The organism is Paenibacillus sp. IITD108 (assembly GCF_036541265.1).
Classification (GTDB): domain Bacteria; phylum Bacillota; class Bacilli; order Paenibacillales; family Paenibacillaceae; genus Pristimantibacillus.
The window spans coordinates 57,672-115,342 of record NZ_JAZHCT010000001.1; the positions used below are offsets into that span (position 1 = coordinate 57,672).

45 protein-coding genes, 1 tRNA gene, 1 pseudogene and 1 other annotated feature (2 of these 48 cut by a window edge) are annotated in these 57,671 nt (G+C 44.9%); of the genes and pseudogenes, 7 read left to right on the top strand and 40 right to left on the bottom strand.

Annotation, left to right across the window (positions count from 1 at the left end; all coding sequences use genetic code 11):
* A protein-coding gene (locus V1L65_RS00275) for a valine--tRNA ligase (protein WP_442955657.1) crosses the window boundary here: on the bottom strand, nt 1-15 show its start. Its footprint begins 2,637 nt before the window's first position; the window shows 15 of its 2,652 coding nt (coding positions 1-15); its start codon is at nt 13-15; its stop codon lies beyond the left edge, outside the window.
* 153 nt (nt 16-168) lie between these two features.
* Nucleotides 169-404 (bottom strand) — a binding site (T-box leader).
* A gap of 208 nt (nt 405-612) precedes the next feature.
* Between V1L65_RS00275 and V1L65_RS00280 the strand changes: the two genes are divergently transcribed.
* Entirely contained in the window at nt 613-2,544 is a 1,932-nt protein-coding gene (locus tag V1L65_RS00280) for a stalk domain-containing protein (RefSeq protein ID WP_331697040.1), read from the top strand.
* A gap of 47 nt (nt 2,545-2,591) precedes the next feature.
* Here the strand turns inward: V1L65_RS00280 and V1L65_RS00285 are convergent, their stop codons facing one another.
* From V1L65_RS00285 to V1L65_RS00395, 23 genes are all read right to left on the bottom strand, one after another.
* Nucleotides 2,592-3,764 (bottom strand): response regulator, encoded by a 1,173-nt coding sequence (locus V1L65_RS00285; RefSeq protein WP_331697041.1) that lies wholly within the window; start codon nt 3,762-3,764, stop codon nt 2,592-2,594.
* Complete coding sequence (locus tag V1L65_RS00290; protein WP_331697042.1) at nt 3,761-5,548, bottom strand: cache domain-containing sensor histidine kinase; 1,788 nt, start codon at nt 5,546-5,548, stop codon at nt 3,761-3,763. Before V1L65_RS00290 ends, V1L65_RS00285 begins: the two co-directional genes overlap by 4 nt.
* 9 nt (nt 5,549-5,557) lie before the next feature.
* On the bottom strand, nt 5,558-6,370 hold the full coding sequence (locus V1L65_RS00295; RefSeq protein ID WP_442955658.1) for a carbohydrate ABC transporter permease: 813 nt from the start codon (nt 6,368-6,370) through the stop codon (nt 5,558-5,560).
* Nucleotides 6,371-6,445: 75 nt separating this feature from the next.
* Nucleotides 6,446-7,339, bottom strand: coding sequence for a carbohydrate ABC transporter permease (locus V1L65_RS00300; protein ID WP_331697044.1), 894 nt, complete (start codon nt 7,337-7,339; stop codon nt 6,446-6,448).
* 83 nt (nt 7,340-7,422) lie between these two features.
* On the bottom strand, nt 7,423-8,793 hold the full coding sequence (locus V1L65_RS00305) for an extracellular solute-binding protein (RefSeq protein ID WP_331697045.1): 1,371 nt from the start codon (nt 8,791-8,793) through the stop codon (nt 7,423-7,425).
* Nucleotides 8,794-8,985: 192 nt separating this feature from the next.
* The gene (locus V1L65_RS00310; protein WP_331697046.1) at nt 8,986-10,416 is read right to left on the bottom strand and encodes a LysM peptidoglycan-binding domain-containing protein; all 1,431 of its coding nucleotides are present in this window, start codon (nt 10,414-10,416) and stop codon (nt 8,986-8,988) included.
* Nucleotides 10,417-10,516: 100 nt separating this feature from the next.
* Nucleotides 10,517-11,494, bottom strand: coding sequence for an RluA family pseudouridine synthase (locus tag V1L65_RS00315; RefSeq protein ID WP_331697047.1), 978 nt, complete (start codon nt 11,492-11,494; stop codon nt 10,517-10,519).
* 103 nt (nt 11,495-11,597) lie between these two features.
* The gene (gene hemL, locus V1L65_RS00320) at nt 11,598-12,902 is read right to left on the bottom strand and encodes a glutamate-1-semialdehyde 2,1-aminomutase (RefSeq protein WP_331697048.1); all 1,305 of its coding nucleotides are present in this window, start codon (nt 12,900-12,902) and stop codon (nt 11,598-11,600) included.
* 1 nt (nt 12,903) lies between these two features.
* Nucleotides 12,904-13,902, bottom strand: a complete 999-nt coding sequence (gene hemB, locus V1L65_RS00325) for a porphobilinogen synthase (protein WP_331697049.1) — start codon at nt 13,900-13,902, stop codon at nt 12,904-12,906.
* Between the two features lies 1 nt (nt 13,903).
* The gene (locus V1L65_RS00330) at nt 13,904-14,815 is read right to left on the bottom strand and encodes a uroporphyrinogen-III synthase (protein WP_331697050.1); all 912 of its coding nucleotides are present in this window, start codon (nt 14,813-14,815) and stop codon (nt 13,904-13,906) included.
* Nucleotides 14,793-15,767, bottom strand: a complete 975-nt coding sequence (gene hemC, locus V1L65_RS00335; RefSeq protein ID WP_331697051.1) for a hydroxymethylbilane synthase — start codon at nt 15,765-15,767, stop codon at nt 14,793-14,795. The genes V1L65_RS00330 and hemC overlap by 23 nt, the downstream gene beginning before the upstream one ends.
* A 22-nt stretch (nt 15,768-15,789) precedes the next feature.
* The gene (gene ccsA, locus V1L65_RS00340) at nt 15,790-16,602 is read right to left on the bottom strand and encodes a cytochrome c biogenesis protein CcsA (RefSeq protein WP_331697052.1); all 813 of its coding nucleotides are present in this window, start codon (nt 16,600-16,602) and stop codon (nt 15,790-15,792) included.
* Between the two features lie 141 nt (nt 16,603-16,743).
* Nucleotides 16,744-18,114, bottom strand: a complete 1,371-nt coding sequence (gene hemA, locus V1L65_RS00345) for a glutamyl-tRNA reductase (protein WP_331697053.1) — start codon at nt 18,112-18,114, stop codon at nt 16,744-16,746.
* A gap of 191 nt (nt 18,115-18,305) precedes the next feature.
* Nucleotides 18,306-18,704, bottom strand: coding sequence for an adenosylmethionine decarboxylase (speD, locus tag V1L65_RS00350; protein WP_331697054.1), 399 nt, complete (start codon nt 18,702-18,704; stop codon nt 18,306-18,308).
* 1,088 nt (nt 18,705-19,792) lie between these two features.
* A complete protein-coding gene (locus V1L65_RS00355) occupies nt 19,793-20,383 on the bottom strand; it encodes a non-ribosomal peptide synthetase module (RefSeq protein WP_331697055.1) in 591 nt (196 codons plus the stop codon).
* 257 nt (nt 20,384-20,640) lie between these two features.
* Nucleotides 20,641-21,228, bottom strand: a complete 588-nt coding sequence (yihA, locus tag V1L65_RS00360) for a ribosome biogenesis GTP-binding protein YihA/YsxC (RefSeq protein WP_331697056.1) — start codon at nt 21,226-21,228, stop codon at nt 20,641-20,643.
* 24 nt (nt 21,229-21,252) lie between these two features.
* A complete protein-coding gene (gene lon, locus V1L65_RS00365) occupies nt 21,253-23,586 on the bottom strand; it encodes an endopeptidase La (RefSeq protein WP_331697057.1) in 2,334 nt (777 codons plus the stop codon).
* A gap of 38 nt (nt 23,587-23,624) precedes the next feature.
* Nucleotides 23,625-25,331, bottom strand: a complete 1,707-nt coding sequence (gene lonB / locus V1L65_RS00370) for an ATP-dependent protease LonB (RefSeq protein ID WP_331697058.1) — start codon at nt 25,329-25,331, stop codon at nt 23,625-23,627.
* A gap of 165 nt (nt 25,332-25,496) precedes the next feature.
* A complete protein-coding gene (gene ispG, locus V1L65_RS00375; RefSeq protein ID WP_331697060.1) occupies nt 25,497-26,606 on the bottom strand; it encodes a flavodoxin-dependent (E)-4-hydroxy-3-methylbut-2-enyl-diphosphate synthase in 1,110 nt (369 codons plus the stop codon).
* 155 nt (nt 26,607-26,761) lie between these two features.
* A complete protein-coding gene (gene clpX, locus V1L65_RS00380) occupies nt 26,762-28,018 on the bottom strand; it encodes an ATP-dependent protease ATP-binding subunit ClpX (RefSeq protein WP_331697061.1) in 1,257 nt (418 codons plus the stop codon).
* Between the two features lie 21 nt (nt 28,019-28,039).
* Nucleotides 28,040-28,630: an ATP-dependent Clp endopeptidase proteolytic subunit ClpP gene (gene clpP / locus V1L65_RS00385; protein ID WP_331697062.1), complete on the bottom strand. Its 591-nt coding sequence runs from the start codon at nt 28,628-28,630 to the stop codon at nt 28,040-28,042.
* Nucleotides 28,631-28,854: 224 nt separating this feature from the next.
* On the bottom strand, nt 28,855-30,147 hold the full coding sequence (gene tig / locus V1L65_RS00390; RefSeq protein ID WP_331697063.1) for a trigger factor: 1,293 nt from the start codon (nt 30,145-30,147) through the stop codon (nt 28,855-28,857).
* Nucleotides 30,148-30,247: 100 nt separating this feature from the next.
* Nucleotides 30,248-31,141 (bottom strand): hypothetical protein, encoded by an 894-nt coding sequence (locus V1L65_RS00395; protein ID WP_331697064.1) that lies wholly within the window; start codon nt 31,139-31,141, stop codon nt 30,248-30,250.
* A gap of 243 nt (nt 31,142-31,384) precedes the next feature.
* Here V1L65_RS00395 and V1L65_RS00400 point away from each other — a divergent pair.
* Nucleotides 31,385-31,461: transfer RNA gene (locus V1L65_RS00400), tRNA-Arg, on the top strand.
* 247 nt (nt 31,462-31,708) lie between these two features.
* A complete protein-coding gene (locus V1L65_RS00405; protein ID WP_331697065.1) occupies nt 31,709-33,253 on the top strand; it encodes a glycine betaine uptake BCCT transporter in 1,545 nt (514 codons plus the stop codon).
* Nucleotides 33,254-33,592: 339 nt separating this feature from the next.
* Here the strand turns inward: V1L65_RS00405 and V1L65_RS00415 are convergent, their stop codons facing one another.
* Nucleotides 33,593-34,357 (bottom strand): polysaccharide deacetylase family protein, encoded by a 765-nt coding sequence (locus V1L65_RS00415; protein WP_331697067.1) that lies wholly within the window; start codon nt 34,355-34,357, stop codon nt 33,593-33,595.
* A 209-nt stretch (nt 34,358-34,566) separates the two neighbouring features.
* On the opposite strand from V1L65_RS00415, the gene V1L65_RS00420 reads away from it, so the two are divergent.
* A complete protein-coding gene (locus tag V1L65_RS00420; protein ID WP_331697068.1) occupies nt 34,567-35,364 on the top strand; it encodes a DUF2935 domain-containing protein in 798 nt (265 codons plus the stop codon).
* A gap of 124 nt (nt 35,365-35,488) precedes the next feature.
* Complete coding sequence (locus tag V1L65_RS00425; RefSeq protein ID WP_331697069.1) at nt 35,489-35,779, top strand: phosphatidylinositol kinase; 291 nt, start codon at nt 35,489-35,491, stop codon at nt 35,777-35,779.
* Here the strand turns inward: V1L65_RS00425 and V1L65_RS00430 are convergent.
* Nucleotides 35,715-36,350 (bottom strand): MFS transporter, encoded by a 636-nt coding sequence (locus V1L65_RS00430; protein ID WP_331697070.1) that lies wholly within the window; start codon nt 36,348-36,350, stop codon nt 35,715-35,717. The genes V1L65_RS00425 and V1L65_RS00430 overlap by 65 nt on opposite strands.
* A gap of 150 nt (nt 36,351-36,500) precedes the next feature.
* On the opposite strand from V1L65_RS00430, the gene V1L65_RS00435 reads away from it, so the two are divergent.
* Nucleotides 36,501-37,172 (top strand): helix-turn-helix transcriptional regulator, encoded by a 672-nt coding sequence (locus V1L65_RS00435; protein WP_331697071.1) that lies wholly within the window; start codon nt 36,501-36,503, stop codon nt 37,170-37,172.
* Between the two features lie 96 nt (nt 37,173-37,268).
* Here the strand turns inward: V1L65_RS00435 and V1L65_RS00440 are convergent, their stop codons facing one another.
* From V1L65_RS00440 to V1L65_RS00505, 14 genes and pseudogenes are all read right to left on the bottom strand, one after another.
* Nucleotides 37,269-38,573 carry a 6-phospho-beta-glucosidase gene (locus V1L65_RS00440; RefSeq protein WP_331697072.1) on the bottom strand — a complete coding sequence of 435 codons (1,305 nt, stop codon included), beginning with the start codon at nt 38,571-38,573 and terminating at the stop codon, nt 37,269-37,271.
* A 29-nt stretch (nt 38,574-38,602) separates the two neighbouring features.
* The gene (locus V1L65_RS00445; protein ID WP_331697324.1) at nt 38,603-39,568 is read right to left on the bottom strand and encodes an N-acetylglucosamine kinase; all 966 of its coding nucleotides are present in this window, start codon (nt 39,566-39,568) and stop codon (nt 38,603-38,605) included.
* A gap of 79 nt (nt 39,569-39,647) precedes the next feature.
* Complete coding sequence (locus V1L65_RS00450) at nt 39,648-44,759, bottom strand: glycosyl hydrolase family 8 (protein ID WP_331697073.1); 5,112 nt, start codon at nt 44,757-44,759, stop codon at nt 39,648-39,650.
* 20 nt (nt 44,760-44,779) lie between these two features.
* Nucleotides 44,780-45,271, bottom strand: a complete 492-nt coding sequence (locus V1L65_RS00455) for a CBM96 family carbohydrate-binding protein (RefSeq protein ID WP_331697325.1) — start codon at nt 45,269-45,271, stop codon at nt 44,780-44,782.
* 24 nt (nt 45,272-45,295) lie between these two features.
* Nucleotides 45,296-46,573, bottom strand: a pseudogene (locus V1L65_RS00460) (glycosyl hydrolase family 8); the annotation flags it as partial.
* A gap of 110 nt (nt 46,574-46,683) precedes the next feature.
* Complete coding sequence (locus tag V1L65_RS00465) at nt 46,684-48,447, bottom strand: sensor histidine kinase (protein WP_331697074.1); 1,764 nt, start codon at nt 48,445-48,447, stop codon at nt 46,684-46,686.
* A 31-nt stretch (nt 48,448-48,478) separates the two neighbouring features.
* A complete protein-coding gene (locus tag V1L65_RS00470) occupies nt 48,479-50,053 on the bottom strand; it encodes a response regulator transcription factor (RefSeq protein WP_331697075.1) in 1,575 nt (524 codons plus the stop codon).
* A gap of 81 nt (nt 50,054-50,134) precedes the next feature.
* Nucleotides 50,135-51,805, bottom strand: coding sequence for an extracellular solute-binding protein (locus V1L65_RS00475; protein ID WP_331697326.1), 1,671 nt, complete (start codon nt 51,803-51,805; stop codon nt 50,135-50,137).
* A 64-nt stretch (nt 51,806-51,869) separates the two neighbouring features.
* Nucleotides 51,870-52,769 carry a carbohydrate ABC transporter permease gene (locus V1L65_RS00480; protein WP_331697076.1) on the bottom strand — a complete coding sequence of 300 codons (900 nt, stop codon included), beginning with the start codon at nt 52,767-52,769 and terminating at the stop codon, nt 51,870-51,872.
* 31 nt (nt 52,770-52,800) lie between these two features.
* Entirely contained in the window at nt 52,801-53,754 is a 954-nt protein-coding gene (locus V1L65_RS00485; RefSeq protein ID WP_331697077.1) for an ABC transporter permease, read from the bottom strand.
* A 227-nt stretch (nt 53,755-53,981) separates the two neighbouring features.
* On the bottom strand, nt 53,982-54,314 hold the full coding sequence (locus V1L65_RS00490; protein WP_331697078.1) for a hypothetical protein: 333 nt from the start codon (nt 54,312-54,314) through the stop codon (nt 53,982-53,984).
* Between the two features lie 119 nt (nt 54,315-54,433).
* Nucleotides 54,434-55,102, bottom strand: coding sequence for an RdgB/HAM1 family non-canonical purine NTP pyrophosphatase (gene rdgB, locus V1L65_RS00495; RefSeq protein WP_331697079.1), 669 nt, complete (start codon nt 55,100-55,102; stop codon nt 54,434-54,436).
* Entirely contained in the window at nt 55,099-55,845 is a 747-nt protein-coding gene (gene rph, locus V1L65_RS00500) for a ribonuclease PH (RefSeq protein ID WP_331697080.1), read from the bottom strand. The genes rdgB and rph overlap by 4 nt, the downstream gene beginning before the upstream one ends.
* 131 nt (nt 55,846-55,976) lie before the next feature.
* A complete protein-coding gene (locus V1L65_RS00505; RefSeq protein WP_331697081.1) occupies nt 55,977-57,041 on the bottom strand; it encodes a GerMN domain-containing protein in 1,065 nt (354 codons plus the stop codon).
* A gap of 128 nt (nt 57,042-57,169) precedes the next feature.
* On the opposite strand from V1L65_RS00505, the gene V1L65_RS00510 reads away from it, so the two are divergent.
* A protein-coding gene (locus V1L65_RS00510; protein ID WP_331697082.1) for a phosphatidylglycerophosphatase A family protein crosses the window boundary here: on the top strand, nt 57,170-57,671 show its 5' portion. Its footprint extends 38 nt past the window's final position; the window shows 502 of its 540 coding nt (coding positions 1-502); its start codon is at nt 57,170-57,172; the stop codon falls past the right edge of the window.

Consider the following 57,671-nt stretch of genomic DNA (forward strand, 5'->3'; position numbering starts at 1 on the left):
TGACATAACTTCCATCCTCCACAAATCAACTTGGCTAAGGATAAACGGCTCCGCCGTCTTTCGCTTAAACGAACTAGGCGCGTTTACCGGTGAAATATAAGAACATCATAAGGGAACACAACTTATACATGTCTTATATTTAAAAATAAAAAACCTTCCATCCTCACAATAAAGGACGAAAGGTTCTGCTTCCGTGGTACCACCTTTGTTCCATGCGGCGATCGCAGCATGACACTCAAACACGATAACGGCTGTAACCGGCCTGACTTAGTCGACGATCAATATCGATTCAATCGGGCAACTCCAGGGCGACTCGTGTACAGCAATAACCTGCGGAACCTCACAGCGCAACGGCTCCGCTCTCTGAAGGCTGACTGTGCACTATTCCCCTTCAACGTCTTTCAAAACATATATAATTAATCATACATTTCTTGTTGACTATAGTCAACCTTTGTTTCATTTTTGCCTACATTGTCCAGACAGTTTTCACATTGAATTATTAGGTTTTAGCCTATAAATACATTTTTCCAGTATAAGAAGGATTTCCCATGTCTTTAGGCGTATATAAACAGTGTTCAAAATCAAACACATTTCGGAAGGTGGAGTATTAGTTTGCGGATAAAAATAAGTATTTTAACGCTTGCAGTTGCATGGATTGCGGGAATGCTTGCTTGGGCGCCATCAACTTCATTTGCAGCTAATTCAGCTGGGCTCGACAGCGGGCTCGAAGCTGCCATAAGAGAGCAGCTTGCACTAAATGAAAAAGTGCTTTTAACAACAGATGAAATAACCCTATTGACTTCATTAGTAATCGAATCGGAGCATAATGTAAAATCATTAAACGGATTAAAGGATGCTCTCTTTCTTGCGGTTTTGGATATAGAGGGAAATAAACCCATTGATATTTCGGTATTACGAGGTCTCCGCAGTCTTCAATTGCTTACTATTGACGAGGAGGTATTGGATTCAACTGCAATAGAAATAATTAAGTCGCTAGAAGGTGAAGGTGTTGACGTTACCATTACAAGTAAAGAGCCTGATGAGACGCAGCCAATTGAAGTATTTATTGATGGCGAGCTAGTCCATTTTACCAAAGACCCAGTTATTATCAATGGCACCACAATGGTTCAATTTCGCCCCATTTTTGAGAGCTTTGGACTAGAGGTTGGCTGGAATGCGGAGAGCCGCACTGTATCAGGTGCGCAAGACCGCCTATTGATTGAGCTCATTATAGGCAGTAAGCTTGCAAATGTGAGCGGCACTGAACTGAATCTGCCAGTCGCTCCCATGCTTAAAGATGGCAATACGATGATTCCACTGCGCTTTATTGGAGAAGCTACCGGCAGAAGAGTACTATGGGATGGCGAGAGCCGCACGATCGACATTGATTCTAGTATTACTTCCTACAATTTAGGCATTATTTACTCCAATAAAACAGCTTATGAAGGAGAAGTGGCAAATGGCATACCTAATGGCAAAGGTAAGCTTATTCACGATGGCGAGCTATTTTTTGAAGGACAATTCAAAAATGGAAAAATAGAAGGCATTGGAAAAATGTACGACATCGATAATCCGAAATCGTACTATGAAGGCAATTTCCAGAACAACCGTTTCCATGGCGATGGAAAACTGATTTATGATGATGGCGGTTATCATGTAGGCTCATACGACAACGGCATGCGAGAAGGCAACGGGAAGCTGTACTCTGGAGATGGCAAGCTATCCTACTCAGGCATGTTCAAGCTCGATGCCCTTCATGGGGCAGGTACTGGTTATTATAATAGTTACAAGTATGTTGGAGAGTATGCTTTCGGAAGCTTTAACGGCCAAGGAAAGCTTTCCTATCAAGACCAGCTTATTTACGATGGAACATGGGTTGATGGTTTAAGGGATCAAGGCAAAATCTTTTACGAAGGCAAGCTAAACTATGAAGGAACGTTCTGGAAAGACAGACCACATGGTTACGGGAATTTCTATGATGAACAAGGAAAGCTTACCTATAGGGGACAAATACACACTTATCAAAAAATGGGAGTAGGCATTATTTATTATGCAGATGGCAAGCGCTATATTGGCGAAGTATTTGACGGTTTGCCGGATGGTTTTGGCCTATTGAAAGATGCTAAAGGCTCAATTATATTTACCGGTTACTTTGTTGACGGTGAAATTGATGAGGATCCTTCTGCAACTGCTCAAAGTACAGATGCAGCGAAAAAGCTGCTGAGCAAGAAATCTCGCCATTACGTTATTGACGGATACTATTCGAATGATCTTGGACTGACTCCGAAGCAAGCGGCCATGTATATCTTCCTAAATTCAGAGGAAGACCTCAACATATATAATAACTTGCCAAAAGATGTACAAAAAGCTTTTATTAACGAATATGCGCAGCGGTATTGGGGTGATGTGATAGGCGTCGATGAATGCTTTACTTATATCGCGTACGGGAGTCTTGTTTATGCATCTGCTGTTCTAAGCTACGAAATGGAGAATGAACAAGTAGAGCTTTCGAGCTTCCCTAAAGGTAAAGAGGTAATTCTATAATAAAAATAGTCTTCCATGCACTTTCAACGGCATGGAAGACTATTTTTTCATAAAGAAGTTAAGCCGCCCAAACGGCACTCCGATGGTGTGAGACCTGTTTTTTTACGGAATATTTGCGAGAAATGCCGCACATCAGGATAACCGACTCGCTCTGCTATTTCACTTATTTTCAGCTCAGACTCCCGCAGCAGTGTCATCGCCCGGTCAAGCCTCTGTTGGGTTACATAATCCTTAAAGCCATGCCCCGTCTTCTGCTTAAACAGCTGACTGAAATATACGGGGTTTAAAAATACGAATGAAGCAACCTTCTCAAGCGTCAGCTCTGCTGCAAAATTAGTATGGATATACTGCAGTGCGACCTCAACCGCCTTTTCACCGCCGCTTGCATAATGATCATACACTTTTGATTCTGACATCTTGCGCATTAGTCTTATCTGCTCAGGAACGCACGATATATTATTAATATGGCCGGAATGCAGTACTTGAAATGGTATTTTCAAATAGCGTTTTAAATGGGTCCGCAGCTGTTCGATCAGCTTGCCAAGCTCTTCCCCTTCACGCAATGTGACGAGCCCGAGCAGATTTTTGCTGTCTATGCTTGCAACAAAGCCTTTTCCTGCACAATCCATCAGCTCAGATAACACATTATCGACAATGAAATGCTCCAATCTTAAATCAGCTTCTCCGTCCATCCTCAGCATAATGAGATGAAAATACGGATGATCTCCGATTATAGGTGATATATCGATACCTCCCAAATCGAGATTGGACGCCCAGCGAGCCGTAACAGCCTCGCGCAAAAATCTTAAATTTTGCGTGAGCAGCTTCACTTCTTTTAACCGTTTATTTTCTGCAGCGATTTCCTCATCCATTTCTTTTAATTTCTCGATGAGGCTATCTTTCCCGATCGGCTTCAGTAAATAATCCTTGGCGCCAAGCCGGACTGCTTCCTGAGCATACGCAAATTCTGAGTATGCCGAAATAACAATCCATTTGATATGGGCGAGGCGCCCCCGTGTCAGGCTGATCAGCTCCAGTCCCGTCATACCTGGCATTAATACATCCGTAAGGACAAGATCAATCGCCGCTTTTTGAAGCAGCTCAACCGCTTCAGCAGGGCCGGCAGCAATAAAAACCTGATGCTGTGGAAAATGATTGCGGATCGTTCTCTCGATTCCGTTGCGAATGACACTTTCATCGTCCACCACGAGAATATTCATCGCTTATCCTCCTCTCTGTCAAGCACCGGAAAGGATGCCGTAACAATCGTTCCCTTGTCAAGCGTGCTCTGTATTTGCAGCCCATAGCTTTCACCAAACATAAGGCTGATGCGCCGATGTACATTAAGCAGACCAATGCTTCGGCGTTCCTCCCGTTCATTGCCTGCTTTCTCGGCATTCTCTCTGCCTGCGAGCGAATGAACAACCCGTTCGAGCGTCTCTTGCTCCATGCCGACGCCGTCATCTTCTACAATAATTTCCAGCTTTCCTGCTGCATGCCTAGAGTATACCCTTAGCACACCTGACCGATTAAGCGGCTCCAGTCCATATTTGACCGCATTTTCAACGATTGGCTGCAAGATCATTTTGGGAACTAATGTTTTAAGCCAACGCTCCTCTACCTCAATATAAAGATTTGCCCGTCCGCCAAGCCGAGTTTCTATAATTGTAAAATAATGCTTGATTTGCTCCAGCTCCTGCTGCAGCGAAACGCGTGATGCTTCTTCCCAGTCGCTGCTGTAGCGAAAAATTTTCGACAGCGCCAAAATAACTCCGCCCAGCCGGTCATTCTCGCGCTCATCCAGCATCCAATAAATCATATCGAGCGTATTAAAAAGAAAATGAGGGTTTACCTGGGCCTGCAGCGCCTGCAGCTCTGCATGCTTCTCGCTGATCGAGGCCATCTTAATGCGCTCGATCAGTTCATCCATCTGCTCTACCATTCGATTAAATGAGCCTACTAGAACATTAAGCTCACCGTAAGATTCGACATGCACTCTTCCTTTAAAGTTGCCAAGCTCCACCTGTTTCATCTGCTGGATTAGCCTCTTGAAAGGCGAGGAGAAGGAACGGGACACAAGCGTTGCTAGAATAGTAGCTGCAGCTACCAGCACTAATATAACCGTAAGCAAAAATTGCTGCGTTTCCTTCAGCTCCAGCTGCAGCTCCCGGCTCGGCGTGACGCCGAGCATCGTCCACTCAGCCATCCCGATCTTGGCAGCAGTGACTAAAGCATGATCGGTCCCATGTACTATTATTTTTCCCTCGCGCAAGCTGTTGGAAAGGTTTGCAGGCAGCTCGGTATCATCCTCGCTAGTCCGAATAATATCCTGACCTGATGCGTCCTGTATGATGACATAACTGCCTGGACCTAGGCTCGCATTCGACAGCGCTGAGTATATCGCTCCTACATCTGTTTCGATCAGAACGACTCCGATAGATTTCAATGCGGTAAGCTCATATAATTGCCTGCCGAATGCAAAAACTGGCTGACGTATCCCCCCGCTCATTAACGATTCAGGGTATACACCGAGCCATCTCATTTCTCCGGTCGATTGCTGCAGCTCCGCAAACCAGGCCATCTCGGAATAGTCCCGGACTGAGGCTCCATTGGAACGGTCAAAGCTGAACACTTTATCTTCGTTAGTAACAATATGAATACCTAATATATCGCTGCGGGAATAAAAAATAGCACCTATGCTATCAGTAATTCGTCTCTCCAAATTAACGGCTTCGACCGTATCCGCAATAGTGTAATTCTGCAGGAGCCTCATTAAATCATAATTGCTGTTCAGAGATTTTGTAACGCTGTCATAGCCTTTCAGCAGCAGATCGAAAAGGCCGACCGTCTGCGATATATTTTTCTCGGCAATGGTGACGACCTTCTCTTTTATTTGATCGGTTGCGCGCTGGTAATAAGCAAAGCTGACGATAGCCAGCAGTCCTAGCGAGCTAAGCAGAAATATAAGAAACAAGCGATTATGAATCGATTGAAAATTTTTCATGCTTTCATATTACCCCTTAACGGCGCCTGCTACCATGCCTTTCGTAATTTTCTCTGACAGCAAGAAGTAAATAATAATTACCGGCAAAGCTCCAAGCACTAGAAAAGCGCCTATCGCTCCATAATTGACGGAGTATTGGCTGACAAAGCTGTATAACCCGAAAGGAAGTGTTTTAAGCCGCTCCGATGATATAAAAGTCGCAGCCAAAATATATTCATTCCAAATGTTAATAAAGGTTAAAATCAAAACCGTCATGATCGGCGGGATGGAAACAGGAAGTACGATGCTCCGAAAGATCCGGAATGCTCCTGCTCCGTCCATAATAGCGGATTCTTCTATCTCATGCGGAATCGTTCTCATAAAGCCGCTCAGAATAAATACGGCTAGCGGAATCTGGAATGCAACATACGGCAAAATAAGTGAAAGATGCGTGTTTAATATGCCTATATTGCTGAACATAATCATAAGCGGCAGCAGCGTGCTCTGCAGCGGAATCATCATCCCTAGCAAAAAGAGCAGCAGGACGAGCTGGCCATATTTCCATCTGAATCGGGTTATTGCGAAAGCGGTCAACGAAGCCAAAAGCAGCACGCCTGCCATAGTAATCGAAGTAACAAACAAGCTGTTGGACAAATACTTCCAGTAGCTGCCGCCCTCGATCGCGGCAGTGTAGTTCAGCCACTGCCACTTGGCCGGCAAAGCAAAGAAGCTGCCTGATAATATTTCTTCATTTGTCTTGAAGGAATAAAGAAAAAGCCATAGCAGCGGATACAGCTGCGTCACGAGCAATAATGACAAAAGGAAAAAAATAATTATTTTCATAACAGAAAAGCTGCGGCTGCGCTGATGGGTTGCAGGCGCTGTCTTTATATTTCGACTCATTTCAAGCGCCCCCTTCTAAACATAACGTTTTTCCAACCGTTTAAACAAATAATTGATCACGACTGTAGCGATTAAGCAGACCATGACTAAAAACGAAGCTACAGCGCTGCCATAACCGTATTTCTGCGAAAGAAAAGACATTTTATACATATGGCTTGCAATTACGTCGGTTGCATTCGCCGGTCCGCCGCCCGTCATAACCATGATTAAATCGAAGGATTGCAGCGAGCCGATAAAGGAAAGCACGACTGAAATTTTAAAAATAGGCACAATCATCGGCAGTGTAATATAACGGTCGGCCTTGAATCCTTCTGCGCCATCGATTTTAGCGGCTTCATACAATTCTGCCGGAATATTTTGTATGCCAGTAAACTGAATGAGTACGTGGTAGCCCAAATATTGCCACAAAGCAACGAGAATGATCGCGAATATAGCATATTTTGGCTCTGTAAGCCAGGCATGCGTCCAGTCATTCAGACCGAGTTTAATGAGTATTTGGTTAATCATGCCGCCCATAGAGGCAGGATCATATATCGTTTTCCATAGCTGGCCAATGACGACTACAGATAAAATAACAGGAAGAAAATAGCTCGATACAAAAAAATTTGGCTTGCGTACAAATCTGCTGATTAACATAGCGACAAAGAGCGCAATCGGAAGCTGAATAAGCATAGAAAATCCGGCAAGCATAAACGTCCGGCCGACAGAAGGCCAAAAAACTGGATCAGCTGTCAGCATTCTATTAAAATTTGCCAAACCTATAAATTTAGAAGCGCCAATGCCATTCCAATCCAGCATGCCGCTATAGATCGATATTAAGATCGGAACGAATACCAGGCAGTAGTATACAAACAAGCAGGGCAGCACAAATGCCACAATCGTCCAGCGGGACACTTTCAGCACATTCACGGCATCTCACCTCTTTCAAAGCTGCTTGCAATCTGGAAAGGAGGAGCGCCGGGCTTCCCCTTTCCAACTAGCTTTAGCCATGTTTAATTGTTTTCCTCATAGGCTGTCTGATGTTCCTTAGCGATAGCCGCTGCATCTTTTTTCGATACAAAAAGACTTTGAATGCTCGTTAGATGCACTTGAGCCGTACCCGGATTCATTGTATTGTCGAAGGCCAGATCGCCGCCCTTCACATCTTTGAACAAGCCCAGTACGTCCATTGCCATATTTGAGTAGCCTGCTGCTTTAAAATCTCCGTCAATATTTTGAGCAACACCGACGGCACCCTTCACGTCAAAAGCTTTTTTCGGATAGTTGGTCATAAAGAAGTTGAGGAAATCAAGCGTTTCAGCTAAATGCTTGCTGTTTTTCGATACAGCGAACGCACTGCCCGGGGCAAGCATGAACTCATTGACGTCCCCTTTTCCTCCTACCGTAGGGAACTTGAATACACCGACATTGTCATTCGCATTCACCTCGGAGGTTTCAATGCCGCCAGTCGCCCAGCTGCCCATAAAGTACATCGCCGACTTGCCTGTTTTAAACAAATTCTCGCCCGCATTATAATCGAATGAAGTCGCTCCTTCCTGGAAAGCACCTGCCTGCACTAGAGACTGGAAGGCATCAACGGCTTCCGTAAAGGCTGGATCCTCAAAAGTTTTGCTGCCATCCAGCACTGCATTCAGGAAGCCAGGTCCTTGATTCGTGCGCAGCAATATATTCATGAATAAAAATGATCCCGTCCAAGTATCCTTTTCACCGATCGCAATTGGCGTAATGCCTGCTGCCTTCAGCTTCTTTACTGCTTCCACCATTTCTTCAAAGGTTTGCGGCACCGTTACACCCGCTTGCTGGAACAGCTCTTTATTGTAATAGACGATCGCTATATTATTGCCGTCTGGCAAAGCATACAAATTGCCGTCGAAGGTATAGTAGTCAAGAATGCCTTCCTGGAAAGTTCCCTTAAGGCCGTTCTTTTCCACCATTTCATTAAGCGGTGCGAACAGGTCTGCATCTACGAACGGCTGCATTTGAGCTGCCGGGTTCACAATTGTAATATCAGGCACTTCCTTCGATGCGGCCTGTGTTTTCAGCTTGAGCTTCTGCTGGTCTGTATTTAAAGAATCCAGCTCGATTTTAATGTTTTGGTTCGCTGCTTCGTATTCGCTTACAATATCACGCAGCATTTGATACTTAGGGTCGGTCGGATCGGGATAAATGTTTTGGAACGTAATCGTTATTTTCTCGGTGTTACCTTTATTCCCTTGATTACTCGTGCCGCCTTGGTTACTTTGATTTCCCTGATTTCCTTTATTTCCTCCATCAGACGTACCGCCTCCGCATGCAGCAGTCAAGCTGAACGCCATAATAAGCGCAACCACTGCAGACAGCCATTTTATTTTTCCCTTTGCCATAACATCTTCCCCCTCGAATCATTATGAAGCTATTATGCTTTAGATTGGAGAGGCAAACAATAAAGTTAATTAAGAAGAGATGTTTGTTTTTTATAGATAGCCCGTTGTAAATTGGGTCTGATCTGCAAAAGACAAACAGGCTGCTGCCAAGATTCAATAACGATCTTGGCGGCAGCCTGTTTGCATTATGCCTTATGAAGGTATATATATAATTTGCCCTTCGGATACAGATGGCTCAGAAAGACGATTGTGCTGCAAAATCTCTCGCGGATTAAGACTGTAGCGCAGCGCAATTTGTTCCAGCGTCTCTTCACGCTGCACTATGCATAGCCTGATCTTTTTAAAGCTTTGATCAGAAGCGCTTTTATTTAAAAACATTTTTTTCCATTCCACTTCTTCCTGTTCTTCTGTACGCTCTTGTTCTTCAGCGACTGCTTCTATATCGCTCTGTACAGCCGCCTTGCGCGCAGCGCTTTCTCTCTTGCTCGATTGCAGCAGTGAGCTGATTCCTAAACCGCTTTGCTCCTCGCCTGACTCGCTCACAGGCTTCGCATTAAAGGCAATTTGCAAGCTCTGCTTCTCAGGCGCAGCTTCTTCGCGAGGGACAACAGCTTCATTATGCGCAAAAGAAAGCTCTGTTTCTTCCGCAGTATCCTCCAATTGCTCGAATGACGCCTCCTGCTCAACCGCTGTATACTGTGGACGTTCTTCTTCTTCCTCCTCAGCTAGATCGGAATCCTCATAAATCTCCTCATTTTGCTCTGCATTTTCCGGATCACGCAGTACAGCAGCAGAAGCTTGATAAGCAAGCTGTTCCGCTTGCCATTGCCCCTGCCACTTAGCCTGCTCCTCAGTTTGCCAATTCTCTGCTGCTTCCTCACGGTCATCTGCTGCGAGCTCTACCGTTTCCTGCTCCCACTCTTCCTCATCTGAATCAGAAGCGGCAATGTTATCCCATTGCTCATCAAGCTGCTCTTCCGGACGCTCCTCTTCTTCCTCTTCTTCCTGCTCTTGTTCAGCATCTTCCTCGCTATCATACGCGTGATCAGCGGCATACTCAGCCTCGGCCTCTTCATCCTCATCGCTTGACCGGTCGTATGATATTTCTTCTTCATCCTCCTGCACTATGTAGGAAGAAAAATGGGGTTGATATTGGGAAGATTCGAATTGCTGCGCATGAAGCTGTACTTCATCCGCCCGCTCATGTACAGCTGTGTACACCTCTTCGCTCCAGTTATTTTCTTCCTCATCCAATGATTCTACAAGCAAGCCCTTCAAAGAAAGCACGCCTGTAATATTCAAAGTACGCGCAGACAATATATCAACATCGAAATTGTCAATATCAATCGATATATCATCAAGACGAGAGACCCTGCTCATCGGCAGCGAAATTTCAACAGGAATGCGATGCTCCAGTACTAATAGGCCGTCTTGCTCCTCTTGGCCGCGATAAACGCCGTTCAGCAGCAATTGACCTCTTAATATGGCTTGTTCCCCTTCATCTATAACTGCAATACGGGGAATGAGCTCTATTTCCTCCAATTCATCTATCGCCGCTACATCTTCAGGCAAATGAACACGCTCATAAACATCAAATCGAAGACCATTTGTTTGATCTGACACGCTACAGTCCTCCCTCCATAGGTTGAATGCATTGTAATTAACGGATACATCCACTACTTATCTATATGGTAGAATAGTCATAAGCATGCCTATCAAATTGTTAGTCTTTCATTTGCTCTGCAAATTTTTTAAGCCAATCCGGCCAAGGAGCCTCTACATTTATACGCCGACCTGTAATCGGATGAGGAAAAATAAGCCTTTCCGCATGCAGCGCCTGATGTCCCAGATTTCCAACGCCCCCATATAAGGAATCCCCTATTAAAGGATGGCCCATATCACTCATATGAACTCTGATTTGATGTGTTCTGCCCGTTTCAAGCTGTAAGGCTGCAAGCGAGCAGTCGCTTCCTCTTGCCAGGCATTGATAATGCGTAACAGCCATCTCACCGCCCTGCGCAACCCTTCTCTTGCCGCTTATATGCCTGTCCTTGCCAATAGGCAGTTTGATGACGCCACTATTTTTTTTCAGCACGCCATGAACGGCAGCTATGTAATAACGTTCAACCTGATTGCTCCGCATCGCCTCATCCAGCCGATATTGCGCAAGGTCATTTTTAGAATAAAGCACAGCTCCGGACGTATCGGCGTCAAGCCGATGAATATGCCTTACAGGAAAAGGCTCCTCGCAGCCAGACATTGCATATTGCGCCGCTGCGATATCGAGCACGGCTGTTTGCCGCTCGTTGGCTTCATGAACCGGCATGCCAACCGGCTTGAGCAATACAAGGCAATAATCATCCTCATATAAAACTTCAATCTGCAGCTTTTCTTGCACGCGCATAGCCTTTACGAACAACGGCTCCTTCTTCAGATCAACCTTCGGAAAGGCATGCAATTGCAAAAAATGGCCGCGCCATTTCATTCCGCCTACAGAAAACAAACGATTTATCCACTTGGCAGGAAAAAATTCTGCTTCTATAAGCCACTGCTTAACGAGATGAACGTGACTTCCCGGTTCTGGCAGCTGCTTTGTTATGCGATCAGCATCAGAAGCTCTCCCGATTTCCCACCTTGCAATAAGCTCCCAATCCAGCTCCATCCATTCTCCCGATCGATTAATAGCAATATGCCAATCCATGTCTTACCCCCAACTGCATAACAAGCCTGCTCTACCGATCAGTAGCGCAGGCTTGCCAGTTATTATTGCTTACAATTTGTATATGCTTTATAAGCAGCACAGGCTACAGTCTGCTTAGCGCCTCGCTATGTGCAGCAATTGTAGCTTCTATATCTTCATCAGAGTGGACTGCTGACACAAACATGCCCTCAAATTGAGACGGCGCCACACTTACTCCCAAATCAAGCATGGAAGAGAAATATGCTTTGAACTGCTCCAGATTCGATGTTTTGGCAGTCTCATAATCAACGACCTTCTGATCGGTGAAAAACGGGCAAACCATTGAACCGACCCGATTGATTGTTGCGTCAATGCCATGCTTCGCTGCATTGCTTTTAAAGCCTTGCTCCAGTCTCATCGATTGCTGCTCCAGCTGTTCATAAACAGCAGGCGTTAACAGCTTCAAGGTTGTATAACCTGCAGCCATTGCAAGCGGATTTCCGGAAAGCGTGCCAGCCTGATAGATTGGTCCGCTAGGCGCAATCATCTCCATAATCTCGCGTTTTCCGCCGTATGCTCCAACCGGAAGCCCGCCGCCGATTACTTTGCCAAAGCAAGTAAGATCCGGTTTTATGTCAAATAAGCCCTGCGCACAGCTGTAGCCTACCCGGAACCCTGTCATAACCTCATCAAAAATTAACAGGCTGCCATATTGTACCGTAATGTCTCTAAGCCCCTGTAAAAAGCCAGGAAGCGGCGGAACGACACCCATATTGCCTGCTATCGGTTCAACTATAATACAAGCTATTTCCTCGCCGAATTTTTCAAAAGCAAGCTTGACCGATGCCAAATCATTGTAAGGTACAGTAATCGTATGGGCCGCAATTTGCTCCGGAACGCCCGGGCTGTCAGGCAGCCCCAATGTTGCGACGCCAGAGCCTGCTTTAATCAGCAAGCTGTCCGCATGCCCATGATAGGAGCCTTCAAATTTCATAATTTTCGATCGTTTTGTATAGCCGCGCGCCAATCTAAGCGCACTCATCGTAGCTTCCGTTCCTGAATTAACCATCCTAACGATATCAACTGAAGGCACGCGCTCGCACACAAGCTCAGCCATCAATGTTTCCAGCTCTGTAGGTGCGCCGAAGCTTGTTCCTTTTTCAGCTGTTTTCTTAATGGCCTCTACAACCTCTGGATGAGCGTGGCCCATAATAAGCGGTCCCCAGGAAGCAACATAATCAATATAGCTGTTGCCGTCTATATCAAAGACACGGCTGCCCTCGCCGCGCTCCATATAGACAGGAGTCAAGCCTACTGAACGGAAAGCGCGCACAGGGCTGTTGACTCCGCCCGGAATGACTTTTTTCGCTCTTGCAAATGCTTCAGCTGAACGCTGATCATTTCTTACCCGCGTTTGTTCATTGTTCATGTTAAGCTTCCCCTCTCAGCCAGCGAACCGCATCCTTCGCATGGTAAGTAATAATAATATCTGCTCCGGCGCGCTTCATGCTTAGCAGCGTTTCCAGAACAACCGCCTGCTCATTAATCCAGTCATTAGCAGCAGCAGCTTTCACCATCGAATACTCCGCACTCACATTATAGGCTACTACAGGCAAATCAAATTGCTCCTTCAGCAGCTTCAAAACGTCCATATAGGCTAAGGCCGGCTTAACCATAAGCATATCTGCTCCTTCAGCCGTGTCGGTCTCCGCCTCGCGAAGCGCTTCCCGTACATTGGCAGGATCCATTTGATACGTTTTGCGATCTCCAAATTGCGGTGCCGAATGCGCTGCCTCACGGAAAGGCCCGTAATAAGCGGAAGCATATTTCACAGAATAGGACATAATCGGAATATGCTCAAAGCCTGCTGCATCCAATCCTGCTCTTATCGCCTGCACGAAGCCATCCATCATATTCGATGGAGCGATAATATCAGCGCCTGCTTCCGCTTGGGAAACTGCGGTGCGAACAAGCAGCTCCAAGGATCGGTCATTATCTACCGTAGCCGTGCCAGTACCTTTATCCGCTATTATCACTCCACAGTGGCCATGATCTGTAAATTGGCACAAGCAAGTATCTGCAACAATCAGCAAGTCTGGCGCCCATTGTTTAATAGCTCTTGCTGCCTGCTGGACGATACCGTCCTGCGCAAATGCAGAGCTGCCCTCCGCATCTTTATAATCAGGCACCCCGAATAATAAAATCGCTTGAATGCCAAGCTCTGCAATTTCTTTAATTTCTGCTTCCAGCAGATCAAGCGAATAATGATATACGCCTGGCATCGAAGGAATTTCCTCTTTTACATTGCTGCCATGCGTCACAAACAGGGGATAAATAAAATCATTCGGCGTAAGCACTGTCTCCCTTACTAAATTGCGAAGTGCTGATGTTCCTCGTAAACGGCGGTTTCTTACTATCGGAAATGTCATTTTAACGATCCTCTCCTGCTTTATTCGTATAATTTACTATAGCCTCCAGCATATGCTGCATCGTAGAATGCTCCGCCTCTATGGCTGCTTCAAGACCTATCAATCGAATCGTCTGACTCGTCAGCGGCCCGATGCTTGCAAGGGGCACATGCTCCAGCAATTGCAACGGGTTGCCTATCCCGTTCTGCAGCAGCATTTCAACAAAATAGTTTACGGCAGAAGAGCTGGCAAACGTAATGATATCTACCTCCCGCCGCTTAAGCCACTCCAGCGCCTCAAGCTCATGAGCTTGAGCAGCAACTGTGTAATATACGGTAATTTCAACTGCATCTATACCAATGTTTCTTAACGTGTCTGGTAAAATTTTGCGTGCCAGATTGCCTCTAGGCAAAAGCACCTTTTGTCCAGTATGAACCAGGCCTTGCAGCAGCTCCAATAAGCCTTCCGCATGATAATGATCCGGCAGCTGCTCAACATGCAGGCCGTATTTTTTTAAAGCTTCAGCGGTTTTCGGCCCCACTGCCGCAATGCGGGCCTGAACGAATCGCTTCAGCTCCAGCTGCATCTCATCCAGCCAATACATAAAGTGTTCAACGCCGTTCACACTAGTAAAAACAATCCAATCGTAAGTTGGAGCTGCCAGCAAAGCCTGTTTAATCTGGGCGATTACATCCGCATCATCTGGTTTCTTTATATCAATCACTGGCAGCTCGCAAGGAATGCCGCCAAGCTGCGCAATGCTTTCCATAAACTGCTGCGACTGAGAGCGTGCTCGAGTAACGACAATCCGCATGTCTAACAGCGGTTTTTCTATGTTGCTATGCACCTTTTTCTCCGTTTCCACACTCTCACCGCCAAATCTGTCTGACTGTTGCCTAACGATAGCTGGGTTATTCGTGCTTAAGTTGCTCAAGAATGCGGTCGGCACCGTTAGCCAGCAACAATTTCGCGACCTCTTGGCCAAGTGCCTCCGGATCGTGCCCGCGACGAATTTCCTTTAACAAGACGGAGCCGTCAGCAGAACCCACTATACCTGTGAGCTCAATAATCGGTGCTGCATTTGCAGCGGAAGTGTCTGGGAATAAAACCGCATTAGCGCCGATTGGCACCTGGCAGCTGCCTTCCATCGTTCCCAGGAAGCTGCGCTCAGCTCTAACCGTTCTATCCGTGTCTGGATCATTGAGAAGCTGCAGAAGGTCCCTAATCGCACCGTCGGCTTCACGGCATTGAATGCCAAGCGCTCCTTGGCCTACAGCAGGCACACAAATATCCTCTGGAATTAAAGCGGAGATACGATCCTCCCAGCCCATGCGAGTCAGTCCTGCGGCTGCCAGCACGATTGCGTCCATGCCTTCCGTCTCAAGCTTGCGTATGCGGGAATCAATATTGCCTCTAATAAATTGGATCTGCAGATCAGGTCTTGCATGTTTAAGCTGACAGGAACGCCTCAAGCTGCTAGTTCCGACTTTTGCTCCTGGCGGCAGGTCCTCAAAGCTGCTTCCCTTGCGCATAATCAAGCAATCCTGTGCAGACAGCCGTTTGGGAGTAGCGCCGTTCATTAAGCCTGCAGGCTGCTCATAGGGCATATCCTTCATGCTGTGAACAGCCAAATCAATAACACCGTCCAGCAGCGCCTGTTCAATTTCCTTTACAAACAACCCTTTGCCACCTACCTTCGACAGCGTCACATCGAGGATGCGGTCTCCCTTGGTTACAATTTTATGAATTTCGAACGTATAGTTTAAGCCGTGTTGCTCGCAAATTTGCTGCAGCTGATCGATAACCTGGCCGGTTTGCGTCAAAGCTAATGAGCTTTGTCTAGTCCCAACTTTTATTACTCGCTGTACATGATCTACACTAGTCATCACAAACTGCCTCCTATTTAAATTAATGGAACGATGAAAAGGAATCTGTTACTACATTGACGATTAGCAAGCCGTATCCGACCAGAAAAAGCTTTGACAATTGCAGACCTGTCATCGCGTTTACAGCACGCAAATAAATGTAGCGCACATAAAGGATAAGCCCTGCGAAGGAAGCAAGTACCTTCCAATCAAGCAAATACATCGCCCGGCCTTCTACAAGCAGCGAGGTAACCGCAACGGCCAGCGACATTGTCAGGAGCGGCACCCCTATAATGACTGAGCGCTCCATATATCGGTCAATCGTATCCAGACTCGGAAAGCGGCGCATCATTTTGGACCACTTTTTATTTTTCAAGCGATTATGCAAAAACATATACATGCCCGCAAGCAAAGCTCCAATCGTCAGAGATGCATATGCGGCAAGCACTAAACTGATATGTACATACAGCATCTCTTTCGTTGTCTGCCACAGCTCGAACCGCTGGCTGCCTCTTGGATTGCTGTAAAAGTTCAACGCGAGCACAGCAAAGCCTACGGCGTTGACGAAAAAAACGATTAAATCTATATAAAAAAACCGATTAATAATTAATGACACCGTTACTAGAAACCATGAAAAAACTAATGAATACTCAAATGGATTGATTTGTAATGCTTCATCATGCCGCAGCAGCTGAATAAATAAATAGCCGGTTTGCAGCAGCCATACAAAAATAAGGAGCCCTGTACCTATCCGCTTAGCTTTCCGATTAGCATCAACAAAATCGGAAAAATAGAACAGAAGGCTCAGGGCATATACATAAAGCATTGCATCATACATCCAATTTGCAGATCCCATACTCCCTCCACCTTACAGCATGCTTATCCGTAGATGCCCCCAAGGATAAACGGCTACGCTGTCCTTCTCTTTAACAAAGGAGGCGCGTTTCCGTTAAACCTTCATTTCTTATAGTTTAAAGAATCTGGCTATGAGAGTTAATTAAGAACGTACTAGCGCCGCAACAGATTGAGTTGTATCGGATTTTGTTTTTGCACCAGCAGCCTGCTCGGCCGCTTGCAGCTCTGCCTCGCGCACCTTAGCCAAATAATCATCCAGAGCGAACAATTGCACAAATGTATTCATTGCCTCATCTGCCCGCTTCTCGGCTGCCATCTCTTTAATTCGCAATATCGGATCCTGCATCATTTGATTTAACATGCTTTTCGTTAATTTGCTAATTACTTTCCACTCATGCTCATCAAGGTCAGGCAATTTATTTCTAAGGCTGCCCATCGTTTCGGCATGAACATCAGTGGATTTCGTTTGAAGCGCACGGATAAGCGGAACAACGCCAAGCGTGCGATACCAATCATGGAATAATACAATTTCTTCTTCTATCATCGCTTCAATCTTGACCGCTTCCTGACGACGATGCTCAAGATTTGTTTCTACGATCCCTTCCAAATCATCTATATCATATAAAAATACATTATCAACAGCCGCTATTGCCGGATCCAAGTCTCTTGGAACAGCAATATCTATCATAAATAATGGCTTGGATTTGCGGCGCTTCATCGCAGCAGTTACCTGCTCGCGGTTAAGAACAAAACCTTCCGCTCCAGTAGAGCTGATAATAATATCTGCCTCATGAAGCCTGTCCAGCGCTTCACTCATAGAATAGGCAACTCCATTAAACTTGTCCGCCAGCAATATGGCTCTCTCGCGAGTACGATTTACGACAACAACCCGCTCAGCGCCATTGGCATATAGATGCTTTGCCGTCAGCTCGCCAGTCTCGCCAGCTCCAATAATCATAACGGACTTTTTCTGAAAAGTACCAAAAATCCGTTTGCCCAGCTCAACTGCGGCATAACTTACAGATACCGCCGTTTCTCCTATAGCTGTTTCAGAATGAGCACGTTTTGCCATTGTCACAGCTTGCTTAAACAGCATATTGAATATCGTTCCGGTAGTTTTCTGAGCTTGTGCAAGCAAAAACGCGTCCCTGACCTGGCCCAAAATCTGGGTTTCCCCGATAACCATAGAATCAAGACCGCTTGTCACCCGGAATAAATGCTCAATTGCTTTCTCATCCTCATACATATATAAATGGCTAGTAAAGTGCTCTCTAGGCAGTTTAAACCAGTTCTCCATAAAGCTGCGAATATAATGCCCGCATAGATGATGCCTGTCCACAACTGCGTATAATTCAGTGCGGTTACAGGTCGCCACAATGACACATTCCATGATGCTCTTTGTATCCATAAACTGCTTTAAAGCAGTTGGCAGCTCTTTTTCCATAAAAGCAAATTGCTCCCTGACTTCAACGGGTGCTGTGCGATAATTTAGTCCTACAGTAATAATGTGCATGAGCGAATGCCTGCCCCCTTCTGCCCTTATACAAACGGTTGTCAAGCTACGATAAGTATAGCATAGTTTAACTTTCTCATTTTATTCATTTATGAATAATGTTTGAAAATTCATTTTCATTATTCCCTATCAGAAAAGAAATAACCATGGATTGGACCCATGGTTACTTCAAGCAATTTTAATTTAAGAACTTATACAAGCTCGATTTGTTTCATTTTTGGTTCTTCTACTTGCAGCTCGCCCATGCCACGAACTAGCTTCTTCGCATGAGTCGTCTTCGGCTTCAATACGGATAGCATGTAGTCGATCGCAAGCTGAGGATCAACAGTTTCACCGCAGGTATAGCAGTCAAGTGCTGCAAAGCCTCTCTCTGGGTAAGTATGAATCGAGAGGTGACTTTCCGACAACAACACTAGCACTGTGGCGCCTTGTGGTTCAAATTGCTTGGACTGAACGGATAATACGGTTGCACCGCAAGCCTCCGCAGCTTCTACCATATGAGATTGCAAAAATTCTGCGCTGTTCAGCAAATCAAAATCCACACCCCAAGCGTCAACAGCAACGTGCCTTCCGAAAGTTGAGTATTCCATCTTCCGGTTCCCCCTTCCTAGGAATAAAATGTTTGAAAAATTTCATCCGCTAGGACCTACGTCATTCACTTCTCGAGGGATTAATCTCTCGCAACATTAACCATGTCCTGAGTGAATCCTGGTTCCTAATTATTGAAATACGTTTCACACAGTAAAGATTTCAACGACATTAAAAATAACATCTATCCGCAATAAAAGCAACTGTTTTTTAAAAAGAATTTTTATACTTGTCCAAAAACAGCATTTTATTATTTAAACTGACACCAGAAAAGCGTTCATTGCGTAAATTATTTACATAATTAGTATTCGGAACTTTAGTCGAATATAGTTGCCTATAATGAGGCGAGCGCCATTGTCACACATTCCGCTATTTGCCTTAAAACCGTCATATTTTCACTTTCGCGGACGCACATTCTGCTATTCAGCTCTATCAAGTCGTTTTCCTTCGCTTTTTTAATAAATAGCGGAACGTCTGTCACTTTGCTACCTTGAAACTGCCATTTTGGGCATAATAACGGAACGACTGACCAGCTAGGATTTGAACCTTTAACGAATCCACCCGCTTAGCCATATATGTGAACATACCGCTATTTAGAGCTCTAAGCAATAAGAACGGGGCACGGAAAGCAAGTTTGGAAATGAAAACGGCAGCGGCCGCCTTTGTAGACCAATTTTATACTTTACAGGAGTTATATATTCAAGAAAATTCGTTGTAGTAGTTAAATAACCGAGCAAAAGTCGTAATGCCATCTGTTTAGATTTGTAACGGAACTGAGAAACTCTATTTAGTAATAAAACGGTGTTTTAAAACTGTAACGGAACTGTGGAGCGCTATAGGTGATCTTTTCCCTGTCTAGGTAGTGACTTTGAGTAAATAAGGTTTCTCAGTTCCTTTAGATTTTTAGAATAAGCTGATTTCCGTACAATAGCGTGTCTAAGTTCCGTTAGCGTTTTTCAACGGCCTGACAAAATTCCACTTAAATGAACTACGACACCTGCTCGCACCTTACTCGGATGAACCTTGACTCCTACACGAACTGTACTCATTAGCCCAATTAAAAAAGACCGCAATATGCGGTCCTTTTCTGCTAGCCTTCCAAAACAAACAATTTTTTTGTAAGTTCTGCCAATCGATTATCGATTTCCACAATTTCAGTCTTTTGCTTCGTCTGATTACGAAGGTCAAGCAGCTCATTGATAGCTGCATGAACGAGCCTGATTTCACGCTCCACAAGCCTGCTCTGGAAAATACGCTCCAATTGAGCCGCCGTATCCTTATGTTCAAAAATAATACGTTCTCCAGTGCTGGAGCTTTCGATAATTTTGCGAACAGATCCGTTTATATAATGGTATATCATCGTATAATGACTGTAGATTCGATTTACTGTCGCATTGCCTTTGAATGTGGATACTGCTTTGCGCATCACATTCGTCAGCTTTGGCTTAACAAGACGGCATGAAAGCTCGCATACATACGCATGCTTCATTCTTTCGAATGAAAGGCGAACTTCCTCCCTCCCTGCCGTATCGTGAAGAACAAGCTCTTGATTCCCGTTATCAAGCACCATCACTTGCAGTTGAAGCTGCTGCTCCTCCATAAACAGGATAAACTTGGACATTTCATCATGACTTAGTTGCAGTTTGGCGTTTACATACTCAGTGGCTAGCCGTTTAGCCATAAAAATCTCCTCAATTCTTGGAACCTGTATCAGGTCCAGTATCAGCCATTCCAGAAGAACTTGGTTACCCTTTACAGCAAACATACCGTTTTCTAAAAATAGCCTCACTAATATTATACGTGATTAGTACGATGATTTCCTGCGAACCGCTCTCGATATTCAGTCAAATTTCACAAAAAAACGGAAAAATCTTTAACGAAGCCGCTAAATTACGCTGAATCCTCGTCTTTTAAGATGTATATGATGCGATTACGACCCTATGTTGCGATAATTTCGTTAATGATATCCCAAAGCTCATCGCGTCCATGGCCAGTTTCTGATGAAAAGAGGACGACCTTATCCTCCGCATTCATTTGCAGCGTCGTTCTAATTGCCTTCATATGCTTATCCCAGCGCGAGCGCGGCACTTTGTCTGCTTTTGTGGCAATTACAACTGTTGGCACCTCGTAATACTTCAGCCATTCGTACATCAGCTGGTCATCCTTGGTCGGCTCATGGCGGACATCAACGACAAGCAGCTGCAGTTTCAGCTCCTTGCGCTCACGAATATACGTTTCAACCATCTGCCCAAACTTCTCACGCTGCGTCTTGGACACTTTAGCGTAGCCGTAGCCCGGAAAGTCAACCAAATAGACGATATTATTAATGCGGTAATAGTTGAGCTGCTGCGTTTTGCCCGGCTGCGAGCTTGCGCGAGCCAAATTTTTGCGAAGCATCATTTTGTTAATTAAAGAGGACTTGCCGACATTAGAGCGCCCAGCCAGGGCAATCTCCGGCAGATCATCTGCCGGGTATTGCTCTGGCTTTACAGCGCTTATTACAAATTGCGCGTCTAAAATTTTCATTTTTTTACCTGCTTTCTGACGAAACTACTCGGCTGCAATCATAGCATGCTGCAGCACTTCATCCATATGGCTGACCGGCACAAATTCCATCTCGGCACGAATGCTTTCTGGGATTTCCAACAAATCCCGTTCATTTTCTTTTGGCAGAAGCACCTTTTTAATGCCCGCACGGTGTGCGGCCAGCGATTTTTCCTTAAGTCCGCCAATCGGCAGCACGCGGCCTCGCAACGTAATTTCTCCGGTCATCGCTACTTCCTTATTGACATAACGATTAGTAAGCGCGGAAATGAGCGCAGTTGCCATCGTGATGCCTGCTGAAGGGCCATCCTTCGGAATAGCTCCTTCAGGGATATGAATATGAATATCGTTCTTCTCATGAAAATCTGGAGCAATTTGCAGCTCAGCGGATTTGGAGCGGATATAGCTGAAGGCTGCCTGCGCAGATTCCTTCATCACGTCGCCCAGCTTGCCGGTAAGTGTCAGCTTGCCGCTGCCCGGCATAACCGTTACTTCAATGACTAGCGTATCGCCGCCTACCTCCGTCCATGCCAAACCAGTAACGGCTCCGATTTGATGCTCGCTTTCCGCAAGCCCGAATCGGAATTTAGCTGGACCAAGCCATTCCTTCAGAAGCACTTCAGTGACCTCAACCTTCTGCTCGCCATTTTTGGACGATACAAGCAGCTTGGCTGCCTTGCGGCATACGGCAGCAATTTGCTGCTCCAGATTTCGAACGCCTGATTCACGCGTATAATTACGAATAATTTGCAACAGTACTTCCTGTGATACAGTAAGCTGCTCCTCTGTCAGGCCATGCTCCTTTATTTGCTTCGGAAGCAAGTATTTCCGGCCAATCTCCAGCTTTTCCAGCTCTGTATAGCCAGGAATATACAAAACCTCTAGACGGTCAAGCAGAGGTCTAGGAATTTGATGCAGCGCATTAGCTGTAGTAACGAACATCACATGCGACAAATCATAGGGAACCTCAATATAATGATCGCTGAACGTATGATTTTGTTCTGGGTCGAGCACCTCAAGCAGGGCGGAAGCAGGGTCGCCGCGAAAATCCATTGCCATTTTATCAATTTCATCCAGCAAAAATACCGGATTCAAGCTGCCTGCCGTTTTCATACCTTGCATAATCCGTCCTGGCATTGCACCTACATAGGTCCGGCGATGTCCGCGGATTTCCGCTTCATCGCGCACGCCGCCAAGCGAAATTCGAACAAATTTGCGGCCCAGCGACTTAGCAATGGAACGAGCCAGCGAGGTTTTTCCGACACCGGGAGGTCCTACAAGACACAGAATAGGCCCCTTAAGCTTTTGGACAAGCTTCTGAACGGCCAAATACTCCAGCACACGCTCTTTCGGCTTATCCAGCCCGAAATGATCATCATTCAATATTTGCTCCGCTCTGTCCAGGTCCAAATCATCCTCGGTCGTCTCTTTCCAAGGAATCGCTAAAAGCCAGTCAATATAGTTGCGGATAATTCCACCCTCTGCGGATGCCGAAGGCATTTTTTCTAGCCTGTCGATTTCTTTTTTTACTTTCTCCTCAATAGCTTCCGGCATGCCTGCTTCAGCAAGCTGCGCTCTAAGCTCATCCACTTCCCCTGCTCGGCCTTCCTTTTCGCCCAGTTCCTTCTGAATCGCCTTCATCTGCTCGCGCAAATAATATTCCTTCTGCGTCTTTTCCATCTGCTTCTTCACGCGCTGGCTAATCTGCCTCTCCAGTTCAAGCACCTCGCGCTCATTATGCAACAAATCGAGCAGCCGCTCCAAGCGCCTGCCTACATCAACAAGCTCCAAAATATCCTGCTTATCTCTAATCTTAAGCGACAGATGGCTCGTTACTACATCCGCTAGACGTCCTGGGTCATCAATATCCGCTACCGCCGCATAGGTTTCAGGGGTAACCTTCTTGGACAAGGTAATATAATGCTCAAATTGGCTAAGCACCGAGCGCATTAAGGCTGACACTTCCGGATCATCGGATTCCTGCTCTGGAAGCTCCATCGCCATTACCTCATAAAACTGATCATTGTTTAAATAGCTCGTAATTTCAGCACGAGTGACTCCTTCAACCAATACGCGTATCGTCCCGTTCGGAAGCTTCAGCATTTGCCGTATTTTCGCAATCGTTCCGACTTTATAAATATCCGCTTCCGCAGGCTCCTCAATATTGACCTCAGATTGCGAGCAAAGCAAAATCATATGGTCATCAACCATCGCTTTCTCAAGCGCGCGTACCGACTTATCCCTTCCCACGTCTAAGTGGAGCACCATGCTGGGATATACGAGCAGCCCCCGCAAAGGAAGCAAGGGCAGCTTGCGGCTTTTCGCCTTACTATTGCCCATACCAGCACCTCCATTGATGTCTTATATCTGATAGTTTATCATTCCGCTTGATCTGCCTGCAAATAAGGGACATTCGTACGTGAAAATAATTCTGCCCCTTTTGGCAGCAGCATTTCTTCAGAAACGAGATTTTCAAGCGGAAATGCTTGCTCAAACACTTCTTCCAATCGTTCTACAGCGATTACCTTAAGTCCTTCTAAATCAGCAAATACCTCTTGCCAATTTTCTTTAGGAATGACAACTTGAGTGGCTCCGGCTTGAAAGGCTGCTTCCACCTTGGCCAGAACTCCGCCCACCGGCTTCACATTACCATGGATCCCAACCTCGCCTGTCATTGCAAGCTTATTGTCAATCGGCAAGCCTTTAATCGCTGATGTAATAGCTGTTGCCATAGCGATGCCAGCCGATGGCCCGTCGATTGGCGTGCCGCCAGGGAAATTAATATGCAGATCAAAATCTTGCGGACTAAGCCCAAATCTGCGTAATACCGTAAGCACGTTCTCAATTGAGCCCTTCGCCATACTTTTCCGGCGCAGCGTTCTCGAACCGCCGCCGCCTAGCTCTTCCTCATCGACAACACCTGTAATCGTATACTGCCCTTTTCCAGGAGCGACAGCAATGGCGCTTACCTCAATTTCAAGCAGCGTACCCATATTCGGCCCATACACGGCAAGCCCGTTTACAAAGCCAATTTGCGGCTTCTCAGGCACCTTGCGATCCGGCCGAGGCGGTATTTGGCTGCTATTGACTACCCATTCAATGTCGGCTGCCAATATTTTATCACGGTTCTCAGACATCGCAACTCCTGCTGCCAGCTGAATGACATTGACAGCCTCGCGTCCATTGGTCGCATATCTCGTGACAACCTCTATCGCTTCAGGACAAGGGGCAAAGCCAATCTTTTTAACTGCGTTTTCTGCTACCAGAGCAATTTCCTCTGCCAACAGCGGGCGAAAAAATATTTCCATGCATCTGGAACGAATAGCTGGCGGAATTTCTTGCGGCGAACGAGTCGTCGCTCCAACTAGTCTGAAATCCGCAGGCAAGCCATTTTGAAATATATCATGGATATACTGAGGAATATGTGTATCCTCGGAATTATAGTAGGCGCTTTCCAAAAATACTTTCCGGTCCTCAAGCACCTTCAGCAGTTTATTCATTTGCACCGGATGCAGCTCGCCTATTTCGTCAATAAACAAAATGCCCCCGTGAGCTTTCGTTACCGCACCGGGCTTTGGCTGAGGGATGCCTGCAACACCCATTGCGCCTGCGCCTTGATAAATCGGATCGTGCACAGAGCCGATTAAAGGGTCCGCGATTCCGCGTTCATCAAACCGTGCTGTCGTCGCATCGATCTCCGTAAATTTCGCATCAGGCAAAAAAGGTGAAGCAGCATTTCGCTTAGCCTCTTCCAATACTACGCGGGCAGCGGCCGTTTTGCCTACACCTGGAGGCCCATAAATAATAATATGCTGCGGATTGGCGCTGCACAAGGCAGCTTTAAGCGCCTTTAAGCCGTCACGCTGGCCAACGATATCGCTAAGCGATTGCGGCCTTGTTTTCTCAGCTAAAGGCTTTGTTAAAGAAATGGAACGCAGCTTGCGCAGTTTTTCCATCTCTTTGCGTGATTCCTTATCAACAGCTGATCGATTCGTTTTTTGCGTACGCAGCAAGTTCCAAAAATAAAGCCCTATAACGACTGCAAAAAACACTTGAATAATCATTAACACAACACCAAAGTTCATTAATACCGACTCCTTCCATTCGTATAAGCCAATACGTATAATGTCAGTATTCCCTCATAAAAGTGGTAATAATCGTCTTTGGTGCCGTCAAAATAGAAAAATCACCCTTTCGGGTGATTTTAAGGATGCTGCATGCTGGGCAGACAACCGAACTGTCAGCAAACATTAGGCAGTAGTATGATGCTTGCGCCCTGGAATTTCACCGGTGGCCTCATATACGCGTACAATCTCGTCAATTTCTTTCTTAAGCTCGTTTAACAGTTCAGCCTCAGGAACCTTGCGGATCATCTCTCCGTAGCGGAACAGCATACCTTCGCCCCGAGCGCCTGCGATGCCGATATCAGCCTCTCTAGCTTCTCCAGGACCGTTAACTGCACAGCCAAGCACAGATACTTTTATAGGCACTTTAATATTAGAGATATACTCTTCGACCTCATTGGCAATCGAGAATAAATCAATGTCGAGCCTGCCGCAGGTCGGACAGGAAACTAATGTCGCAGCATTCGTTATAAGTCCAAATGTTTTAAGCAGCTCGCGGGCCACCTTCACTTCTTCAACAGGATCAGCACTTAGCGATATCCGCAAAGTATTGCCTATGCCAAGCGACAGCAGCGCGCCGATGCCCGCTGAGCTTTTAATCGTACCGGAATGAAGCGTGCCTGCTTCTGTAATGCCAAGATGCAGGGGATATTTGATAACCTGCGCTGCCTTTGTGTAAGCCTCAATCGCCATAGGAACATCTGAAGCTTTCAGCGAAACAATGATATTGTGAAAATCAAGCTCTTCCAAAATACCGATATGGAACAACGCGCTTTCAACCATGGCATCCGCAGTAGGATATCCGTATTTTTCTAGTAAATGATTTTCTAGCGAGCCGGCATTCACCCCTATACGAATAGGAATGTTCTTCTCCTTGCACGCCTTAACTACCGCTTCGACCTTTTCGCGTCGGCCGATATTGCCAGGATTGATTCTTACTTTATCAATGCCGTTCTCAATTGCCGCAAGCGCCAAACGATAGTCGAAGTGGATATCGGCTACCAATGGGATATGAATGCGTTTTTTAATTTCCTTAATGGCTTCAGCAGCTTCCTTGTTATTGACTGTTACGCGGACAATTTGGCAGCCAGCTTCCTCCAAACGCAAAATTTCGCTGACTGTCGCTTCGACATCAGCTGTTTTGGTCGTGCACATACTTTGAATAATGACTTCATTGCAGCCGCCAATCGTTAGATTGCCGACTTTTACCGCAACCGTATCTTGACGTAAGTACATAAGTAATCTCTCCCATGAACGTCAAAGGGTCCACCCGTCACGATTTCTTCATGAATTCTAGAGTATGCAAGCAAATAAGCCATGCGCCTTTAGAATAAAGACAAGCGGATCACCGCTTGCCTTCAGGTGGAATTCTTTAACTTAATAAACGTCGATTAGGCGCTTTCTTCCTTTTTGCTATCCTTCTTCGCAGTCAACTCAGGCTTAATCTTCTCCTGAACAGCTTCCTCCGTAATAACGCAATTGCTCATTTCCTCACGGGAAGGCGCTTCGTACATTACCTCAAGCATGATGCCCTCTATTATCGCACGAAGTCCGCGAGCGCCTGTATTGCGCTTAATCGCTTCTGCAGCGATCGACTCCAGCGCAGCAGGCTCGAATTCAAGCTTGACGTTATCCATTTCAAGCATTTTCTGATACTGCTTCACCAGCGCATTTTTCGGCTCTGTCAAAATACGAACGAGCGCCTGCTCATCAAGCGGCTCCAAAGTTGAAATAACCGGCAAGCGGCCAACAAACTCTGGAATAAGCCCGAACTTGAGCAAATCCTCCGGTAAAACCATCGATAAATATTCTCCAGCCTTCAAATCCTTTTGTGCCTCTGTGTTGGAATTGAAGCCGATAACCTTTTTGCCGATACGACGCTTGATCAGCTGCTCCAGCCCGTCAAACGCGCCGCCGCAAATGAACAAAATATTCGTCGTGTCAATTTGAATAAACTCCTGATGAGGATGCTTGCGTCCGCCTTGCGGAGGAACTGAAGCAACCGTGCCTTCAAGAATTTTCAGCAGCGCCTGCTGAACGCCTTCGCCAGAAACATCTCGTGTAATAGATGGATTTTCCGACTTGCGCGCTACTTTATCAATTTCATCGATATAAATAATGCCGCGCTCAGCCTTTTCCACATCATAGTCCGCAGCTTGGATCAGCTTCAGCAAAATATTTTCAACGTCCTCGCCCACGTAGCCAGCCTCTGTCAAAGAAGTAGCATCGGCAATAGCAAAAGGCACATTCAAAATTTTGGCCATCGTCTGAGCTAACAATGTTTTACCTGAGCCTGTAGGCCCAAGCAGCAAAATATTACTTTTCTGCAGCTCTACATCATCAATTTTGCTGCCGGAATTGATACGCTTGTAATGATTGTACACCGCAACAGACAAAGATTTTTTGGCAAAGTCCTGTCCGATTACGTAAGAATCAAGAATTGCTCGAATATCCTTTGGTTTCGGAATATCCTTCAGATCAAGCTCTTCCTCGTTGCCTAGCTCCTCTTCTACGATTTCCGTGCAAAGCTCAATACACTCATCGCATATATAGACACCAGGGCCAGCAACCAGCTTGCGAACCTGATCTTGAGATTTACCGCAAAACGAGCACTTCAACTGACCTTTTTCGTCGTTGAATTTAAACATGTACTCACTCCTTTATATCACTCATTTTAAATCTGAGGATGTAATGATTTTGTCAATCAAGCCATAAGCCAAAGCTTCCTCGGCTCCCATGAAATAATCGCGATCCGTATCGCGGTCAATCTTGTCATAAGGCTGGCCTGTACGATCAACATATATTTGATTCAGCTTCTGCTTTGTTTTCAAAATCCAATCAGCGTGAATCTTAATATCCGTCGCTTGTCCGCGAACGCCGCCTAGCGGCTGATGAATCATTACTTCGGCATTAGGAAGCGCAAATCGCTTACCTTTGGCGCCTGCCGTTAACAATAAAGAACCCATACTTGCTGCCATACCCATGCAGATCGTAGATACGTCTGGCTTAATAAACTGCATCGTATCGTAAATGCCCATACCTGCCGTCACAGAGCCGCCAGGAGAGTTAATATACAGATGAATGTCTTTCTCTGGATCGTCAGCCGCTAAAAACAGAAGCTGAGCGATGATTGAGTTTGCAACATCATCGTCGATTGCACTCCCGAGAAAAATAATTCGATCTTTTAGCAAACGTGAGTAGATATCATAGGAGCGTTCTCCTCGATTTGTTTGCTCGACCACTATCGGTACCAGATTCATGCGACCAACCTCGTTTCATTTTCGACTTTGAGTAGCTTCCTTATTGTAACATGCCAGCGTATCAATGTCATTTTCCAATAGTATAGTATACGGCGACAGTTACATGTTATGTACGTAAGTAAAGAGTGTTCAAGTTGCACTTCCATTATGTAGGGTCAAAATAAGGCACGTTATTCACGCGCCTTACTTTGAGTATTGCCAATATTTTATTTTATTTACATCTGTTAGGCAACTGTTTTGCTGTTATCTAGTAAAAACTTAATTGTTTTACGAAGAAGAACATCTTCTTCAAGATTTGCCATATTGCCGTTTTTCTCAAAAATGTCACGAAGCTCTTCAACCGGACGGCTGTAAGACTTGGACAACGTTTCAAGCTCAGCAGCAATATCCTCTTCTGTCGCTTCAAAGCCTTCGGCTTTGGCAATTGCATCCAAAACAAGGTTGTTGCGTACGCGCTTCTCAGCGTCATTGCGCATTTGAGCGCGCAATACTTCCTCGCTTTGACCAGAGAATTGATAGTATAGATCCATATTCATGCCTTGCATGCGAAGACGGTTTTCAAAGTCTTTTAGCATGTAGTCTGTTTCTGTTACGATCATAGCTTCTGGAATGTCAACCTCGCATGCAGCAGTAGCTGCATCTACAACGCCAACCTCGCGCGCTTGCTCAACTTCTTTTTCCTTGCGCTCTTGCAGCTTAGCTTTCAAATCAGCTTTGTATTCTTCAAGCGTATCGAATTCACTTACATCTTTTGCAAACTCATCGTCCAATGCTGGAAGTGATTTGCGTTTGATTTCGTGAAGTTTAACTTTGAATACAGCAGGCTTGCCAGCTAGCTGCTCAGCATGGTAGCTCTCTGGGAATGTAACTTCTACATCTTTATAGTCTCCGAGCTGCATGCCAACAACTTGATCCTCAAAGCCTGGAATAAAGGAATTCGAGCCAAGCTCTAGAGAATAGCGCTCGCTATAGCCGCCTTCGAATTGCTCGCCGTCAACATAACCGTCAAAATCAATAACGGTAATGTCGCCGTTTTCTGCTGGTCCTTCTTCAATAACAGTAAGCTCAGCATGACGCTGCTGCAGATTATTAAGCTCAGCATTTACTTCCTCGTCTGAAACTTCAGCTGTAATTTCTTTAACTTCAAGACCTTTGTAATCGCCAAGTTTAACTTCAGGCTTTACAGTCACTTTTGCTGTAAATTTGAAAGCCTCGCCTTTTGCAATTTGGTTAACGTCGATTTCTGGACGGTCAACCGGCTCAAGATTGTTTTCCTTGATCGCTTGTGTATAAGCATCAGGAAGCATAATATCAATTGCATCCTGGTACAGGCTTTCTACACCAAAACGCGATTCAAACATGCCGCGAGGCACTTTGCCTTTACGGAATCCAGGTACGTTTACTTTCATAACTACTTTTTTAAATGCTTGGTCAAGTGCTTGAGCAACTTTCTCTGCTTCTACCTCAACCTCGATTGAGACAAGATTCTTGTCTATTTTTTCCCATGTTGCTTTCATTTTATGCCTTCCCCTCCAAAAATGCGCATACTACGCATGTTATCACGTTTTATAAACCATTCCATTATAATCAAGATGTACTAGCTTTTCAAGATTGAGATCAAGGTTGATGTTCATCTCCATTGCCTTGAAGCAATACAGCTACCTGCCGTAGCACTCTGCAGGCCTGTTCATAACAAAATCTCGAGCTGTCATTTATTTCGTACAAATCGCGGATTTCATCATCATTGGCCCTTCCGTATACCGTCAAACACAACGTCAAATGCAGCGCTGCAGCAAAACATTGAGTGGATAAAACTTTTTCATCCGCCATTCGAGCGTATGTAGCCGTTCCATAAAGAAATTGCAAGCAGTCCTTCCAAAGCTCCATTGCAAAATAAGGCAGCGTAGGATCGTCCTGCTCGATGACAGATTCAGTTTTTTTCAAAATAGCGAGAATCGGCTCGGGGTACTCGGACAATGACAAAGGCGTGTCCGCAACAGCAAGCGTCACCTTCTCGCCCATCCGCTCCAGGGTAACCGATCGGTCTACGCCTCTGCGCTTCAAGCACTGCAGCGTTTTGAATTGAAGCACAGGATGAATTTGCTCAGACTCCAGCCATTGTATCAACTGGTCATCAATAAGCGGCAAGGACATATAGACTGCACGTTCCAGCGCCAGCAGCTGCTGCTCCAGCATCGGATGATTTTGAATAATATATACGATTTGATTCATATACGCTTCGTCCAGCTGCTCTGACTTCAGCAATTCAGCCCTCAGACGCTCTTCCTCCCCATAAGGGTCGTCATCCGCCTGATCCGCCGTCTGCAGCGCATCCTCTGTCTCATATGCTGGAAACGCCATATTAAGCCACTCAAGCAAGCTCTCCCATTCGGAGTAGTGCACATCATCCTGGCCTTGGCATTGAAGCAAAAAATGAAGCAGGCGCTTGGCTTCCTCGAACTGTTCGGCTTCCAGCATTCTTGTTAATTGAATTTGATATTCATCAAGCATTTTAGGAAATAAATAAATATTATCCTTGTTGTTGTTTGTCTTATCCTTATCGTCTGGAGTTGTAATACTAACACCGCCTTATGACGAAACTCTGTTGTATATGTATTTTGCAATCTCGCGTAAGATTATATCATGCCAGCGTTCAATAAAAAACTATCGGCTAATTTGCGAATTTTTTTAAAAAAGTACTTGCGCAATTATTAATGTCCGTGATATAGTATTACTCATGCGCATTATACATATGTCCCAGTAGCTCAGTTGGATAGAGCACTCGCCTTCTAAGCGAGTTGTCGGGGGTTCGAATCCCTCCTGGGACGCCATTTTAATTAAGAATCAATAAGATTGGTACATATGAGAAAGCCTTGAATCCTTTGGTAAATTGGGGTTCAGGGCTTTTTTGCTATTGGTCTGCTTATGTAAAAAATTACGTCTTCTCCCGAACAAGCCAGTTATTTTGCATAACAAATTTGAAGCTACACATACTGTAAAAGTGTTCAAAATGTACATATTTTCAACACCCTAGAGATGTTTGCAGTGATGCGGCTAAGATTTGGAGCGTGGGATAAGATGGTATTTATAATCACAATTGTAATTGTAGCTCTTTTTGCTATATGGGGGGCTATTGCGCCAGAACAACTGGCAAGCATCGCTAATGCGGCTTACACTTTCTCGATTAAAAACTTCGGCTGGTTTTATTTAATGGCGACACTGTTTTTTCTTTTATTTGCATTTTATCTAGCTTTCAGCCGTTTTGGCAGTATTAAATTAGGCGATGAGGATGACGAGCCTGAGTATTCGACACTTTCTTGGCTGTCGATGCTGTTCAGCGCCGGAATGGGCATTGGGCTTGTGTTTTGGGGAGTAGCCGAGCCGCTCTCTCATTATATATCTCCTCCCGAAGGAGTAGAAGGAGGAACGACAGATGCGGCAAGACTGGCCATGCGATACTCTTTTTTCCATTGGGGGCTGCATCCGTGGGCTATTTACACAATCATTGCGCTGGCACTGGCGTATTTCCAATTTCGCAAAGGCTATAAAGGTTTGATCAGCTCTACGTTTATCCCGTTGTTGGGCGAAAAGGCAGTGGCTGGCTGGCTTGGAAAATCAATCGATATTTTGGCGGTTATCGCCACAGTGTTCGGTGTCGCAACCTCGCTTGGTCTAGGCACATTGCAAATTAACGGCGGCTTAAACCATTTGTTTGGAGTGGAGATTTCTGTTTTATGGCAAATCATAATTATTGTTTTTGTTACCGTCTTGTTCATATTATCAGCAAGCACAGGCTTGGATAAAGGCATTAAGCTTTTGAGCAATACCAACTTAATTATCGCAGTGCTGCTGATGATTTTTGTATGGATGATGGGACCGACCTCGTTTATTTTTGATACGTTTACGACAACGTTAGGGAATTACTTGCAAAATATTGTTAACATGAGCTTGCGGCTTACTCCATTTTCTAAATCAAACTGGATTGGGACCTGGACGCTATTTTATTGGGCATGGTGGATTTCCTGGGCTCCATTTGTGGGCACATTTATTGCCAGAGTATCTAAAGGAAGAACGATTAAGGAATTCGTCATCTTTGTTGCGATTATTCCTAGTCTGTTCGGTTTCATTTGGTTTTCTGTGTTTGGCGGAACGGGGTTGCATTTAGAGCTTTTTGATACTGTCAAATTATCTGAGGTTATTCAGCAGGATACGACACTTGCGTTATTTTTAACGCTTGAGCAGCTGCCCCTTGGAACTATTTTAGCGGTTGTCGCAACAATTTTAATTGTGATATTTTTTATTACCTCTGCCGATTCAGCGACATTTGTGCTCGGCATGCTGACAACAGATGGTAAATTAAACCCGAGTAATAAAATTAAAATTACTTGGGGAGTGCTGCAATCTGCAATTGCGGTCGTATTGCTCATTAGCGGAGGGTTAACCGGGCTGCAAACAGCGTCCGTTGTAGCTGCACTTCCGTTTGCGGTTGTTTTAATTGGAATGTGCCTCTCTTTATTAAAAGCTTTGCAAAAAGAAGATGAAGAGCGACGTAAAAAAGAAAAGTTGCAGCGCCTGAAATTAAAACGTTTGCTGGAGGAAAGTATTGAAGCAGCTAAACAATAGTTAACGGGGAATATGATAATTCAATCTTAATGAATGGCCCATATTCAAATATATAAGGAACAAACACCCAATCACATGATAAATAAACGACATAATCTATCATGTACAAAAACACAGGAGGTGTTTATCTATGTCCGGTATTGCTGGCGATAGTTTCCGTCATAACACAGGTCAAATCCTGGTACTTTTCATTTTGTTAGTCATCATTGTATGCAGCTGCTTTGGCTTTGGAGGTTTCTTCTAAAATAACAATAATGAACTACATTTGCTGGGTGTAACTCAGCCATAATAAAATGCCTCGAAATACTGAAACAGGTTTCGAGGCATTTTTATGTTGTACTATTTTAAATCAAGCTGCAATTTGTTTACTTCGTTTGATTTTTTATGTCTGACAAGCTCTGACACTGTAACAAATTTAAAGCCTCTTGCCTTCAGCTCCGGCAAAATGATTTTGAGCGCTTCAACCGTCTGGTTAGAGCCGTAAACATTATCATGCATAAGCACGATATCGCCGTTACGGGCATTATCTAATACCTTTTTTACGATAAATCTCACTCCTGGAGAGCGCCAATCCTTCGTATCCTGGTGCCATGACCAAAGAATTACGGTATATCCGTTTTCCTTCGCCGCTTGCACAACCTGATCATTTATATGGCCTCCAGGCGGCCTAAACCAGGGGGAAATGCTTCCAGTTAGTTCAAAAATTTTATTTTTTGTTTCAGTAATTTCTTTATTAATTGTGCTGATTGGATAGTTGCGGTCAAAAAATTTATGGCTGTAGCCATGATTAGCAACCTCATGCCCTTCTGTAATTTGACGCTTTATTATATTTTCATTATGTTCAATCCGATTGCCTATAACAAAAAAAGTACCCTTCGCATCATATTGCTGCAGCACATCCAGTATTAAAGGAGTCGTATTGGCATTAGGTCCATCGTCAAATGTGAATGCAATTAGCTTCTCATCCGTATGAACCTCCCACATGACTTCGCCTCGCATTTCGTAATAATCGCGATTTTTTCTTTGAGGACTGCTCTCAAACCCTGACAAAAGTACAACGATTAATATGGATAAAGCTACAATCACTGCTCGCTTTTTATTCAAATGACACCCTCCTTAAAAAATGTAACATATATCTCCGCATATTATGATCTGACGGTTCGTTAATTATCCGATCTTGATTACAATTTCCTGATGATAACGATTGAATAATAATGAGACAAAGCCGCGTGGTATTTGACATAGAACAAGTATGTGCGGTCATACAGTACTTAATAATCAGAATGATTATGAAGGTTAAGGAGTTGTTGCTATTGTCAGATCAGTTCGTGGCTCGATCGCTTGAGGAAATAAGATTTTGGTCGCGGATTATGAAGGAGCATTCTTTATTTTTAAAATTGGGCTTTCGATGCGAGGATACACAATTAATTAATGAAGCCAATCAATTTTACAATGTATTTGAAGGGATTGAAAATCGGGCTAATTCCTTTACTTTAGGTACAGACCCCAGTGTCATTAGAAGGTTCAATGAAGAGGTTTATCATGCGGCCTCTTTTATTTGGGCATTCAAACGAAAGGTTCTGGGGCTAATCGTAACCTGTCAGCTTCCGGGAGCAAATAATTTCCCTTTGCTTGTTGATCATACGAGCAGAGAGGCCAACTATTTTAGAAATCGGCTTGCAGAATTAAATATGGGCAAATTGGAGCCGCTGCCGGATGCCATTATCGATGAGAATGTATTTTTCCTACGAATAATGGCTGATCATGCCAAGTTTATCAGCCATCTGCTCGACCCTTCAGAAAGAAAGCTTATTGAACAAGCCAATAATTTCAGCCATGAATTCGATCAACTGCTATATCAAGCGAGGGATCTTGATTCTATGCGCCCACAATCGCAAACGGTACCGCTTTTGGATCAATTTCTCGATCAAAACCGGGTTTCTGTCAAATCTCTTCGCGATTTTAAGAAAACAGCACGCGACCTGATTGAAGCCTGCCGAATAAAGAGTATTATTCATCCTTTATTAGCCGACCATGTATTTAGGGAAGCAGAGCATTTTCTCGTCATCATAGACATGTTTGAAAATAGTTTAACGGGGAATAATGCTTAGCTTCTGCATTGAGCATCACTCTACAATAATTATTTCAAATGAAATAGGCGTTTGCCGGGAGCATTATAGGATAAATATCCATAGACTGCTATCAAGGTTTATAACAAGATTTAGGAGGCTGTCTATGGAAAATTATCAGCAAATCTGTTGGAGCTGTATGAATAAATATGTTGGCATTCAAACAACTGACGGAGCGACCCATGACGGATTTATTGCACATGTCGACCAGGATTATGTCACACTTGCTATTCCGACCAATGAAATGATGCATCGCTGGTCTGGCATGCCCGCTAATGATGCCACCTTCAGGCAATTCGGCTTTGCTCCGGGCTTTTTCCCGCGGCGCAGATTTATTCACCGCCGCATTCCGTTCCCGCTAATTGCCAGCTTATTTTTGCTGCCATTCTTTTTCTAATCCAGATGCGAAAAACCGGCAAGCTGAGCAGTACAGCCAGGAATAGAAAGGGAAGCACTCCCCAAAATACAAAACGCCAGGACCATTGCTCAGCTATCAAACCAGCCACATAAGGGCCAAGCATGGAAGGAAGAACATACGCTGTACCGAGCGCTCCTAATATTTTGGCACGCAGCTCATCAGGATAGCTTAGTGAAATAGCCGTATATATACATGTATACATAGCGCCTGCTCCGAAGCCCTGCAGGGCTCGTGCGGCAATAAGCACATACATGTTGTCAGCAACAGCTGCTGCAATTAAACCGACGGCAAACAAGCAAATAGCTATCGAAAATAAAATAGCAGGCCCTTTTCTGTCTACTTGGCGGCCAACGACCAAGGTTCCGATAATTTGTGCAAGCAAATAAGCGCTGAATATCCATCCGAATAAATGAAGTCCTTGCAATTCGCCGGCAATAACCGGAGCAACCGTCGTCACGGCAAGCCCCTCGAAGCCGATCGTCATCGCAGCCAAAATAATACCAATCGATAAAGCCAGATAACGGGGACTAAAAATACTTGATGAAGACAATCTCTCTCACCTTCCATCCGATGTAAATATTATTCAGCATCCGGATACTTTCTAAAAAAAGATCTTTACAAACAAAATAAACTGCCGCTTTGACTTTGTCAACTTTTTTCTTTATAATCTCCTTAGAATTAGATTTTAAGGGTGATTGTGATGAATAATAAGCCTTCCCGCGGGAAAGAAGGCGCAGACCGGACAAGAAGATCGATTATAAAGCTGCTTAAACATAATGGTGCTATGGACGCCCATCAGCTGGCTGGTCAGCTGCAGGTTACAGCGATGGCAGTCAGACAGCATCTCTATGACTTGCAGGAGCAGGAAATGGTTGATTATACAGAGGAGCCGCGTGCAATGGGACGGCCCGCCAAAATGTGGCGGCTTACAACTGAAGCGAACCGCTTATTTCCTGACGGTTACGCTGAGCTTACGATCGGCTTGATCGAATCTATGAAGGAAACGTTCGGGGAAGAGGGTCTCGACAGACTGCTTGAGGTTCATAACCGCAAGCTGTCAGACAGCTATCTAAGTATGGTTCAGCATGCCAAATCATTGAAAGTGAAATTAGAGGACTTCGCAAAATCCCGTACAGCCGAGGGCTATATGGCCGAAGTTGTCGAGAATGAAAACGGCTCCTATTATTTCATCGAGAAGCATTGCCCAATTTGCGAGGCTGCCAAGGCATGTACGAATTTATGTAAAATGGAGCTGGAAATGTTCCGTACGGTCATTGGTGAAGGAACTGAGGTTATTAGAGGCGAGCATATTCTTAAAGGGGATAACCGCTGTCTATATAAAGTTACGCCGAACACCAAATCTGACTCATAAATAGTTTTGTATACTAAAGCAGGGTATCCGTTTGATAGAATAACGCTGTCTGCAGCGCTTCCCAAAGGATACCCTTTTCATGCAATTTGCTGTTAATTATGCAAAAAATCGAGGAAGATAAGCTTTGTTTGCTTCCAGCATTTCGTCAAGCAATTTTTTGGCGACTGCAGCGCTCGGCACTAGCGGATGGTGCGTCATCGCGAGCAGCGCGGCAGCGTATTCACCTGTAATTGCAGCTTTAATAGCGAGTGACTCATAGGTTTTCACTGCCTTGATCAGCCCTGTAATCGCTTCTGGGATGTGCTGCGGACGCAATGGCAAAGCTCCTTGCGCTGTCACGACGCAGTTCACTTCAATGCTGGCATCCTGCGGCAAAAAATCCAGTGTGCCGTCATTCTGCACATTCAATGTCTGGATATCCCGTTTATCCGTATATAAGGAGTGCATCAAGTTAACCGCCGCTTCCGAATAGTAGGCTCCACCGCGCTGCTGCAGCTGCTGCGGCTTTTCACTTAGCTCCACATCCTTGTACAGCTCGAACAGTTCCTTCTCCACCCGGCTCACGACATCCGCTCTAGTTTCATTTTTTTCATGAAGAGCCAATAAATCAGCATACATTTCATCTTTCATATAAAAATACTTCAAGTAATACGTTGGCACTGCCCTCAGGGCCTGCAAAAATTCTCGGTCCCAATCAAGCGCAGACACATTAGCCGCCACATACTCCTGCTCGCCTGACAGCAATTCCGGCAGCTTATCCACGCCATTAACGTAAGCTGCAGTTACCCAGTGCAAATGGTTAATGCCGACAAACTCCGCTAAAGCCTGGTTCTCCTCTACTTTGTACATTTTCGATAAAAACTTCAGAAAATTAATAGGAGAATTGCACAAGCCTATCGATTTGACGTTGGAATATTTGTGCACGGCTTCAGTAACCATCCCAGCAGGGTTTGTAAAATTAAGCAGCCATGCTTGCGGCGCCAGCTCCTCTATGTCACAGCAAATATCCAATATAACCGGAATGGTGCGCAGCGCTTTAAACATGCCGCCTGGACCAGTCGTTTCCTGTCCGATAACGCCGTGAGCAATCGGTATATGCTCATCCTTGCGTCTTGCCTGCAACTGTCCGACACGCATTTGTGTCGTTACAAAATCAGCGCCCTCTATCGCTGCACGCCGATCTAGCGTAAGCTCCACCCGAATGGGCAAGCCGGCTTTCGCGATCATTCGTTTGGCCAACGCTCCTACGATATCAAGCTTTTCTTTTCCTTCGGCAATATCAACAAGCCATAGCTCCTTAATCGGCATTTCATTATATTTATTTATCAACCCTTCTACCAGCTCTGGCGTGTAAGAAGATCCTCCGCCAATAACTGCAATTTTCAAGTGTTTTTTCTGCATCCTGTCCGCTCCTTATTTCCAAAATAGCTTTATTCAAATTTAATTGCTCGCAGCGCTGCGTCAATCTCTGCAGTAATAACTGCTCCGCCACCTTCCATTGCGCTCATTACAGCACCTATAACAGGCTCCACATCCAATTTGACGATCGATGCCCGCGGTGCAACACGGGTTACAGCATCTTCTATCGCTCGCACCATATGAAGCGTCTTGCCTTTTGTTAAAACACTGCCTGCCAGAACAACATCAAAAGCTTCAGCCTGCATATTTAAACGGCGTATAAGCGCGTTTACCGCGTTGCCATGCTCATCGCCCGCTTCTTTCAATATGGAAATAGCCACCTCATCCCCGCACTCCGCCGCCTCAAACACGAGCTTGGCAAGCTCTAATGGAGGATAGATTTGATGATCAAGCATATGATGGTACATTTGTTCAACTGTTGCGTAGCCCAAATGCTCGGGCACCAAGCTGCTCAGCAGCGTTGGACGCTGTTCGCGGCCATCCCAGGCGCGCACCGCGCTGCGGAACGCATGAACAGACAAGTCCGCTCCTGCCCCCTGCCCATCGCCATACAAATAGCCAAAGCCGCCATATTGCAATTCTTCGCCATGTTTGTTTCTTGCAGCGCTGTTAAAGCCTGTTCCGCTTATAACAACCGCTCCATACGCTCTTTTCGTGCCTGCCCTCATCGCGATCATCGTATCGCATGTTAAACTATAAGCAGGAAACCCTATCGATTCTATTAATGGTCTTAAAATTTTATAGTCAGGCTCTCTGTCCGCCCCTGCCAGTCCGAAATAAGCAAAAGCTACATCTTCTTTGACAGCGCCTGCAGCTTGCAGTGCTAAATTACAGGCCTTAACAATATTAACTTTTGCCTCTTCATATTTCACCTGATGATTGCCATTGCCCGTCATGCCTTGGCCAATCAACTCCCCTTTATTGTTCGTCAATACAGCATGAGTTTTACTGCCTCCAGCATCGATGCCTAAATACATCACGTTACTCCCCTCCTGCTAATAGCAGGCCGGCATTCATCAAATGCCAGCCTGCCCAATTAATACGGACTACATTGTCCTACTCTATAAATTCCATCAATTTAAGCCATACCTTCACAGCTTCAGCCCTTGTAGCATTGTCAGCAGGCGCGAATCGATTCTGTCCTTTGCCTTGCATAATTCCAATTCTGCTTACTTCAGCAACCTCTTGCTTCGCCCAAAACGGGATGCTTGACTCATCCGCGTATGAAGCTTGATCGCTTGTGCCGGCTTGCTCGGACAAACCTTTAAGCCTAATAATTCTGCCCAAGATCACCCCCATTTCAGCGCGGGAAATATTAGCTTGGGGCTGGAAGGTGCCGTTGCCGTACCCTTGCACCAGTCCCGCTTCGAGCGACTGGGCTACCGCCTGCCTAGCCCAATCGCTAATGCTTGCTTCATCTGAGAAGGTCAAGCTGCGCTTGCTGGCAGGCAAATCCAGCGCTCTAGCTGCTACAACTGCAAATTGCTCCCTTGTAATAGCCCGATCAGGCTGGAAGGTGCCATTAGGGTAGCCTTTAAACAGGCCGCTCTGTAAAGCCTTTTTAATAATAGCTTCCGCCCAATGCTGCTTAATATCGCTAACATCAAATTTTGGAACTTCCTGATCGTCTATTTCTTCAAGGTCTTCATCTCCGTCACCATCGCCTGGCTCCTCTTTAACTGGCTTTTCCGGCTGCCAGGTGCCTGGCACATTGTTCAACGTCGTAACGAGCCGCACATTGCTTGCTTCGGATTGGTTGCCAGCTGCATCATAGGCAATAACAGTGTAAGCATATTGCTTTGCTGGCAGTAGGCCTGTATCTTTAAATTCATGACTAGCAACTGTTGTAATTTCTACGCCGTCACGGAAAACTTTATACCCTTTTACCCCTACATTATCAGTCGAAGCCAGCCATTTCAGCTGAATCGTCGAGCTAGAAACTGCATTAGCGTAATCAATAACCGGTTTAGCAGGCGCTTCATAGTCAACGATTGCCGGTGTCCACCAATTCCCTGATGCAACGATCATGCTGAGCAGCCGGATATTGTTGCTGAAATAAACCTCATCCTCTGTTTTTGGCGCAGCATTGTAATCCCACAACTTGTTGAGCCATTGCTGATTGGATTGATCAATCATTGCACTTACCATAAATGGGGCAGAGAACGTAAGATCCTCCCATTCTGCCAGCTCCGTGTCGCCGTCAAGCGTATATCCGCTTCTTATATTCGAAGGCGTATGATCCGTTTTGGCGCGAATCCAATTATTCATAGTTGTCAGCTGTTCTAGTGCACGTTTCTCGCCAGATATTAAATAATCTGTGCCCAGTCTCCATGGTGTTCTCGCAGAGTTGTAATAATAATCTCCGTCATTTTCGGATTCTAAAAACCAAGGCGGAGCAGGTATAAAGGATTGGCCATCTTTAATAACAAAGTCCGGAATAAGCCCTGTTTCTGTGCTATGAGTCTTAAATAGACTGTTTAATATGGCATACGTCTGGTCTATCACTTGATCCCAGCGCTTATCACCGCTTACGAGGCGGTAATCCTTCAAATGCTGCGTCATCCAATCGGAAGGGCGAGTAGCGCTTGCCCACTTGCCGGAAGTAGCCCAATCCGCAATGCGCAGTGTCCAATCCGTCTTATTGACTTCTGCGTCCATAATCGCGTTAATTAACTTTTTCGCTTCATTCAAGTAATGAACATCGCCCGAGCTTCCCCACTGGCTGTGAGCCAGCAGCAGCGCATAGGCAATATCCATATCGCCGTCAGTAGCTGAATCTACTCCATTGATATCAATAATCGCAGTTCCTGTATCCCCTTGCTGCCAAGCCATTAAATTTGGATTGATTTCGCTTGGATGAGCCTTGAAATAACGGAACATAGCATCAAAATCATCGCGTGTATCCTCTTCCAGACCTGCCATTAGCGCTAATATGAGCATGCCGTAGCCATGTGCTTCGGATACCGTAATCGGCATATAAGTCATGCCGGTTTCCTCATCCGTTTCTTCCTCAAACCAGCTTCCGTCTGAATACCAGACATACTTTTGCGATGCGTCATATGGATTTTCAGTTAAATATTTGTTTTTCCATTCCTGGAATAAGCGTAAAACCGTTGCATCCATCTCCGCTTGCGAGATATGATTCGGCTTGATGCTATTGCCTGCATAATCGGTATGCTGCGGAAACGGCCTGTTTAGACCAGTACTGGATGGCTCTGTATTTGTCCTTACATCAATGCTGTTGCTGGCCATGGATTCCACATTCTCAGGACTGTAAGCCGTAACATGATAGAGGTAATTCGTATCTGGACTTAGCCCTGAATCCGCATAGGCTGCTGCACTCGCTGGCAGGTTGGCAATTTTTACGCCGTCACGATACAGATGATACCCGGAAACTTCTACGTTTCCTGATGGAGCTGCCCACTTCAAATTAACTTCAAATTGAGAAACCGCCGTTCCGGACAAATCAGTTGGCGCTGAAGGCGGCTCCAGCTCCACAGGCCCGTCAATTGTCGTTACTTCCACGCCAATTGAGTTCATTCTGGCGCCAACAGCTTTTATAACAAAATCATATTTTTTTGAGGGGTTCAGCTGTGGGACAACCAAGCTGTAATCTGCCATATCCTGTTCAGCAGCAATATACTCGCTCCAATGAACGGCAAGCTTGTCGTTTTTCTCGTAGATGCGGTAGCCTCTAATTGGTTCATCGCTGCTTTCAGGCGCGGACCAGGTTATCGTTGCTGCTGTTCCGTCTACTTTTACTGCCGCATTTGCTGGCGCGTTCGGCTTTAAATCAGTACGTTTAATACCATAGGAATCATATTTAAATAGGCCTTTGCCGACTGTACCCTCCTTTTCTTCATCAGCAACCGCAGCTGTGAAAGAATCAAAGGACAGAACATCACTAGTAACGGACACATCGATAAACATTTTTTTGAATGGCTGCTCGTTAATATTGGCAAAGAAATGATCATAGAGAATCGGATTTCCGTTCTCGTCCTTTTTAATAACTGGATTCCAGTTTTCATCAAATTCATGCAAATATTCTTGCTTCGTATAAAATTTATTGCCAAGTGCATTCGGCATTAAATAAATCGTTCCTTTAGGATTAACGGCATGGCCATTTCCATCAAATGTCAGTTCATCCTCAGGGATAACCTTATTTCCATACATCTGGAAGGATCGCATATACATATGGTCATGGGCTTCAAACACCATATCAATACCGAGCTCATCAAAAACAGGAATCAAATGCTGACGGTAAAATTGAACACGTTCGTCCTCGTAAAGCGCAGAATTATCGCCAGAGGCGTATGGGCTTTTGTGAAACGAAACAAATTTCCACTTTTTATCCGATTTCGCCACTGTATGCTTCATCCAATTAACTTGCGCTCTAAATTCCGGATCTTCCCAATCAATATCCTTGCCATTGGATGCCAATCCGCCTTCATATTGTGAATTAAACACGATATAAAGAGCGTCACCGTACTCAAAAGAATATACCGAGCCTTCATGAGTGCCTGCTACTACTTGCCGCGGTACATTGAAATGATGATAAAAATTGCTGTTGTCCGTCGTAACGTCCCCATCATAATCATTGACCTCATGCCCGCCCAGCACAGGCACGAAAGGCACATGCAGCAAGGAATCCTCTGCTACCTGAAGCATCCATTGCCACTGCGTCTCCAGATCGCCATTGTCCACTAAATCTCCAGCCGAAATTAAAAATTTTGGGCTCCCCATATATTGAACAGCCTTTCTAAACGTATCGCCCCATGCTTCGAAATTGGAAAGGCTGGAGGCCTGTGAATCAGCCCCTACAATAAAGCGGTAATCCTGATGCTCAGCGGTATCTGTCGTAAAAGAGCCGACCTTGCTCCACGAACCACTCTCTCCATTACCTAGGCGATACCGATATGTAACCCCTGGCTCAAGACCATCGGCAATGACCTTGTGGCTTACAAATGCCGTTCGCTTATCTGTTTGACGATCACCGGCGACCAAATAGGTGTTTACAATTTCTTCTGTTCCGCGAAATACTTTGGCACCGGTATCAGGAAATACATCGCCAGTTACTTTATCAGCCTCGATCACTTCCGCTACTGTAGGAGTCATTTGGTCGGTATACCATGCAAAAGCAATACTCGTTCTCGGGTCACCATTGAAAGCCATGTTTACGAGCCTCGGCTTATTAGGCGATTCAGCCAAAGTAAAGGACCAGGTAAAATCACTAATAAGAGCTGCTCCTTCTATACCCTGCACATTTTCTTTCATTATCGTTATCGTATAAGTTTCTCCATAGTCAAACTGAGGTGTATGGATGATCAGACGCGACTTATTTGCCTCATCAATAGTTGCATATGTTCCGCTAACAGCTTCATCGCTTCCATTTACGACTTGAATGCCGTTATCAAGGAGTGTGATTTCCTTATTAAAAACGACTGCGACCTCTGTATCTTTGTTCACTTGCTTGTCTTGATGAGCTGGCGTTGTGCTGACAGCGATCAGCGGCTCGATCACTTCGCCGAGCGCGTTTCCTTTGATAATGACATTATCGATCGTGCTGACTCCCCATTCGCCAAGCTCCCTTTGCGGGTTTGCTGCAGCAGCCGATTGAATGACCCAGCGAATATAAACCTGCTCCTGATCGCTCATCCATTCCGGCAGTTTCTGATCAACAAGCCTGCAATCATCGGAATTGCAGCTGCTTGAAGGCGGCAGCACTACATCTTTCACCTTCGTCCAATGGATTTGATCTGTACTTACTTCTACAGCAAAATCCTTCGGCCCGGAGTTACCGGAGCGTTGCTCGGAGGATAATGTAATATTGTCGAAATTCTTAGTAGATAGTGTAACGAGCCAATACTTTGTATTAATGCCTTCTCTCCAGTCAACATACCCCGTATTCCCTGAAGCGGAGTCATATTTGACATTACCGATAACCGTCATTTGGGCAAGATTGCGATATAATCCGCTCGTGGCACCGGCTAGCCGATTTTCATTCACAATGCCGCCCTGCGACATCCAGGCTGCAATCGTATGATTGCTGCCAGTGCCGGATTCGGCACTGACATAGTTTTTGCTGGTTACAAACAGGTTCGACAGCAGCAGCATAGCTGCCAGCAGTATCGCTATTCCCCGCTTATTTGATTGATTGAATCTGGGCATTATTTTTCTCCTCTCGAACGTTAACCGCCGTTAATAACAAGAACTGGACGTCTGGAGGCTGTTGTATTTTCTTTCGATGCAAATGCCGCCCCATAATCTTCGGTCAAGCCTATGATTCTAAAATTCAATTGATTGCCTGATTGCTGCTGAACATAGGAAGTAACATCCAAATAAACATACTGTCCCGCTGCACTGGCAGTAGCAGAGCCCAAAGCGGTTCCAGCTTCCGTTGGCCGATTGGCATACGTAATTCCCGTCTCCGTCCAAGAGTTGTTCTGAATGCCATATGCTCTAAGAGGGAAGGTCGGCGTGTTGCTATGCAAGCTAGTCACATACAGCTTGATTTGAGCAGAATTAATCGTTCCAGAAACAGAGGATTTATTAAATCTCAAGTAAGCTTCTCTCACATAGGCAGAATTATTATCTCTTTTCTTTACCGTCAATGTCGTATCTGTACCATAGTTGTTACTTGTCATACCGCCATGTACATAGCTGTCGGCTGTAACTGCCAGTGTATAGCCTGTGGAGGCGCTTGCAGGAGCGGGCTTCCACCAATTTCCGGAAACAAAAAGCATATTCATTAAATTGTAAGTGTCGCTAAAATAGCTTGATTTCGCGTTTTTCATATAATCCCAGCCGGCATTTACCCAGCTTTGGTGGCTAGAGTTAGCGGTTGCTGCAGAAATGAAAGGCGATGTAAATACGGCAGAGCTATAGCTGTTCAGAGCATTGCCGCTTAGTGTATAACCCGCGGTTATCGCTGAAGGCGAGCCGCCAGTCTTGCCTTTTATCCAGCCGGAAATCTTGTCCGCAATCGTCTTTGCTCTTGTCTCCCCGTAAAAGGCATAGTCCATTACTACGCGCAGCGGTACTCTGGCAGCATTATAGTAATACTGATTGGTTTCTTTAAATTCATTCAAAAACCATTCAGGCGCCGGTTTGGCCGGATTGTCTACAATAAAGTCTGAAATAAGTCCTGTAGAGGAAGCGTAGCTGTTGCTTACCTGGCTATAAGTCGTGTATAACGTGTTAATGACGTTGTTCCACGTATTGTCGCCTGTTACGTCGTAGAAAGCTCTCAGATGGCTGAACATCCAGTCAGATGGCCTGGAATTCAAAGCGCTCTTGGAGTCCCAATCACCAAGATTCAAGCGATTATTCGTAGTAACATTGCTTGACTTGATCGCATTTATCATATTTTTAGCTTCTTGCAAATAGTTGATCGTGCCGCCCGAGCCCCATTGGTGATGAGCTAGTATGAGCGAATACGCAATATCTAGATCGCCGTCAGTAGCCGAGCTGAAATTTCCTTGAGCATTCACATGATCTGCGACTACCCAGCCCATCAATGCAGGGTTAATGGAGCTTTTATACGCTCGCGCAGTTTTGAATAATCCGTTGTATATGGTTTGGGCTTGAGAGTCGTGACCAGCCATCAGCACGGTAATAATCATGCCGAAGCCTTGACCCTCGGATGTGCCAAGAGGGGTATAACCTCCCGCGCTGCCGGTAATTTCTCCTTTCACATAATAGCCGCCTGGCAGCGAGGATAGATTATTTTTAAGGTACTTGCCTTTCCAGTAGTCATAATAGGAGGAAACAGATGCGTTGAGTGAAGCCTGACTGACATGATTAGGTTTAATGATGCCGGCAAATGTTTGCTGCTGAGGAAACGGCCTTGCTTCATTGGCCGCTGCTGCCAAGCCGCCCGGTACAAATGGCAGCTGTGGCAAGCTGGCTAGCAGCAGCACTGCTAGACCGGCCAGCAACGTTTTTCTCAAGCTTTTTACACGCGTAAAAATAGAGACTAACATATAGACACCTCCTTGGAATTACAGATGATTTTTTGATCTGCATGTTCATTATAGAAGGTGCGTAACAAGTTAAACTACTTGCATAATCAACGATTACTGATATAAATTAATTATTTTGCAGATATGGGTGGATTTGCCGGAATGATGATCAAGACGGTTGTTCCTATTCCCAGCTTGCTGAAGATAGAAACGCCATACGGCTTGCCATAATGAAGTTTAATGCGCTGATCGACATTGCGGATGCCGATGCCTACGTTTAATTGATCCAAAGGATCGAATATTTGCCGGATCGTATCCGGATGCATGCCATAACCGTCATCAATTATTTTTATGACAACCTTTTTATCTGCTTTTTGAATAATGACACGCATTCTAACGCCGCTTTCCGTCCAGGCATGCTCAAACACATTTTCAATGATCGGCTGGAGAATCAGCTTGATTGTTTCACAATCCAGCGCATCGGGATCTATGTCGTACCAGGCTTGCAGCTGCTCGCCATACTTCGTCCGCTGAATATTAATATAAGCCTGCGCCTGCGCCCATTCATCCCTCAGCAATATTAGGTGCTTCCCGTCATTCAACGTTAGGCGATAAAATTTGGAAAGATCGATTACCATGCGGTTAAGCTTCTCTACTTCGCCGAATTTAGCCAACGAGCTGATGGAAGACAGCGTATTATATAAAAAATGGGGATTAATCTGGGATTGCAGCGATTCCAGCTCTGCTTCCTTTTTTTCAATATTCGTCAAATAAACTTCGTCTATGAGCGCTTCGGTATCCTTTCCCATATCATTCAGCGCTTTGGCGATCATGCCAAATTCGTCATTCCCTTTATAGTTCATCCGCTTGTGAAATTCCCCTTCGCGGAATGCGCTTAGCACCGACACAATTTTCCCAACCCTTTTCGAGAAATAACCGCTTAAAAAATAGCCGACCATAATAAACACAATTAAACAAGCGATGCCGACAATTACCGTAACCGTACGCACTTGGTCAATATCTTTTTCTATAATTGTAGTCGGAATAAGCGTTATCAAATTCCAGTTCAAATAAGGCAGACTTTCTTCAAGCACAATATGCTCACTATAATAATCGCTGTCAATCTGATTTGGAGCCGCAAGCAGCAGTTCCCCAGAGGAATATACAATCTCTCCCTGCTCATTCACGATATAGATGGAGCTTCCTTCGCCAATTTTTTCGCTGTCCACGCTATGAAATAAATCCGACAGATTATATGTAATTCTCATAAAAGCCAGCTCTTTGAAGTCTCTAAATTCTCGCACATCAACTACACGCCGCAGCAACGATATTAAACCATGCTCTGCATCATCCTCTATTTGAGCCCAACGCATCGTATGCCCGTATTCCTCCGCAGGAAATTCCATATACCAAGCTGTGTCTTTTATCCGATCAATATAATATAAGTCAAAGCTGCCATTGGTTAATACATAGGGTACAGCTATCCTTTTTAGGCTGTACACTTCATAAAGTGTTTTGTTATGGATGTAGAAGGAAAGCAAGGCCGGTAAATTGGACGATTTTATAGTATCCTGCAGCTTCGGCAACAAATAATTAGCTGTATTATCATACTCATCCCAACCCTCATGTTTTTGTTTTAAAATGAATATGAGCTTAGAATCATGATACAGCAGCCTGGAGGTATGAATGGCCGCATCCAGCTTATATGTAATATTGTCCGTTATTTGCTGCAAAGTGCCATTAATATTGTTTTTTGTTTGTTCGCGAATAGAAGTCACATAGATCGTGCTGGCTATAGCAACGACAGTAACTAGCGGAACCACAATAAGCAAGCAGTAAGAAAGCATCATTTTGTAGCCTATCGGTATAAATCGCAGCTTTTGTCGCGGCTCCATATCAGCTCTCCTTTAGAATCAAATCTTGAACTTATACCTGTTTTCTATACTCATTGGGGGTCATGCCAAAGCTCTTCTTGAACTGTCTGCTGAAATAAGGCAAATAACGATACCCGACTATGTCCGCTACCTCATATACTTTTATCGTAGGATCCTTTAGCAGCTCTGCCGCCTTGTCCATCCGCAGCTCGATTACATATTCACTATAATGCTTGCCTGTCTGTTCCTTAAACAGCAAACCCAAATAATTAGGAGAGAAAGTGAAGCGATCCGCCATTTGCCGCAGAGTCAAATTTTCCTGCAAATGCTCTTTGATGTGATCCATAACATCTCGGATTAAACGGCTGTTTTTATTTTGACGTTTTTGGTTAAGAAGCTCGGATATTTCATACAAATTTCTTCTCAGCCAGCTTTGAATATCATTGATCGTCTCGAAGCGAAGCAACACGTCCAAATCCTTCAGCTCAAGATTCAATATTTTAAACAAGTCTTCATTCTCCTGATGCAGAAACAGCTGCAGTTTCATCACAATATGCAAAACAAAATTGTATACGGTAAACCGCGATGACCATTGCGCAGTCATTCGAAATAAAACCGCAAGCTCATCATGCAGCTTAACGAGCTCGTAATTAGCAACAGATTCAAGCAAAGTATCCAATTGAATGTCCAAATGCTCTGCATGCATTTTCTCAGAGCACGGTATGTCGGAGTAGGCAATCCATTTGCCTTTTCCGGCGAACATTTTGTGATCAAGCGCTGCTGCAGCCTGTTTAAAGGACATTCGAAGCTTCTCCTTACAATAAACAGCTTCTCCTATGCCGCCTGTAATTGAAAATGGCAGTTCTTGTTGTATCCTATCATTCATATCATGCAAATCTACACCTCTTGACAGGCAATTTTCCAACAGGATCACGAGGCGATGCTCCCCTATTTTGCTTACATAATTAATGTTTCTTTCTTGACATGCCTCATAGGTGTATTTGCGAAAAATAGCAATCCATTCATTCTTTTCATGTTCCGAGTAGTGATTGAGCTTCCAGGCCAAATCGTCAGGCTCCAAGACAGCTACTTGGATCGGCCAGCATAATTGAAGCTGTTCTTCGATTTCATTAAATGTATGCATATATTGTGGATTGGCAGGGTCCTCCAACAGTATTTGCCAGAAGTCTTTTTGTATCTTGGGAATTAGCTGCTTATAATTTTCCTCGGCTTCACGTCTCATTCTTTCTTTATCAAGCTCGCTTCTAATCGAAAGCAAGGATTGTTTCACTTCATCATCATCAAATGGTTTAAGCAAATAGCCGCTGGCCTGCAATGACAGAGCTGCCTTGACATAATTGAATTCCTGATGACCGCTTATAAACATAACTCGCAGATCACTTTGCTTATCGATCGCTTTTCTGGCAAGCTCCAGTCCAGTCATAAGCGGCATATGTATATCTGTTATTAGGAGGTCAATAGTGTGTTCATTCATGAGCTCCAACGCCAAAAAGCCGCTGTTAACGGCTCCCACAACTTCAAATCCTAAATCACTCCAAGGAAAAAACACTTCCAGCGCTTGCAAATCAAGCAGTTCATCGTCCACGATAACAATTTTATATGCCATGCACTCACCTCAATAAGCAATTTATGTGAAGTTAAAAGAGATTAGGGGGGAGCCCCCCCCAATCCTATTGAAGTTCAAGCACTATTGGCTTAATAGCTTTAAATTTTCCTGCCAAATTTTAGTTTGGAAAGCAAGCAATTTTTCATATCCTGCCTTCTGGGCATCTGCCTCGGCTTTATCTAAAATTTTAATCACTTCTTCTTCGTTTTTGGCATATAGCGCTTTGGAGAAGGATTCCGTGTAAATATCTTCTATTTTTTGCTCAATAATTCCTTCATCGGAATCTGGAAAAGGATGCAAATTAACAAATGCCGAGGCGTTAAATTGCGTTTTCCAAGTAATTTCTGTCTGCCATCTCGTTTCCCAATTTCGTTTTTCTTCCGGAAAAGTAAGCTCAATTGCAGCTTTGCGCGTATCGATAAAGACTGTATTTCCATTCCATTGGAAGTTGTTGGTCGTATTCATCAGCTCGGCAACCTTAGCGCTCTCAGAGAAGTAACGATCATTAAATAGCGGTCCGCCTTCCTCGTTTGTGCCTTCCCAGTACAAGCCTTCAGGACCCCAGAATATCGTGCGCTGTCCCTCTTCTCCCGTGTACCAATCTAAAAATGCAAAAATATGCTCAGGGTTTTTATGATTCGTTGTAATAACACTTACGTTCCAGCCAACACTCGCCCAGTCTCCCGGCCACACTTTGTTTTTATCGACGCCTTCCTTATGAAGCGGCCAGATCATCATATAGCCTGGATGATTCGGATTTGATTCCTTTACGAGCGAATCTGCAAGCGCAGCAATCTCTGTAGGGGTTGAGGCAGCAAATACAGCTACGCGATCGGAATACATTCTCTCCTTCACTTGATCTTCTGTCTGCGTTAAGGCATCATGCGTAATCAGCTTCTCTTGAAACAGCTTGTTGGCAAAAACCATCATTTCGCGGAAAACAGGGTTTACGAATAATGAAGTAAGCTTATCGTTTTCTGGCACCGCAAGCTGACTAATATAAGTTTTAGGGAAATCATTTGCAAAGCCAGATACCATCAGCTCGATTCCTTGGCGTTCTATGCCCGGATCAAAAGGGGTAACGCTTGAACCATACTTCTCCTTTACCATTTTCAAATAGCTGTACAAATCGTCGAAGGTTTCCAGCTTAGGGCTGCCAAGCTCTTCGTAAATACGCTTATTGACGACATAGCCGGAATTTCCGTTAGGCTGTGTTGTATACCAATTCGGAAACTGATAAAGTTTACCGTCTGGAGAGCGAAGTAAATCAATCGTAGACTCGCCAACCCATTTTTTCATATTCGGGTACTTATCCAGCCAATCATCAAAAGGCACCAGCATGCCGGCTTCGCGCAGCTTCTCCACATCGGAGCCGCGTTCCAGCCATATGACGTCCGGCAAAGACTTCGAAGCAATCATCGTGCTTAGCTTTTGCTCAGCGTTGTTGCCGGAAGGAATACTTGTTACCGTTACCTTTTTATTTTCTTTAATCCAGGCAGTCGCTGCATCTTCACCCCAAGGGTACATCGTGTACCAGTCATAATGGCCATAAAAGGTAAAATCAACTGGTGTTTCCCCAAGTACAAAGCCTTTTTCCTCTTCATTATCCTTCCCCTTGTTCACGTTCGTCGCAGCAGGACTTGTATTTGGTTTCTCGTTTGATCCGCTGTCTTTGCTGCAGCCTGTTAAAATAATCGTAAAAACAAAGATGACGGCAAGTGAAAACTTAAAGCTTTTGTTCATTTTGTTCATTTTGTTCATCTGTAAATATCCCCTTTCATTTTTTTGTTATATGTTCAAAGCAATTTGCTTCAAACTACTCCTTAAGCGAACCTATCAAAACGCCTTTTACGAAATATTTCTGAACAAACGGATAAACAAGCATGATCGGGATTGAGGCGACCATCATCGTAGCCATCGATAGGGACTTAGTAGTCACATTGCTTCTCATGCGCGACATCGCAGACTTTGCAGCTGAATTGAGCTGCGACATTTGCTCAGTCATAATGTTGGAATTCAATATTTGCTGAAGCTTCGTTTGAATAGGCAGCAGCTCTGCTTTATTAATAAAAATACTTGGTGCAAACCAATCGTTCCAGTGATACACCGCCGTAAATAGAGATAACGTAGCAATTACCGGGCCTGACAGCGGCAGAGCAATTCGGAAAAGTGTTCCCCAGTTCGTGCAACCGTCAATTTTCGCTGATTCCTCCAGCCCATCGGGAAGCCCTCGAAAAAAAGTTCTGAAAATAATCATATTCCATACACTAATCATTCCTGGTATAACCATGACCCAAAAAGTATCCATCATGCCAAGCTCACGAATTAGCAGGAAATACGGGATTAAACCGCCGCTAAAGTACATTGTAAAAATACACATAACCATATAAAATTTCTTGTTCATCAAATTTTTTTTGGACATGCCATATGCGAAAATTGCTGTAGCTATAATGGACAGGAACGTTCCTACAACCGTCCGCAAAACGGAAATGATAAACCCGTCGACGATGCGGCTGTCCTTAAATACAATTTGGTAATTATCCCAAGTGAAATTTCTCGGCCAGAAGGTTACCCCGCCCAATGCGGTGTCCGCGCCATTGTTGACCGAAATAACAGCTGAATTCCAAAAGGGGTAAAAGGTAGCAAACCCGAGCAGGCATAGGAATGTATAGATTACGATATACATAGCCTTATCCCCGCCGCTTAACTTCATCATAGCTGATCATCCTTTCTTGGCCGCAAGCCTACTACCACAAGCTATTGCCGCTTCGGCGGGCAGCGTAGTTGGCAGCAGCCAGCAATGCTATACTGATAACCGCTTTGAACAGCCCAATCGCTGTCGCATAGGAATATCTTTGATTTTGAATGCCGATACGATAAACATAAACATCAATAACATCAGACACTTCACGAATAGCCGGGGATTCCAGCAGCAAAATATCTTCAAAGCCGGCACTGAGCAAATTGCCGATAGCAAGAATCATAAAAATAATGATGACCGGCATAATAGTCGGTATGGTAATCAAGTACATTTGCTTAAAACGGCTGGCGCCATCAATCGATGCCGCTTCGTAAAGCTGCGGATTGACGCCTGCAATCGCTGCCAAATAAATAATCGATCCGAATCCGATTCCTTTCCATACATCGGCCATAACGAGAATGCTCCAAAAGTACTGCGGCAAAGAAAGAAAGCTGATCGGTTCCTCAATTAAATTAAGATTGACCAAAAGCATATTCACACTGCCGTTATCGGTGGACAGCATGGAGGAAACCATTTGGGCAACGATAACCCAGGATATAAAATGCGGCAAATAGCTGATCGTTTGGATGAAGCGTTTAAAAAACATCTTTCTTACTTCATTCAGCATAAGCGCCAAGATGATAGGTGCCGGAAAACCTATTAGCAGCTTTAGAAAACTGATTACGATTGTATTTCGCATCACCCTTGAAAAATCTGAATCATTGAAAAAAGCGCTGAAATGTTTAACCCCTACCCAAGGACTATCCAAAAAGCCTTTGAATAAGCTGTAATCCTGAAACCCGATCATCACCCCATACATAGGAATGTATTGGAATACAAAGATCATGAGCAGCGCAGGGATGACCATCAGCTGTATATCCCATTGAGCAGCCAGCCGATTCCAATAAGATCGTTGCTCAAGCGGAAGCTCCTTGCCCATCGCTTTATTTGATTGAGCCATTAACGTTTTCTCCCTTCCTCTCATACTTGGCTTGTGACACTCATTATAGCGACAGGACGCTGGAAGAAACTACTTGTATTGTCAACGAATTGTGATACAAATTAATGATGGCGTTAAAAATTATCGATTTCTCGCAAGGTTAAACTTCTCCGCCGTCCAAGTTTATAGTAAAACTTATAAATGCTTATAATTGCACAAAAAAGCCCATCATCTCGATGGGCTTTTCCTTACAATATGTTCATTGTTTCAATATGCTGCCTAGTTTCGTCCGTCCCGAGTTCATAAAGCTTGGAATAGATTTTTTTAATAATGTAATCATGATCAGCCATAAGCTCTGCGTTTGGCGTAGCCTCCAGCGGACGAAGCATGCTATGCCCTGTTAGCCCCGTATCCATATGATACATTTCGTCAAACAATTCCTTGAGCTGCATGACTTCCAGCTCGCTGGCTATAATCTCCAGCTCATAGCTGGCTGCCTTCGGATCGGCCAAAACTTGCATCGCTTGTACGGATACATAATACGGTATTTTGTGCTGCTCATGCTGATTGTGCTGCTCCATGCAAAAGCCTCCTTATAACCTGCATTTCTAATAGGTGATAAGGTAGCTTTCCCCAACATATCCCTTTTTTATTCCTGCTTCTTCACGCCGCAAACCGGGTTATGTACTTATGTATTAGCTTACATTTGCCCTTCAAGCTTAGCCAGCAATTTCCTCAGTGCTTCTCCGCGATGGCTAATCTGCTGCTTTTCCGCTTTTGAAAGCTCAGCTATAGAGCACCCAAGCTGTGGCAGCCATAGCAGCGGATCATAGCCAAAGCCGCCTTCACCTAGAGGCTTGTCCATAATATAACCGCTAACGGTACCTTCTGCTTCTATAAACTCATCTTTGATTGGATCATACAAGGACAGCACGCATACGAAATGCGCCTTGCTCAGCAAGCTTCTGTCCGCTGGCCATGCTTCTATTTCCTTGGCTTCTATATGTGCAGCTGCGGCCTTAAGCTCATGCAGCAGTTTGTCATTATTAGACTTATCAGTTGCGCCTTCGCCGGAATAACGCGCGGAGTAGACGCCCGGTGCACCGTCAAGCGCATCTACACAAAGGCCCGAATCATCAGCTAGCACAGGAATGCCAAGTGCAAGTGCCATTGTTTTTGCTTTTTTGCGCGCATTGGCAACAAAAGTATCGCCGTCCTCTACAATATCCGGTATATCAGGATAATCGGCTAGGCTGGTTACAATCGTATCGCCTGTTTGCAAAGCATGCTGAAATTCTAGCAATTTGCCAGGGTTTCTTGTAGCAATAACGATTGTTTTTGGGCTCGAGTCCAGTTGCTCATTACTCATTGTGAAGCCTCCCCAATTCTCGTGCCTCTTTCGCCAAGCACTTCCTTTTGAATTGAAATTAATTGTTGAATGCCAGATTCAGCCAGCTCTAGCAGCTCATTGAGCTCCTGGCGAGAAAATGGAGCTTCCTCTCCTGTTCCCTGCACCTCTACAAATTTGCCGCTGCCAGTCATAACTACATTCATATCCACCTTCGCGCTGGAATCTTCCTCATAGTTCAAATCAAGAATAGCCTCGTCATTAATAATACCAACACTGCTTGAAGCAAGGAAAGCGGTAATTGGATATTTCGCGAAGGAATGGGACTGAGACAATCTGTGGACTGCTATAGAGAGAGCTACAAATGCTCCTGTTATCGAAGTTGTTCTTGTGCCGCCATCTGCTTGTATAACATCGCAATCCAGCGTAATCGTACGCTCGCCCAATGCGTGCAAATCTACTACAGAACGAAGCGCTCTGCCGATCAAACGCTGAATCTCCATTGTTCTTCCAGAAAGCTTTCCTTTTGCCGACTCACGATGATTGCGAGAATGAGTTGCTCTTGGCAGCATGGAATACTCTGCTGTTACCCAGCCTTTGCCCTGTCCTTTCATAAATGGGGGAACACGTTCCTCAACGGTTGCTGTGCAGATTACTTTCGTATCGCCAACCTCAATCAACACTGAGCCCTCTGCGTGCTTATTCACATCTGTTGTTATTAAAACGGCCCGTAATTGATTGGACTGCCGCTTGTCATTTCGCATGTATAAAAGCCTCCTGATTTTTTAATCTTTATTATTTTAACAAAGTAAAATGCGAAATGCACCTTTCTGAAGCAATCGGGCAAAAAAAGAGCCAAAGCTGCGTCAGTTACGCAGCTTTGGCATTAGAGGGGTTAGGATTTAATCTTGTTTACATGCAAAGGCTTGTTGACCGGTTTGCTATAAATCTGGTTGCGGTCATCAACAACGTCTGTTTGCCCGTTCAGCTTGATTTGAACAGCCTGGGCGTCCGTGTTTTCCGTCAATGACAAGACGACCGCCTCAAGCATTTCAGACGGAGCAGGCTTGTCGCTCGCATAAGTGCTGTCCTCCAGGTCGATCGTTACAACACCGTCCTTTTCCTCTATGCTCAATACTTCAACACCCGGCATTATAACCGAAATAAGTTCTTTTTTGTTTAAAGGACCTGCTATCAGCTCTTCCATAGCAGCATGCACGGTAGAATCAGAGCGATTAATCAAGCGGGTTACAGGCACGTAATATTGCTCGTCATAATAAGTCATCGAAGAAAAATATAACATTACCGGATAAGAATTTGTATAATTAACACCATTTGCAAGCTCCAAATTAATGCCCATTTCTCTTGTTAATACTTGATCCAGCGGCATACCGCTTGCAGGCATCTCAGCTAATCTTTCGCCCTCATGATAAATTTCTACGCCTTGCACATCCGGTAATGAAGTAAGCGCCCAAGTGATAGATTCTACAATAGCACGCTCATCCTGGCTGTTATAATCAGCAAAGGATTCTGAGAAATCAACCTTTACAATATGCGTTTCCGGATTATGCTCATATTCTAGCACTTGCGTTCCTTGCGGAATCATCGCCCGGAAATCTTCAGGCAATACGTTTGCATATGTGCCGTTATCAACCATCATCTCCAGCACTCTCTGGCCAGCTTCCTCCTCAGCGCCCAGTACTGCAGGCAAGGAAACAGGCGCCAAATAACCGTTGCGATCCTGCAGGTACACCGTTATATTCTCTGCTCCCTCCATATTTTCCACGTCGACAGCTCCAAGCGTTGATTTTGCTCCATCCTCCTGCTGATCCTCGAGTTCCACCTGCGGCGGGTCAATTTCCTTACTCCCCTTGTTCCAAATGCCACACCCAGCTACTAGTACCGGCAACACCAGCACAGCTGTAAGCGCTGTGCGGCGAATCCACTTGTTCTGCATCATAATCGTGTATCCTCCCCAATCAATTTTTGCCTGTCGGCTTTGTACAATTCCTTATTTGTAGTAATATGTATACGAGCCCTTCCCTGTTTTAGACCAATTTGTCCATTAAAAAATGAGGGGGATTTACAATGAGTGAATCTGCAAAGTATATGTTGAATAGCAAAGAGGTTGCTGCAGCTACTTATGAGCTGCTTGAACAAAGAGGAGTAACAAAAACAGCGATTGCTGAGCTTGTCCATTTTCTGCAAAAAGACTATTTCCCTGGACTTACACCAGAAATGTGCACCGTGCATGTGGATGCCGTCCTATCAAAGCGCGAGGTGCAAAATGCTGTTTTGACAGGTATTCAGCTTGATATTTTAGCTGAAGAAGGCAAGCTGATGGCACCGCTACAAGCTATGATTAAAAATGATGAAAGCTTATATGGCTGCGATGAAATATTGGCGTTGTCCATTGTTAATGTTTACGGCAGCATCGGGTTTACTAATTTTGGCTATATCGACAAAGTGAAGCCTGGCATCCTTGTACACTTAAATGCGAAAAACGGCCAGCATGTGCACACTTTCCTTGATGATATCGTAGGCGCTATTGCCGCCTCTGCCGCTAGCCGCATGGCACACCGCAGACAGG

Excerpts from the sequence above, each read along its gene's own strand:
- V1L65_RS00285 (WP_331697041.1), bottom strand. The coding sequence starts at position 3,764 with ATGAATATTCTCGTGGTGGACGATGAAAGTGTCATTCGCAACGGAATC.
- V1L65_RS00290 (WP_331697042.1), bottom strand. The coding sequence starts at position 5,548 with ATGAAAAATTTTCAATCGATTCATAATCGCTTGTTTCTTATATTTCTG.
- V1L65_RS00295 (WP_442955658.1), bottom strand. The coding sequence starts at position 6,370 with ATGAAAATAATTATTTTTTTCCTTTTGTCATTATTGCTCGTGACGCAG.
- V1L65_RS00305 (WP_331697045.1), bottom strand. The coding sequence starts at position 8,793 with ATGGCAAAGGGAAAAATAAAATGGCTGTCTGCAGTGGTTGCGCTTATT.
- V1L65_RS00315 (WP_331697047.1), bottom strand. The coding sequence starts at position 11,494 with ATGGATTGGCATATTGCTATTAATCGATCGGGAGAATGGATGGAGCTG.
- hemL (WP_331697048.1), bottom strand. The coding sequence starts at position 12,902 with ATGAACAATGAACAAACGCGGGTAAGAAATGATCAGCGTTCAGCTGAA.
- hemB (WP_331697049.1), bottom strand. The coding sequence starts at position 13,902 with ATGACATTTCCGATAGTAAGAAACCGCCGTTTACGAGGAACATCAGCA.
- hemC (WP_331697051.1), bottom strand. The coding sequence starts at position 15,767 with ATGACTAGTGTAGATCATGTACAGCGAGTAATAAAAGTTGGGACTAGA.
- ccsA (WP_331697052.1), bottom strand. The coding sequence starts at position 16,602 with ATGGGATCTGCAAATTGGATGTATGATGCAATGCTTTATGTATATGCC.
- hemA (WP_331697053.1), bottom strand. The coding sequence starts at position 18,114 with ATGCACATTATTACTGTAGGACTAAATTATCGCACAGCACCCGTTGAA.
- speD (WP_331697054.1), bottom strand. The coding sequence starts at position 18,704 with ATGGAATACTCAACTTTCGGAAGGCACGTTGCTGTTGACGCTTGGGGT.
- V1L65_RS00355 (WP_331697055.1), bottom strand. The coding sequence starts at position 20,383 with ATGGCTAAACGGCTAGCCACTGAGTATGTAAACGCCAAACTGCAACTA.
- yihA (WP_331697056.1), bottom strand. The coding sequence starts at position 21,228 with ATGAAAATTTTAGACGCGCAATTTGTAATAAGCGCTGTAAAGCCAGAG.
- lon (WP_331697057.1), bottom strand. The coding sequence starts at position 23,586 with ATGGGCAATAGTAAGGCGAAAAGCCGCAAGCTGCCCTTGCTTCCTTTG.
- lonB (WP_331697058.1), bottom strand. The coding sequence starts at position 25,331 with ATGAACTTTGGTGTTGTGTTAATGATTATTCAAGTGTTTTTTGCAGTC.
- ispG (WP_331697060.1), bottom strand. The coding sequence starts at position 26,606 with ATGTACTTACGTCAAGATACGGTTGCGGTAAAAGTCGGCAATCTAACG.
- clpX (WP_331697061.1), bottom strand. The coding sequence starts at position 28,018 with ATGTTTAAATTCAACGACGAAAAAGGTCAGTTGAAGTGCTCGTTTTGC.
- clpP (WP_331697062.1), bottom strand. The coding sequence starts at position 28,630 with ATGAATCTGGTACCGATAGTGGTCGAGCAAACAAATCGAGGAGAACGC.
- tig (WP_331697063.1), bottom strand. The coding sequence starts at position 30,147 with ATGAAAGCAACATGGGAAAAAATAGACAAGAATCTTGTCTCAATCGAG.
- V1L65_RS00395 (WP_331697064.1), bottom strand. The coding sequence starts at position 31,141 with ATGCTTGATGAATATCAAATTCAATTAACAAGAATGCTGGAAGCCGAA.
- V1L65_RS00405 (WP_331697065.1), top strand. The coding sequence starts at position 31,709 with ATGGTATTTATAATCACAATTGTAATTGTAGCTCTTTTTGCTATATGG.
- V1L65_RS00425 (WP_331697069.1), top strand. The coding sequence starts at position 35,489 with ATGGAAAATTATCAGCAAATCTGTTGGAGCTGTATGAATAAATATGTT.
- V1L65_RS00435 (WP_331697071.1), top strand. The coding sequence starts at position 36,501 with ATGAATAATAAGCCTTCCCGCGGGAAAGAAGGCGCAGACCGGACAAGA.
- V1L65_RS00440 (WP_331697072.1), bottom strand. The coding sequence starts at position 38,573 with ATGCAGAAAAAACACTTGAAAATTGCAGTTATTGGCGGAGGATCTTCT.
- V1L65_RS00445 (WP_331697324.1), bottom strand. The coding sequence starts at position 39,568 with ATGTATTTAGGCATCGATGCTGGAGGCAGTAAAACTCATGCTGTATTG.
- V1L65_RS00450 (WP_331697073.1), bottom strand. The coding sequence starts at position 44,759 with ATGCCCAGATTCAATCAATCAAATAAGCGGGGAATAGCGATACTGCTG.
- V1L65_RS00465 (WP_331697074.1), bottom strand. The coding sequence starts at position 48,447 with ATGGAGCCGCGACAAAAGCTGCGATTTATACCGATAGGCTACAAAATG.
- V1L65_RS00470 (WP_331697075.1), bottom strand. The coding sequence starts at position 50,053 with ATGGCATATAAAATTGTTATCGTGGACGATGAACTGCTTGATTTGCAA.
- V1L65_RS00475 (WP_331697326.1), bottom strand. The coding sequence starts at position 51,805 with ATGAACAAAATGAACAAAAGCTTTAAGTTTTCACTTGCCGTCATCTTT.
- V1L65_RS00480 (WP_331697076.1), bottom strand. The coding sequence starts at position 52,769 with ATGATGAAGTTAAGCGGCGGGGATAAGGCTATGTATATCGTAATCTAT.
- V1L65_RS00485 (WP_331697077.1), bottom strand. The coding sequence starts at position 53,754 with ATGGCTCAATCAAATAAAGCGATGGGCAAGGAGCTTCCGCTTGAGCAA.
- V1L65_RS00490 (WP_331697078.1), bottom strand. The coding sequence starts at position 54,314 with ATGGAGCAGCACAATCAGCATGAGCAGCACAAAATACCGTATTATGTA.
- rdgB (WP_331697079.1), bottom strand. The coding sequence starts at position 55,102 with ATGAGTAATGAGCAACTGGACTCGAGCCCAAAAACAATCGTTATTGCT.
- rph (WP_331697080.1), bottom strand. The coding sequence starts at position 55,845 with ATGCGAAATGACAAGCGGCAGTCCAATCAATTACGGGCCGTTTTAATA.
- V1L65_RS00505 (WP_331697081.1), bottom strand. The coding sequence starts at position 57,041 with ATGATGCAGAACAAGTGGATTCGCCGCACAGCGCTTACAGCTGTGCTG.